At 70.1% G+C, this 56,630-nt stretch carries 55 protein-coding genes (2 of these 55 only partly in view); 25 read left to right on the top strand and 30 right to left on the bottom strand.

Translation table 11 applies throughout. From position 1 onward, the window contains the following. The 4 genes from aroQ to NWFMUON74_RS00285 all read left to right on the top strand — a co-directional run. Nucleotides 1–20, top strand: the end of a protein-coding gene (aroQ, locus tag NWFMUON74_RS00270; RefSeq protein ID WP_187686025.1) for a gamma subclass chorismate mutase AroQ. The gene continues 601 nt to the left of window position 1, outside the view; 20 of the gene's 621 nt are visible here — the last part of the coding sequence; its start codon lies beyond the left edge, outside the window; the stop codon is at nt 18–20. A 717-nt stretch (nt 21–737) separates the two neighbouring features. Further along, a complete protein-coding gene (gene gltB, locus NWFMUON74_RS00275; RefSeq protein ID WP_187686026.1) occupies nt 738–5,432 on the top strand; it encodes a glutamate synthase large subunit in 4,695 nt (1,564 codons plus the stop codon). Between the two features lie 59 nt (nt 5,433–5,491). Then, complete coding sequence (locus tag NWFMUON74_RS00280) at nt 5,492–6,961, top strand: glutamate synthase subunit beta (RefSeq protein WP_187686027.1); 1,470 nt, start codon at nt 5,492–5,494, stop codon at nt 6,959–6,961. A 315-nt stretch (nt 6,962–7,276) separates the two neighbouring features. Next, nucleotides 7,277–8,200, top strand: coding sequence for a cutinase family protein (locus NWFMUON74_RS00285; protein ID WP_187686028.1), 924 nt, complete (start codon nt 7,277–7,279; stop codon nt 8,198–8,200). Nucleotides 8,201–8,319: 119 nt separating this feature from the next. Here NWFMUON74_RS00285 and NWFMUON74_RS00290 read toward each other — a convergent pair whose 3' ends face one another. The 4 genes from NWFMUON74_RS00290 to lysX form a co-directional block, all read right to left on the bottom strand. After that, complete coding sequence (locus NWFMUON74_RS00290; protein WP_187686029.1) at nt 8,320–8,655, bottom strand: hypothetical protein; 336 nt, start codon at nt 8,653–8,655, stop codon at nt 8,320–8,322. Nucleotides 8,656–8,851: 196 nt separating this feature from the next. After that, on the bottom strand, nt 8,852–9,136 hold the full coding sequence (locus NWFMUON74_RS00295; RefSeq protein ID WP_187686030.1) for a hypothetical protein: 285 nt from the start codon (nt 9,134–9,136) through the stop codon (nt 8,852–8,854). A 115-nt stretch (nt 9,137–9,251) separates the two neighbouring features. Further along, nucleotides 9,252–9,884, bottom strand: a complete 633-nt coding sequence (locus NWFMUON74_RS00300; RefSeq protein WP_187686031.1) for a histidine phosphatase family protein — start codon at nt 9,882–9,884, stop codon at nt 9,252–9,254. 69 nt (nt 9,885–9,953) lie between these two features. Continuing rightward, complete coding sequence (gene lysX / locus NWFMUON74_RS00305) at nt 9,954–13,274, bottom strand: bifunctional lysylphosphatidylglycerol synthetase/lysine--tRNA ligase LysX (protein ID WP_425343080.1); 3,321 nt, start codon at nt 13,272–13,274, stop codon at nt 9,954–9,956. Nucleotides 13,275–13,382: 108 nt separating this feature from the next. On the opposite strand from lysX, the gene NWFMUON74_RS00310 reads away from it, so the two are divergent. Further along, entirely contained in the window at nt 13,383–13,604 is a 222-nt protein-coding gene (locus NWFMUON74_RS00310) for an RNA-binding S4 domain-containing protein (RefSeq protein ID WP_187686033.1), read from the top strand. A 28-nt stretch (nt 13,605–13,632) separates the two neighbouring features. Here the strand turns inward: NWFMUON74_RS00310 and rraA are convergent, their stop codons facing one another. The 6 genes from rraA to NWFMUON74_RS00340 all read right to left on the bottom strand — a co-directional run bounded on the left by rraA (nt 13,633) and on the right by NWFMUON74_RS00340 (nt 17,736). Then, complete coding sequence (rraA, locus tag NWFMUON74_RS00315) at nt 13,633–14,121, bottom strand: ribonuclease E activity regulator RraA (RefSeq protein WP_187686034.1); 489 nt, start codon at nt 14,119–14,121, stop codon at nt 13,633–13,635. A 31-nt stretch (nt 14,122–14,152) separates the two neighbouring features. Next, on the bottom strand, nt 14,153–15,091 hold the full coding sequence (locus NWFMUON74_RS00320) for a CopD family protein (protein ID WP_187686035.1): 939 nt from the start codon (nt 15,089–15,091) through the stop codon (nt 14,153–14,155). Further along, nucleotides 15,088–15,627: a copper resistance CopC family protein gene (locus tag NWFMUON74_RS00325; RefSeq protein WP_187686036.1), complete on the bottom strand. Its 540-nt coding sequence runs from the start codon at nt 15,625–15,627 to the stop codon at nt 15,088–15,090. The genes NWFMUON74_RS00320 and NWFMUON74_RS00325 overlap by 4 nt, the downstream gene beginning before the upstream one ends. Beyond that, the gene (locus tag NWFMUON74_RS00330) at nt 15,624–16,280 is read right to left on the bottom strand and encodes a YcnI family copper-binding membrane protein (RefSeq protein WP_187686037.1); all 657 of its coding nucleotides are present in this window, start codon (nt 16,278–16,280) and stop codon (nt 15,624–15,626) included. The genes NWFMUON74_RS00325 and NWFMUON74_RS00330 overlap by 4 nt, the downstream gene beginning before the upstream one ends. A gap of 39 nt (nt 16,281–16,319) precedes the next feature. Further along, complete coding sequence (locus NWFMUON74_RS00335; protein ID WP_187686038.1) at nt 16,320–16,838, bottom strand: hypothetical protein; 519 nt, start codon at nt 16,836–16,838, stop codon at nt 16,320–16,322. A gap of 241 nt (nt 16,839–17,079) precedes the next feature. Next, a complete protein-coding gene (locus NWFMUON74_RS00340) occupies nt 17,080–17,736 on the bottom strand; it encodes a DUF6474 family protein (RefSeq protein ID WP_187686039.1) in 657 nt (218 codons plus the stop codon). Between the two features lie 165 nt (nt 17,737–17,901). On the opposite strand from NWFMUON74_RS00340, the gene NWFMUON74_RS00345 reads away from it, so the two are divergent. The 4 genes from NWFMUON74_RS00345 (at nt 17,902) to NWFMUON74_RS00360 (ending at nt 23,008) form a co-directional block, all read left to right on the top strand. Next, a complete protein-coding gene (locus NWFMUON74_RS00345) occupies nt 17,902–19,701 on the top strand; it encodes a TM0106 family RecB-like putative nuclease (RefSeq protein WP_187686040.1) in 1,800 nt (599 codons plus the stop codon). A 9-nt stretch (nt 19,702–19,710) separates the two neighbouring features. Then, nucleotides 19,711–21,681 carry a molecular chaperone HtpG gene (gene htpG, locus NWFMUON74_RS00350; RefSeq protein WP_187686041.1) on the top strand — a complete coding sequence of 657 codons (1,971 nt, stop codon included), beginning with the start codon at nt 19,711–19,713 and terminating at the stop codon, nt 21,679–21,681. A gap of 243 nt (nt 21,682–21,924) precedes the next feature. After that, a complete protein-coding gene (locus NWFMUON74_RS00355; protein ID WP_024801330.1) occupies nt 21,925–22,125 on the top strand; it encodes a cold-shock protein in 201 nt (66 codons plus the stop codon). Between the two features lie 217 nt (nt 22,126–22,342). Continuing rightward, a complete protein-coding gene (locus NWFMUON74_RS00360) occupies nt 22,343–23,008 on the top strand; it encodes a DUF1361 domain-containing protein (RefSeq protein WP_187686042.1) in 666 nt (221 codons plus the stop codon). Nucleotides 23,009–23,027: 19 nt separating this feature from the next. Here NWFMUON74_RS00360 and NWFMUON74_RS00365 read toward each other — a convergent pair whose 3' ends face one another. Beyond that, nucleotides 23,028–23,795, bottom strand: coding sequence for an SDR family NAD(P)-dependent oxidoreductase (locus NWFMUON74_RS00365; protein WP_187686043.1), 768 nt, complete (start codon nt 23,793–23,795; stop codon nt 23,028–23,030). 142 nt (nt 23,796–23,937) lie between these two features. On the opposite strand from NWFMUON74_RS00365, the gene NWFMUON74_RS00370 reads away from it, so the two are divergent. Next, a complete protein-coding gene (locus tag NWFMUON74_RS00370; protein ID WP_187686044.1) occupies nt 23,938–24,609 on the top strand; it encodes a TetR/AcrR family transcriptional regulator in 672 nt (223 codons plus the stop codon). A 13-nt stretch (nt 24,610–24,622) separates the two neighbouring features. Here the strand turns inward: NWFMUON74_RS00370 and NWFMUON74_RS00375 are convergent, their stop codons facing one another. From NWFMUON74_RS00375 to NWFMUON74_RS00390, 4 genes are all read right to left on the bottom strand, one after another. Further along, nucleotides 24,623–25,342 (bottom strand): TMEM165/GDT1 family protein, encoded by a 720-nt coding sequence (locus NWFMUON74_RS00375; protein ID WP_187686045.1) that lies wholly within the window; start codon nt 25,340–25,342, stop codon nt 24,623–24,625. A gap of 354 nt (nt 25,343–25,696) precedes the next feature. Then, the gene (locus NWFMUON74_RS00380) at nt 25,697–26,224 is read right to left on the bottom strand and encodes a peptidase (protein WP_187686046.1); all 528 of its coding nucleotides are present in this window, start codon (nt 26,222–26,224) and stop codon (nt 25,697–25,699) included. A 172-nt stretch (nt 26,225–26,396) separates the two neighbouring features. Further along, the gene (locus tag NWFMUON74_RS00385; protein WP_187686047.1) at nt 26,397–27,020 is read right to left on the bottom strand and encodes a superoxide dismutase; all 624 of its coding nucleotides are present in this window, start codon (nt 27,018–27,020) and stop codon (nt 26,397–26,399) included. 155 nt (nt 27,021–27,175) lie between these two features. Beyond that, a complete protein-coding gene (locus NWFMUON74_RS00390) occupies nt 27,176–27,787 on the bottom strand; it encodes a hypothetical protein (RefSeq protein ID WP_187686048.1) in 612 nt (203 codons plus the stop codon). A 424-nt stretch (nt 27,788–28,211) separates the two neighbouring features. On the opposite strand from NWFMUON74_RS00390, the gene NWFMUON74_RS00395 reads away from it, so the two are divergent. From NWFMUON74_RS00395 to NWFMUON74_RS00410, 4 genes are all read left to right on the top strand, one after another. Beyond that, the gene (locus tag NWFMUON74_RS00395; RefSeq protein WP_187686049.1) at nt 28,212–28,556 is read left to right on the top strand and encodes a rhodanese-like domain-containing protein; all 345 of its coding nucleotides are present in this window, start codon (nt 28,212–28,214) and stop codon (nt 28,554–28,556) included. Nucleotides 28,557–28,584: 28 nt separating this feature from the next. Next, the gene (locus tag NWFMUON74_RS00400) at nt 28,585–29,613 is read left to right on the top strand and encodes a DUF4328 domain-containing protein (RefSeq protein ID WP_187686050.1); all 1,029 of its coding nucleotides are present in this window, start codon (nt 28,585–28,587) and stop codon (nt 29,611–29,613) included. Further along, the gene (locus NWFMUON74_RS00405; RefSeq protein ID WP_187686051.1) at nt 29,610–30,371 is read left to right on the top strand and encodes a glycerophosphodiester phosphodiesterase; all 762 of its coding nucleotides are present in this window, start codon (nt 29,610–29,612) and stop codon (nt 30,369–30,371) included. The genes NWFMUON74_RS00400 and NWFMUON74_RS00405 overlap by 4 nt, the downstream gene beginning before the upstream one ends. A gap of 66 nt (nt 30,372–30,437) precedes the next feature. After that, nucleotides 30,438–31,361, top strand: a complete 924-nt coding sequence (locus NWFMUON74_RS00410; RefSeq protein WP_187686052.1) for a DUF5926 family protein — start codon at nt 30,438–30,440, stop codon at nt 31,359–31,361. 76 nt (nt 31,362–31,437) lie between these two features. On the opposite strand, the gene NWFMUON74_RS00415 is transcribed toward NWFMUON74_RS00410, so the two are convergent. The 5 genes from NWFMUON74_RS00415 to NWFMUON74_RS00435 form a co-directional block, all read right to left on the bottom strand. Beyond that, nucleotides 31,438–31,986 (bottom strand): ferritin, encoded by a 549-nt coding sequence (locus tag NWFMUON74_RS00415; protein WP_187686053.1) that lies wholly within the window; start codon nt 31,984–31,986, stop codon nt 31,438–31,440. 86 nt (nt 31,987–32,072) lie between these two features. Beyond that, nucleotides 32,073–32,633, bottom strand: a complete 561-nt coding sequence (locus NWFMUON74_RS00420; RefSeq protein WP_187686054.1) for a ferritin — start codon at nt 32,631–32,633, stop codon at nt 32,073–32,075. A 10-nt stretch (nt 32,634–32,643) separates the two neighbouring features. Further along, nucleotides 32,644–33,960 (bottom strand): LCP family protein, encoded by a 1,317-nt coding sequence (locus NWFMUON74_RS00425; RefSeq protein ID WP_187686055.1) that lies wholly within the window; start codon nt 33,958–33,960, stop codon nt 32,644–32,646. Between the two features lie 78 nt (nt 33,961–34,038). Further along, nucleotides 34,039–34,833 (bottom strand): CPBP family intramembrane glutamic endopeptidase, encoded by a 795-nt coding sequence (locus NWFMUON74_RS00430; protein ID WP_187686056.1) that lies wholly within the window; start codon nt 34,831–34,833, stop codon nt 34,039–34,041. A 30-nt stretch (nt 34,834–34,863) separates the two neighbouring features. Next, nucleotides 34,864–35,625 (bottom strand): DUF2470 domain-containing protein, encoded by a 762-nt coding sequence (locus tag NWFMUON74_RS00435; protein WP_187686057.1) that lies wholly within the window; start codon nt 35,623–35,625, stop codon nt 34,864–34,866. Nucleotides 35,626–35,726: 101 nt separating this feature from the next. Between NWFMUON74_RS00435 and NWFMUON74_RS00440 the strand changes: the two genes are divergently transcribed. From NWFMUON74_RS00440 to NWFMUON74_RS00450, 3 genes are read left to right on the top strand one after another with little or no spacing between them, the layout of a single operon-like run. Continuing rightward, nucleotides 35,727–36,146, top strand: a complete 420-nt coding sequence (locus NWFMUON74_RS00440) for a hypothetical protein (RefSeq protein ID WP_187686058.1) — start codon at nt 35,727–35,729, stop codon at nt 36,144–36,146. Nucleotides 36,147–36,195: 49 nt separating this feature from the next. Further along, on the top strand, nt 36,196–37,116 hold the full coding sequence (gene pheA, locus NWFMUON74_RS00445) for a prephenate dehydratase (protein WP_187688818.1): 921 nt from the start codon (nt 36,196–36,198) through the stop codon (nt 37,114–37,116). Then, nucleotides 37,113–37,844: a histidine phosphatase family protein gene (locus NWFMUON74_RS00450; protein WP_187686059.1), complete on the top strand. Its 732-nt coding sequence runs from the start codon at nt 37,113–37,115 to the stop codon at nt 37,842–37,844. The genes pheA and NWFMUON74_RS00450 overlap by 4 nt, the downstream gene beginning before the upstream one ends. 14 nt (nt 37,845–37,858) lie before the next feature. Here NWFMUON74_RS00450 and NWFMUON74_RS00455 read toward each other — a convergent pair whose 3' ends face one another. The 5 genes from NWFMUON74_RS00455 to NWFMUON74_RS00475 all read right to left on the bottom strand — a co-directional run bounded on the left by NWFMUON74_RS00455 (nt 37,859) and on the right by NWFMUON74_RS00475 (nt 41,972). Next, nucleotides 37,859–38,698, bottom strand: a complete 840-nt coding sequence (locus NWFMUON74_RS00455; RefSeq protein ID WP_187686060.1) for an ESX secretion-associated protein EspG — start codon at nt 38,696–38,698, stop codon at nt 37,859–37,861. After that, complete coding sequence (locus NWFMUON74_RS00460; protein ID WP_187686061.1) at nt 38,695–39,900, bottom strand: PPE domain-containing protein; 1,206 nt, start codon at nt 39,898–39,900, stop codon at nt 38,695–38,697. The genes NWFMUON74_RS00455 and NWFMUON74_RS00460 overlap by 4 nt, the downstream gene beginning before the upstream one ends. A 57-nt stretch (nt 39,901–39,957) precedes the next feature. Continuing rightward, a complete protein-coding gene (locus NWFMUON74_RS00465) occupies nt 39,958–40,281 on the bottom strand; it encodes a PE domain-containing protein (RefSeq protein ID WP_187686062.1) in 324 nt (107 codons plus the stop codon). 167 nt (nt 40,282–40,448) lie between these two features. Next, complete coding sequence (locus tag NWFMUON74_RS00470; protein ID WP_187686063.1) at nt 40,449–40,802, bottom strand: metallopeptidase family protein; 354 nt, start codon at nt 40,800–40,802, stop codon at nt 40,449–40,451. A gap of 27 nt (nt 40,803–40,829) precedes the next feature. After that, nucleotides 40,830–41,972 (bottom strand): septum formation family protein, encoded by a 1,143-nt coding sequence (locus tag NWFMUON74_RS00475; RefSeq protein WP_187686064.1) that lies wholly within the window; start codon nt 41,970–41,972, stop codon nt 40,830–40,832. Between the two features lie 100 nt (nt 41,973–42,072). On the opposite strand from NWFMUON74_RS00475, the gene serS reads away from it, so the two are divergent. From serS to NWFMUON74_RS00495, 4 genes are all read left to right on the top strand, one after another. Further along, on the top strand, nt 42,073–43,335 hold the full coding sequence (gene serS, locus NWFMUON74_RS00480) for a serine--tRNA ligase (RefSeq protein ID WP_187686065.1): 1,263 nt from the start codon (nt 42,073–42,075) through the stop codon (nt 43,333–43,335). A 212-nt stretch (nt 43,336–43,547) separates the two neighbouring features. Next, entirely contained in the window at nt 43,548–45,335 is a 1,788-nt protein-coding gene (locus tag NWFMUON74_RS00485) for a putative bifunctional diguanylate cyclase/phosphodiesterase (RefSeq protein WP_232110763.1), read from the top strand. 218 nt (nt 45,336–45,553) lie between these two features. Then, on the top strand, nt 45,554–46,522 hold the full coding sequence (locus NWFMUON74_RS00490; RefSeq protein ID WP_232110764.1) for a DMT family transporter: 969 nt from the start codon (nt 45,554–45,556) through the stop codon (nt 46,520–46,522). Between the two features lie 422 nt (nt 46,523–46,944). Next, the gene (locus NWFMUON74_RS00495; RefSeq protein ID WP_187686066.1) at nt 46,945–47,985 is read left to right on the top strand and encodes a Gfo/Idh/MocA family protein; all 1,041 of its coding nucleotides are present in this window, start codon (nt 46,945–46,947) and stop codon (nt 47,983–47,985) included. Between the two features lie 240 nt (nt 47,986–48,225). Here NWFMUON74_RS00495 and NWFMUON74_RS00500 read toward each other — a convergent pair whose 3' ends face one another. Both NWFMUON74_RS00500 and NWFMUON74_RS00505 read right to left on the bottom strand, forming a co-directional pair. Next, nucleotides 48,226–49,764: a Rieske 2Fe-2S domain-containing protein gene (locus NWFMUON74_RS00500; protein WP_187686067.1), complete on the bottom strand. Its 1,539-nt coding sequence runs from the start codon at nt 49,762–49,764 to the stop codon at nt 48,226–48,228. A 45-nt stretch (nt 49,765–49,809) separates the two neighbouring features. Further along, a complete protein-coding gene (locus tag NWFMUON74_RS00505) occupies nt 49,810–50,670 on the bottom strand; it encodes a hypothetical protein (protein WP_232110765.1) in 861 nt (286 codons plus the stop codon). Between the two features lie 70 nt (nt 50,671–50,740). Between NWFMUON74_RS00505 and NWFMUON74_RS00510 the strand changes: the two genes are divergently transcribed. Beyond that, nucleotides 50,741–51,523 (top strand): lysophospholipid acyltransferase family protein, encoded by a 783-nt coding sequence (locus NWFMUON74_RS00510; protein ID WP_187686068.1) that lies wholly within the window; start codon nt 50,741–50,743, stop codon nt 51,521–51,523. A gap of 34 nt (nt 51,524–51,557) precedes the next feature. Beyond that, the gene (locus tag NWFMUON74_RS00515) at nt 51,558–52,310 is read left to right on the top strand and encodes a lysophospholipid acyltransferase family protein (protein WP_187686069.1); all 753 of its coding nucleotides are present in this window, start codon (nt 51,558–51,560) and stop codon (nt 52,308–52,310) included. A gap of 14 nt (nt 52,311–52,324) precedes the next feature. On the opposite strand, the gene NWFMUON74_RS00520 is transcribed toward NWFMUON74_RS00515, so the two are convergent. Beyond that, nucleotides 52,325–53,692, bottom strand: a complete 1,368-nt coding sequence (locus NWFMUON74_RS00520) for an MFS transporter (protein WP_187686070.1) — start codon at nt 53,690–53,692, stop codon at nt 52,325–52,327. 187 nt (nt 53,693–53,879) lie between these two features. On the opposite strand from NWFMUON74_RS00520, the gene NWFMUON74_RS00525 reads away from it, so the two are divergent. Then, nucleotides 53,880–54,482 (top strand): TetR family transcriptional regulator, encoded by a 603-nt coding sequence (locus NWFMUON74_RS00525; protein WP_187686071.1) that lies wholly within the window; start codon nt 53,880–53,882, stop codon nt 54,480–54,482. 237 nt (nt 54,483–54,719) lie between these two features. Next, entirely contained in the window at nt 54,720–55,730 is a 1,011-nt protein-coding gene (locus tag NWFMUON74_RS00530) for an agmatine deiminase family protein (protein ID WP_187686072.1), read from the top strand. Nucleotides 55,731–55,745: 15 nt separating this feature from the next. Here NWFMUON74_RS00530 and NWFMUON74_RS00535 read toward each other — a convergent pair whose 3' ends face one another. Then, nucleotides 55,746–56,405: a hypothetical protein gene (locus tag NWFMUON74_RS00535; protein ID WP_187686073.1), complete on the bottom strand. Its 660-nt coding sequence runs from the start codon at nt 56,403–56,405 to the stop codon at nt 55,746–55,748. After that, nucleotides 56,402–56,630, bottom strand: the 3' end of a protein-coding gene (locus tag NWFMUON74_RS00540) for an ABC transporter family substrate-binding protein (RefSeq protein WP_187686074.1). It continues 1,445 nt past the right edge of the window; only the last 229 of its 1,674 coding nucleotides appear in the window; its start codon lies beyond the right edge, outside the window — the gene reads right to left on this strand; it ends in the stop codon at nt 56,402–56,404. The genes NWFMUON74_RS00535 and NWFMUON74_RS00540 overlap by 4 nt, the downstream gene beginning before the upstream one ends.

A 56,630-nucleotide genomic window follows, 5' to 3' on the forward strand; every position in this document is an offset into this window, starting at 1 on the left:
CCGCCGCACTGTGCCGCTGACCTGCGCGTGTGACCCGGCGGTCCGGGGTGTGAGAAACCACACTGACCGGCGTTTGCTGGAACTGTGCTGAACCACACATCGAGCAAACGAAGCCGTACGGTCTGAACGCAGCCGTCCGGCCGCTGCCTGCGTATCCGAAAGGTCTCCGCGGGGTGTCCGGGAAGTTAGCCGCCTTACAATCGGTTTGTCCGTAGCGGGCGGTGGGAATTCTCTGTTGATGCAGGTAAGAGGGCATCTTGCGGCGTACGTGCTGGCTCGGCGAGCGGACCGGCACGACGATGGCGAACAGTGGCATACACGACTCAGTGATCATCCAACCCTGCTTTACACTGGAGAACGCGCAGGTAGTGGAGGACCGATGAAGAAGCCCAGGTAGACGCCGTTATTAGCACGACCTAAGTTGGTTGGGCTCAGGTCCTGACTTATCGTTTGCTCTTGTGTCGGGCACGAAATGTCCGACTACATCGCCCGATTCGGCCACAAGCCGTGACGACAGCCCCACGGGCGATAACGGCGCGGCGGCATGGAACACGAGAGTTCCGTTACCGCCGAGCACCCCGGCTACGACATCGAAGCGGGTAGGACAACTGGAGAGTTGACTGCACGGGATGACCATCAGCGCCGCTGGTCTCCGAAACGTCCGGGCGCAGTCTAGACGGAGGCGTTCGACGAAGGCCCGATTTCATCGAAGGCCTGATTTTCTTGAAGGCAGAGGCATGACGCAACTTCCTGGCCACCGGTCCGCGGGGCGCACTGGGTCGCACCGCAACCCGGGACCCACCGGTCTCTACGACCCGGCGTACGAGCACGACGCCTGTGGTGTCGCGTTCGTCGTCGACATGCACGGCCGCCGCAGCCGCGACATCGTCGACAAGGCGATCACGGCGCTGCTGAATCTGGAGCACCGCGGCGCCGCGGGCGCCGAGCCCAACTCGGGCGACGGCGCGGGCATCATGATCCAGGTCCCGGACAAGTTCTTCCGTGCCGTCGTGGACTTCGAGCTGCCCGCCGCGGGTGCCTACGCCACCGGTATCGCCTTCCTGCCGCAGGCCCGCCGCGAGGCCGCCCGCGCCCGGTACCACGTCGAGAAGATCGTCAAGGAAGAGGGCCTGGCCGTCCTCGGCTGGCGCGAGGTGCCCATCGACGAGTCGTCGCTGGGCGCGCTGTCGCGCGACGCCATGCCGACCTTCCGGCAGCTGTTCATCGCCTCGCCGCCCGACGGCGCCGAGCAGCTGGCGGGCATGGACCTGGAGCGCCGCGCCTACGTGGTGCGCAAGCGCGTCGAGCACGAGCTCGGCAAGCAGGGTCCCGGCGAAGGCGCGGTCGGCCGCGAGACCGTGTACTTCCCGAGCCTGTCCGGGCAGACCTTCATCTACAAGGGCATGTTCACCACGCCGCAGCTGCGCGCGTTCTACCTGGATCTGCAGGACGACCGGGTGGAATCGGCGCTGGGCATCGTGCACTCCCGCTTCTCCACCAACACCTTCCCGTCCTGGCCGCTGGCCCACCCGTTCCGCCGCGTCGCGCACAACGGCGAGATCAATACCGTCACCGGCAACGAGAACTGGATGCGGGCGCGCGAGGCGCTGCTGAACTCCGACGTGTTCGGCACCGATCACGAGGGCCGCAACCGCCTGGAGAAGATCTTCCCGGTCTGCACCCCGGGCGCCTCGGACACCGCGCGCTTCGACGAGGTGCTCGAGCTGTTGCACCTCGGCGGCCGCAGCCTGCCGCACGCCGTGCTGATGATGATCCCCGAGGCCTGGGAGCGGGCCGAGTCGATGGATCCCGCCCGGCGCGCCTTCTACCGCTACCACTCGTTCCTGATGGAGCCGTGGGACGGCCCGGCCTCGGTGTGCTTCTCCGACGGCACCGTCATCGGCGCCGTGCTCGACCGCAACGGCCTGCGCCCCTCGCGCATCTGGGTGACCGACGACGGCTTGGTCGTGATGGCCTCCGAGGTCGGCGTGCTGGACATCGAGCCGTCCAGGGTGGTCAAGAAGGTCCGCCTGCAGCCGGGCCGGATGTTCCTGGTCGACACCTCGCAGGGCCGCATCATCGGCGACGAGGAGATCAAGACCCAGCTCGCGAGCGAGCACCCGTACCAGGAGTGGCTGGACGGTGAGAACGGCGAGGGGGGCCCGACCAAGCTGTCGGACCTGCCCGACCGCCCGCACGTGCACATGTCGCACGACCGCGTCCTGATCCGGCAGCAGATCTTCGGCTACACCACCGAGGAGCTGAGCCTGCTGATCTCGCCGATGGCCAAGACCGGCGGCGAGGCGCTCGGCTCGATGGGCACCGACACCCCGATCGCGGTGCTGTCGGCGCGGCCGCGGCTGCTGTTCGACTACTTCTCGCAGCTGTTCGCGCAGGTCACCAACCCGCCGCTGGACGCCATCCGCGAGGAGATCGTCACCAGCCTGCGCAGCATGATCGGCCCGGAGGCCGACCTGCTGCACCCCAGCCCGGACTCCTGTCGCCAGATCACGCTGACCCAGCCGATCCTGGACAACGACGAGCTGGCCAAGCTCGTCCACATCAACGACGACGGCTCGCATCCCGGGCTGCGCTCGGTCGTGGTGCACGGCCTGTACCCGGTGAAGAAGGGCGGGAAGGGCCTGCGCAAGGCGCTGCAGGCGATCAACGAACAGGTGTCGACCGCCATCGACGGCGGCGCGCGCATCATCGTGCTGTCCGACCGCGAGTCCAACGAGAAGCTGGCGCCGATCCCGTCGCTGCTGCTCACCGCGTCGGTGCACCACCACCTGGTCCGCGAGCGCACCCGCACCAAGGTCGGGCTGGTCGTGGAGGCCGGTGACGCCCGCGAGGTGCACCACATGGCCATGCTGGTCGGCTTCGGCGCGGCCGCGATCAACCCGTACATGGCCTTCGAGTCGATCGAGGACATGCTCGAGCGCAACGCGCTGCAGATGCCCGACAGCACCGGCGATCTGGCCGCCGACTACGACCGGGCGGTCAAGAACTACATCAAGGGCGCGGGCAAGGGCGTGCTGAAGGTGATGTCCAAGATGGGCATCTCCACCATCGCCTCCTACCGCGGCGCGCAGCTGTTCCAGGTCGTCGGCCTGTCGCAGGAGCTGTGCGACCAGTACTTCACCGGGCTGACCTCGCCGCTGGACGGCATCGGCCTGGACGAGATCGCCGCCGAGGTCGCGGCCCGGCACCGGGTGGCGTTCCTGGAGAACCGCAACGAGCGCGCGCACCGCGAGCTCGAGGTGGGCGGCGAGTACCAGTGGCGGCGCGAGGGCGAGTACCACCTGTTCAACCCGGACACGGTGTTCAAGCTGCAGCACGCCACCCGCACCGGCCAGTACAAGATCTTCAAGGAGTACACCCGGCTCGTCGACGACCAGTCCGAGCGGCTGGCCTCGCTGCGCGGCCTGTTCAAGTTCAAGTCCGAAGGCCGCCATGCCATCCCGATCGAGGAGGTGGAGTCGGCCCGCGAGATCGCCAAGCGATTCTCCACCGGCGCGATGAGCTACGGTTCCATCTCCGCCGAGGCGCACGAGACCCTCGCGATCGCGATGAACCGGCTCGGCGGCCGCTCGAACTCGGGCGAGGGCGGCGAGTCCCCGGCCCGCTTCGAGCCGGAGGAGAACGGCGACTGGCGGCGCAGCGCGATCAAGCAGGTGGCCTCCGGCCGCTTCGGCGTGACCGCGCACTACCTGACCAACTGCACCGACATCCAGATCAAGATGGCGCAGGGTGCGAAACCCGGTGAGGGCGGCCAGCTTCCGGCGCACAAGGTGTATCCGTGGGTCGCCGAGGTGCGGCACTCGACGCCGGGCGTCGGCCTGATCTCCCCGCCGCCGCATCACGACATCTACTCGATCGAGGATCTGGCCCAGCTGATCCACGACCTGAAGAACGCGAACCCGCAGGCGCGGATTCACGTGAAGCTGGTCGCCGAGCCGGGCGTCGGCACGGTCGCCGCGGGCGTGTCCAAGGCGCACGCCGATGTGGTGCTCATCTCCGGCCACGACGGCGGCACCGGCGCCTCGCCGCTGACCTCGCTCAAGCACGCGGGCGGCCCGTGGGAACTCGGCCTCGCCGAGACCCAGCAGACGCTGCTGCTCAACGGCCTGCGCGACCGCATCGTGGTGCAGGTCGACGGTCAGATGAAGACCGGCCGCGATGTCATGATCGCCGCACTGCTCGGTGCGGAGGAGTACGGCTTCGCGACCGCGCCGCTGGTGGTGTCGGGCTGCATCATGATGCGCGTGTGCCACCTCGACACCTGCCCGGTGGGCGTGGCGACGCAGAATCCCGTGCTGCGCCAGCGCTTCTCGGGCAAGCCGGAGTTCGTCGAGAACTTCATGCTGTTCATCGCCGAGGAGGTGCGCGAACTGCTGGCGTCGCTGGGCTTCCGCACCCTGGACGAGGCCATCGGCCGGGTCGACCTGCTCGACACCACCAGGGCCAAGGAGCACTGGAAGGCGGCCAAGCTGGACCTGTCGCCGATCCTCGACGACGTCGAGACGGCGTTCATGTACCAGGACCGCCGCCGCACCAAGGACCAGGACCACGGCCTGGACAAGGCACTGGACAACCAGCTCATCGCCCAGTCCGCCGACGCGCTGGAGCGCGGCAAGCCGGTCAGGTTCGAAACCAAGATCACGAACGTGAACCGCACCGTCGGCACCATGCTCGGCCACGAGGTGACCAAGCTGTACGGCGGCGCGGGTCTGCCCGACGACACCATCGACATCACCTTCACCGGTTCGGCGGGCAACAGCTTCGGCGCGTTCGTCCCGGCGGGCATCACGCTGCGGGTGTTCGGTGACGCGAACGACTATGTCGGCAAGGGTCTCTCGGGCGGCCACCTGGTGGTGCGGCCCCCGCTGAACGCACCCGCGCAGTTCGTCGCGGAGCAGAACATCATCGCGGGCAACGTGATCCTGTTCGGCGCCACCAGCGGTGAGGCGCTGATCCGCGGGGTGGTCGGAGAGCGGTTCGCGGTGCGCAACTCGGGCGCCACGGCGGTGGTCGAGGGCGTGGGCGACCACGGCTGCGAGTACATGACCGGTGGCCGGGTGGTCATCCTCGGCGAGACCGGCCGCAACTTCGGCGCCGGCATGTCGGGTGGCATCGCCTTCGTCTACGACCCGGAGGGCAAGTTCGGCGACCGGTTGAACCCCGAGCAGGCCGACGCGGTCGAGGCGCTGTCGGGCGACGACTTCACATGGCTGCGCGACATCATCACCCGGCACCGCGACGAGACCGGATCGGCCGTCGCGGAGCGGATTCTGGGTGACTGGTCGCAGCAGGTGAACCACTTCGTGAAGGTTATGCCGCGCGACTACAAGAAGGTACTGCTGGCTATCTCCGAGGCTGAGAAGGCCGGCCGGAATGTGGACGAGGCAATCATGGAGGCCGCCCGTGGCTGAGATGAGACGCACCGGATTTGTTGGGTGCGCCGGACAGGCGCGGAGGTCAGAGGCCGTTCATGGGTGACGCACAAGGATTTCTGAAGCACACGAAGCGGGAGCTGCCCAAGCGGCGGCCGGTTCCGTTGCGGCTGATGGACTGGAAAGAGGTCTACGAGGAGGGTTTCCCGCACGAGACCCTGCAGACCCAGGCCAGCCGCTGCATGGACTGCGGAATCCCGTTCTGCCACAACGGGTGCCCGCTGGGCAACCTGATCCCCGAGTGGAACGACCTGGTGTACCGGGGCAACTGGCGCGAGGGCATCGACCGCCTGCACGCCACCAACAACTTCCCGGAGTTCACCGGGCGGCTGTGCCCGGCGCCGTGCGAGGCCTCGTGCGTGCTCGGCATCAACCAGGACCCGGTGACCATCAAGCAGGTCGAGGTCGAACTCATCGAGAACGCCTTCGACGAGGGCTGGGTGGCCCCGGTGTATCCGACCCGGCTGACCGGGAGGAAGGTCGCCGTGGTGGGCTCGGGTCCGGCCGGTCTGGCCGCGGCCCAGCAGCTCACCCGGGCCGGGCACACGGTGACGGTGTTCGAACGCGACGACCGCATCGGCGGCCTGCTGCGCTACGGCATCCCGGAATTCAAGATGGAGAAGCGCTTCATCGACCGCCGCCTGGCGCAGATGGAGGCCGAGGGCACGGTCTTCAAGGCCGGTGTGAACGTGGGCGTGGACATCACCGCCGCGCAGCTGCGCGAGAAGTTCGACGCGGTGGTGCTCGCCGGCGGGTCGACCATCGCCCGCGATCTGCCGATCCCGGGCCGGGATCTGGACGGCATCCATCAGGCGATGGAATTCCTGCCGCTGGCCAACCGCGTGCAGCTGGGTGATCCGATCACCGACGCGGACGGCCTGCCGCCGATCAACGCCAAGGGCAAGAAGGTCGTCATCATCGGCGGCGGCGACACCGGCGCCGACTGCCTGGGCACCTCGCACCGGCAGGGCGCGGCCAGCGTGCACCAGTTCGAGATCATGCCGCGGCCGCCGGAGGAGCGCGCCGATTCCACGCCGTGGCCGACCTATCCGCTGATGTACCGGGTCTCCTCGGCGCACGAAGAAGGCGGCGAGCGGGTGTACTCGGTGAACACCGAGCGCTTCGTCGGGGAGGACGGTAAGGTCACCGCGCTGCAGGCGCACGAGGTGCAAATGGTCAACGGCCGCTTCGAGAAGATCGAGGGCTCCGACTTCACCCTGGAGGCCGATCTGGTGCTGCTGGCCATGGGCTTCACCGGGCCGCAGAAGCACGGTCTGCTCGAGGACCTGGGCGTCGGCTACGACCAGCGCGGCAATGTCAAGCGCGACAACGACTTCCAGACCACGGTCCCCGGCGTGTTCGCCGCCGGTGACATGGGCCGCGGCCAGTCGCTGATCGTATGGGCCATCGCCGAGGGCCGGGCCGCCGCGTCGGCGGTGGACAGGTTCCTCGAGGGTGACACGGCGCTGCCGTCGCCGATCGCGCCGACGACGGTCGCCCAGCGCTAGCGAAGTGCCGGAACACGTGCCCGCGGGTGTTGTCACCCGCGGGCACCTTCGTCTGTTCGGGGAAACTTCGACGGAAATCGGACGTGTTGGTGTGGCCGAATGGCACTTTGGGTAAGTGCCCTTTATTCTTAGCAGCGGTGCGCCGCCGAACGGGCCGAGAGGTCTGTTTCCATTGCTCGGGATAGTGAGCAACTTCGGTTAGCCCGGTGTTTACCGTTTGGAAATTCGGTGGGGCCACCATGATCGGCGAAGAGCATGATCGGCGAAGAGAACTCGGGATGTCCCCGTGCCGGGGCAGGCTTGAACTGGAGCGGTATGCGGTTGAAGAAGTTGGTCGCGGCTGCGGGGGCAGCGGCAGCGGTGTTGTCTGGTGTCATGGTGTCCGGCGCCGCGCTCGGAACCGGCTCCGCCGCAGCGGATCCCGGGTGCCCGAGCCTGTACGTGGTCGCCATCCCGGGTACCTGGGAGACCGGTGAGCACAAGCCCGACGACATGACGGGTCCCGGCATGCTGGCCGGGGTGACGCGCGGTCTGCCGAGCAACACCGAAGTCGACTACGTCTCCTACTCGGCGACGGCCTTCCCGTGGGAGGGCGATGTCTACGGCGCTTCCAAGAAGCAGGCGATCGACGGCGCCCGCGGGCTGATCCACGATATGGCCGCCCGCTGTGCCGCCACCCGATACGCGATCGTCGGCTACAGCCAGGGCGCCGACGCGGCGGGTGACCTCGCCGCCGAGATCGGTACCGGTCTCGGAGTGGTACCGCCGGACCGGATCTCGGGCGTCGGGCTGATCTCCGACCCGCGGCGTTCGCCGGCCGACGTGCAGGTCGGGCCGGTCGTCGGCGGCGCCGGCGCGAGCGGTCCGCGGCTCGGCGGATTCGGTTTCGTCAGCGACCGGGTCCGGACCATCTGCGCCGAGGGCGACCTGTACTGCTCGACCGCCGACACCGACTTCATCACTCGCTTCGCCGGTTTCCTGGCACAGGCGTCCGGCGCCACCGCGGCCAACATGTGGCGCTACCAGCTGGAGGCGGGCTCGATCATCGGCGACCTGATGGCGCACGGTGGCATCCCGACCCTGCAGGCGCAGCTGTCGGAGGATTCGAACAAGCAGCGGGTGACGCAGCTCGAGGACTTCTACGGGTCCGGCGCGCACACCTCCTACGGCAGCTACCGGGTCGGTGGCGGCCAGACCGCGGTCAGCTGGATGCACAACTGGATCGCCGGAATGGCGTGAGCGTGGCCCGGCAACGGGTTTCGTGAACTTCGAGGGGGTTTCGTGAACGTCGAGGGCCGCTCCCCATGGGGAGCGGCCCTCGGTCGTCCCGGCGGACCGCGCATCGGACCGGGACGACGTCAGCCCGCCGAGCCGGTGGGCAGTTGCACGCCCGGCAATGGGCTCGGGCGGGGGCTGTCGGGGCTGCGGTTGTCGCCGTCGGGGCGGAGGTTGTCGCCGTCGGGGCCGCGATGGTCGTTGTCGCCGCGGTGGTCCTGGTCGCCCGGCGGGCGCTGGCCGTCCGGCTGCCAGGCGATCGAGGTGGCGCTCGCGTCCGCCGCGGTGGTGGTGGCGAAGGCCGGGACGGCGACGGCCGTCAGGGAGACGGCGGCCAGGGCGCCGGCGGCGGCTACGCGGATCACCCGGCGGCGCGCGCGGGTCGGTTCGGTGGACGAGGTGTTCGCGGTGTTCGACAACGCAATCCCTTTCTGTCGGAAGGTGAATCGCCGCGGTCGGCGTTCACGGTTCCCATACAAGTCGCGGTTGCTGGGACGGGATTGCGACCCACCTGGCAACCGTCTGGGAACGACGAGACGGGCGGCCGAGGCGTGCCGATGACGCGACGAGGGCCACTCCATGGGGAGTGGCCCTCGTGGCGAATCTGTTCGGTGGTCAGCCGAAGGAGCCGGTCGGCGGCAGCTGCGGGCCGTCCGGGCCGCGGTGGAACGGGCCGGGACCGCCGGGTCCGGGTCGGCCCGGCCCGTCGCCCGGTCCGTGGTGGTGGCGATGGTGGTCGCCGTCGCCGTGGCGCTGCGGCCAGTCGACGTCGCCCGCCGCGGGTGCGTCGGCGAAGGCGGGGACGGCGACCGCGGCGATCGGCACCGCAGCCAGCGCACCGGCGACGGCTACCCGGGCGACGGTGCGCCGGGAACGGGTTGACTTCCTGGTTGAGAGCAACGGAATGCCTTTCTCTGGGAACACGAGCCGCCACGAGCGCACGGCCCACGAATTCCCATCGAACGTTTCGTTGCTGAGATCGTAATCCGATCCGACTGGTAGTTTCCTGGGAGTTTCAGGCCCCGCCGGTGAGGTTGCGCGGCAGCAGATCCCAGACGTGCCCGTTCTCGTTGACGGTCGCCGCGGTGCGGGTGCCCGTGCGCGAATACAGGATTCGGGTGATCGAGCAGTAGTCGATCGGGAAGGTCAGCGGGCGTTCCATGCTCAGCACATCCTGCAGCAGCACGTTGATCACGCCGCCGTGTGCGAAGACGACCACGGTGTCGGAGCGGTCGGCGGCCGAGACGATCCGCTCGACCGACCCCAGCACCCGGCCGATGAACGCCGGGCCGTCGATCTGTTCGGGCAGGTGGCCGGATTTGATGCGGTCGTAGGTGGCCTGAAATTCCCGGCGCGCGTCCTCGATCGGGATGTACACGGGCAGGTCGCGGTCGTACTCGGCGAGATCGTCGATGGTCTCGACCGGCAGGCCGAGCTTCTCCGCGGCGGGGACGGCCGTCGCCCGGGCGCGGCGCTGCGGGCTGCTGATCACCCGGGCGATGCGGTGCGGCCCGCCCTCCATCCGGGCCAGCACGGCCGGCACCCGCGCCGCCTGCTCGGCGCCCAACTCCGTGAGTTCCGGGTCGGCCGGACCGGAGGTGGTGAACACCCGCTCCGGCTGGGCATGACGTACGAGAACAAGCTGCACCCGTCCTACTCTGCCGTACCGCGAGCTCGGCGGGCACCCGGGCTCGGCGGTACGGGGATGGTCTCGCACTCAGGTGCGCGGCTTCACCAGGGGGAAGGGCAGGGTCTCGCGAATGCTGCGGCCGGTGATCAGCATGACCACGCGGTCCACGCCGACGCCGAGGCCGCCGGTCGGTGGCATGGCGAATTCCAGCGCCTGCAGGAAGTCCTCGTCCAGTTCCATCGCCTCGGGGTCGCCGCCGGCGGCCAGCAGCGACTGCTCGGTGAGGCGGCGGCGCTGCTCGATCGGATCGGTCAGCTCGCTGTAGGCGGTGCCCAGTTCCACACCCCACGCCACCAGGTCCCAGCGCTCGGCCACACCCGGGATGTTGCGGTGCGCGCGGGTCAGCGGCGACACCGAGGTGGGGAAGTCGATGTAGAAGGTGGGTTCCTCGGTGCGGTCCTCCACCAGGTGCTCGTACATCTCCAGTACGAGTTGCCCGGCGTCCCAGCCGAATTGGTACGGCACGTCGGCCTTGTCGCACAGCGTGCGCAGCCGTTCTACGTCGGTGTCGGGGCCGATGGTCTCGCCGATGGCCGCCGAGATGGCCCCGTGCACGGTCTTGACCGGCCAGTCGCCGGAGATGTCCACCGCGGTCAGGGCGCCGTCCGGCCCCGGCCGCAGTGCGACGCATCTGCCGTTGGCGGCCACCGCCGCCTCCTGGATCAGCTGGCGGCAGGCGTGCATCATCCGCTCGTAATCGCTGTGCGCCTCATAGGCTTCCAGGATGGTGAACTCCGGGTTGTGGCTGAAGTCCACGCCCTCGTTGCGGAACACCCGGCCCAGTTCGAACACCTTCTCCATGCCGCCGACGCACAGCCGCTTCAGGTACAGCTCCGGCGCGATGCGCAGATACAGGTCGAGGTCGTAGGCGTTGATGTGGGTGGTGAACGGTGCGGCGTTGGCGCCGCCGTGCACCTGCTGCAGCACCGGCGTCTCGACCTCGAGAAAACCCCAGCGGTGCAACGTGTCCCGCAGCGACCGCACCACCGCGCTGCGCTTGGCCAGCACCTCGCGGGCCTCGGTGTTGACCGCCATGTCGACGTAGCGGCGGCGTACCCGCGCCTCCGGGTCGGCGAGACCCTTCCACTTGTCCGGCAGCGGATGCAGGCACTTGCCGATCATCCGCCAGTCCTGCGCCAGTAGCGACAGTTCGCCGCGGCGGCTGTGCCCGACCTGGCCGCTGACCTCGATCAGGTCGCCGAGATCGAAGTACTGGTCGAAATCGGCGGCCCGGTCGGCGCCCACCCGGCCGCGATCGATGACCAGCTGGATGTCGTCGGACCAGTCGCGCAGCACCGCGAAGATGACCCCGCCGTAGTCGCGAATCCGCAACAGCCGCCCGCACACTCGCACCGTGGTGCCCTTGGGGGAGCGTCGCGCCGCCGCCACGGTGTGGGTCGGGGGATAGGCGACCGGATAGACGTCCACGCCCGCGGTCTCGAGCCGCTGCACCTTGTCCATCCGCACGCGGACCTGTTCGGGCCGCCGCGCGGCGGCCTGCCCGAGTTCGGCCGGCGGGAGTTCGGGCGGGCTGCCGTCGGCGTGCAGGCCGGTGACCACCGGCGGCACCGCCGAGTGTAAGCCGGTGTGCGCCATGGCATCCGGTTGCTTGCCGAACCGCGGCAGGAAACCCTCGGCCAGCGCACTGGCCATCGCGACGCGGGGCAACTGGCGGCGGTCCTCGAACAGGAAGAACCGCGGCACCCACTGCGGCTGGTATTTCACATTGGACCGGTACAGTGCCTCCAGCTGCCACCAGCGCGAGAAGAACATCAGCACGCTGCGCCACAGCCGTAGCACCGGCCCGGCGCCGATCCGGCCGCCCTCCTCGAACACCGAGCGGAAGACCGCGAAATTCAGCGATATCCGGGTGATGCCGTACCGCGCCGAACCCAGGGCCAGCTGCGAGATCATCAGTTCCATGACCCCGTTGGGGCCCTTGGGATCACGTCGCATCACATCCAGCGACACCCCCGTGCGCCCCCACGGCACCAGCGACAGCAGGCCCCACACCCGGCCCTGTTTGTCGACCGCCTCGACCAGCAGGCAGCAGCCGTCCAGCGGATCGCCGAGGCGGCCCAGCGCCATCGAGAAACCACGTTCGGTCTCGGTGTCGCGCCAGGCGTCGGCGCGCGAGATCAGCTGCTCGGTCTCGTCGGGCGTGAGTTCGCCGTGGCGGCGGATCCGCACCGCGAAACCCTGTTTCAGCAGCCGGTTTCCGGCCTGGCGGACCTGCTTCATCTCCGGTCCGGCCAGCGAGAACGTGCGGGTGTCGAGAATGGCCTCGTCGCCCAGGCGCAGGGCAGACAGTCCCGCGCGCCGATAGGCGGTGGCGCCCTGTTCGCTCGCGCCCATCACCGCGGGCGCCCAGCCGTACTGGTCGGCCAGCCGCAGCCAGGCGTCGATCGCCTGCGGCCAGGCCTCGCGGACCCCGATCGGATCGCCGGAGGCCAGGCAGACGCCCAGCTCCACGCGGTAGGTGAGGGCCGCCTTGCCGCTCGGCGCGAACACCACCGCCTTGTCGCGGCGAGTGGCGAAGTAGCCCAGCGAATCCTCCACGTCCGACCGTTCCAGCAGCCCGCGCAGCGCCGATTCGTCCGGCCCGGTCATCGCGTTCTCGGCGCGCTGCGAGCGGAACAGCACGACGACCGCGGCCATCAGGGCGAGGAAGCCGAAGAAGCCGAGCAGCAGGTTGACCAGATGCGGCGGATGACCGTCGAAATTGTCGTTGCTGACCAGGATCGTCGCCGTCACCCGGGAGACCGCCCACAGCGGGCGTTCGGCGCCGCGCGGCAGGCTGCCGGGGAACAGTTCCACCAGGCCCCAGCCGACCAGGCAGCCGACGGCGAGCCCGCCGGCCAGTACGCCCAGTGCCCGCCACGCCGCGCCGCGCCGCACGTGGGTGTAGAACTCCGACCAGGCGGCGATCAGCAGGCCGATCACCAGGGCGTGCACGATCAGCGCGACGAGGTCGTGGATATTGCCCTCGTCGGCGAATCCGAGCGCGTTGGCCAGCGCCAGCAGCGCCATGTACACGACCAGCAGCCACCACGCGACCCGCTTGCGGCTGGCGGTGGCGCCGGCCAGCAGACCGATGATCAGTGCCCACACCAGGCTGGTGTCGGGGGCGTCGAAATAGTAGGCGTCGAGATAGCGGCGCGGGACCTGGGTGATGAAACGCAGGCCGGGGGAGATGCTCCACAGACCGCACAGGACGGCGAACACGCCCAGGACGAGCCCGACGATATGGGGCACCTCGCGCAACCGCCCGTGCCCGCGATGCGGCACCTCCGGCGACCGTGGTCTGTGCTCGGTGTCCTGGTGTTGCCGGTCCTGCGTCGAAGTCACCGAATCAGTGTGAATGTTGTCCGCGCTCGTGCACAGAACGTAGCCGGGCATGTCCGTGCCGTGAGCCCGGCGTGCGTCACACCGATTCGGAAAGGTAATGATGTATGCATGTCGGATCCAGTCGATGTGCCGATCGATGACGAAGTCATTCGGCTCGGACAGTTCCTCAAGCTGGCCAATCTCATCGATACCGGCTCGGAGGCGAAGACGGTGATCGCCTCCGGCCTGGTTCGCGTCAACGACGAGGTCGAGTTACGCCGCGGGCGGCAGCTGTCCGCGGGCGATGTGGTCGCACTGGCGGGTCACCAAGCCCGCGTGGTCAATTCCTGACCCAACTGCGACAGTGGCGCAGTTGCGCTCACCCCTCCGCCCGGACCACGATGCCGTCGGCATCGCTGTAGAGCATCTCGCCCGGGACGAAGGTGACGCCGCCGAACTCGACGGGTACGTCGCGTTCGCCGGAACCGGTCTGGGTGCTCTTGCGCGGGTTGGTGCCCAGCGCCTTGACGCCGATGTCGAGGGTGCGCAGGATCGCCGAGTCGCGCACCGCGCCGTTGACCACGATGCCGGACCAGCCGTTGTCCACGCCGCGTCCGGCGATGATGTCGCCGACCAGAGCGGTGTGCACACTGGCGCCGCCGTCGACCACCAGCACCCGGCCCGCGCCTGGTTCGCTCAGCGTCTGCTTGACCAGCAGGTTGTCCTGAAAGCAGCGAATGGTGACGATGCGCCCGGCGAAGGCCTCGCGGCCGCCGAACCGGGTGAACTGGGTATCGCAGCTGCGGATGTCGGGGCCGATCTCGTCGGCCAGGTCGGCTGTGGCGACATGGTTTGCTGATTCGGTCACGGGTGCCAGCTTGCCACGGCCCGGCCGCCCGTCAGGCGGTCACCGCCAGCGTGGCCGCCAGCCCGAACACCACCGCCATCGCCACCACCTCGAGAATCGCTCGGCGCAGCGAGGATTCGGCGGTCATGCGGTGGTCGCCGGCGAGCGGCACCCAGCGCCGCCGCCACCACCAGCCCAGGGCCAGCAGTCCGGCCAGCAACGTCGTCTTGGCCAGCATGATGCGGCCGTAGCCGGTGTCGAGCAGCGGGCTCAGCCCGCCCAGCCGGATCAGGCCGTTGCCCACACCGGTCGCCGCGACCACCGCCAGTGCGGGTAGCGCCCACGCCGAATAGCGGGGCAGCACCACCGCCCACTCGCCGCGGGTGCGGATCACCAGCGCCAGCGCCAGCAGCAGCCCGAACCAGATCGCCGCCGCCAGCGCGTGCGCGGCGGCCAGCACCGAGCCGAACGCCTGCTGCGACATGTGCCCGGTGATCGGCCGCAGCACCAGCGCGACCGCCGCGAACACCACCACCAGATCGGCGGTGGCGTGCCGTGGCCGCCGATAGGCCAGGGTGCAGTAGCCGGTGATCGAGCAGGTGCCGATCAGGATCGCGATGCCCACCTGACCGCCGCTGATGTGCACCAGATAATCGCCGAACCGCCCGGCCCGCAAGCGCAGCACCGAGACTCCCACCACCTGCGCGGCCTCGCTCGCGAGCACCGCGAATTCCGTTGCGGCCCAGAGCCCGGCCATCCCGGCGGCGAGCCGCCACGGCGTGTGCAGCCGGTCGTGCAGGCGGGGCAGCACGGCCAGGCCGAGCACCGCCGCGCCCGCGCAGTCGGCCAGCGCGCGCACCGGCGCCTCGGACTGCACCGGATCCGGGGCGGCAAGCACCCACGCCAGCGCGGCGCCCACCAGCGCGGCGGGGACGACCAGCAGCAGCGCCGCCCGCAGGGCGGTCGAACTGCCGCCGGTCGGCTTGCTCACTGCTGTCTGCGGGCGCTCCCGCGGCCGAGTAGCAGCACCGCCAGCAACCCGCCCAGGATCACGACCGCGGCGACGATGAACACCCACACCGGAATTCCGCCGGACTCGCCGTCCCCGGACGCGCTCGTCGCACCGGCCTTCGCCCCGGGGGTGCCGTTGCCTGGTGTGGTGAGGGTGAAGGTCCGGGTGCCGCTGACCGGGTGGCCGTCGGCGGAGGTGACGCGATACGCGATCGTGTACTGCCCGGCCGGTCCCAGCTCGCCCACCGCGACGCTGACGTCGGGCCCGCTCACCTCGGGTTCGCCCTTGTCCCAGCGGTTTCCGTCCGGTCCGACGACCGTCAGCGACGGGAAACTCGGTTGCAGATTCTCGTTGAAGGTCAGCGTGACGCGGGCCGGTCCGGCGGCGAGCTGGGCGCCGTCGGCCGGATCGGTGGCGATCACCGCCGAATGCGCGGCCGCCGGGCCCGCGGTCAGCACGGCCAGGCCACCGCACAGCAGCGCGGCCACGACGCCGGTGAGCAATCGCCGGATCATGACCGGCGGCCCCGCACCAGCGCGCCCAGTCCGAGCAGTGCGCCGACCGCGCCGAGGGCGAGGCCGATGCCGCCGAGCCAGCGGGCCGTATCGTCGGTCTCGTGCTCGTCGTCGCTGTCGTTCGCCGCGACAGTGTGCGCGTCACCGGGACCGCCTGCGGCGAGGGCGATCTCGGGGGCGGGGTGTTCCGGTTCCGAGCCGTCGGGACCCATCGGCTGATTCCACTCGACGACCTTGCCGTCGCTGTAGGTCTGGGTGGCGGGGAAGCGCACCGTGTCCTGCGTGGGCAGCGGTCCGACGGCCAGCACGAAGCGCTGGAACTGGGTGGCGCTCACGCCGGGATTGCCGGGATCGGCGGTCCAGGTGACAGCCACGATCTGGTTCTGGTCGTTCTTGTCGATCCGGGCGCTCCAGCCGGGCAGCGGTTCGGTGCGGGCCGAACTCAGGCCGGGCAGCTTGACGGTCAGGCCGGTGGTGGCGGCGGTCGCCGATTCGGTCGGGACCCGGAAGGTGACGACGGCGTAGCCGCCCTGCGTGGCGCCGGGCGCGTCGGCGGTGACGTGCGCGTCGGCGGTGCCGGTGGCCAGCAGGGCCAGTCCGGTGGCGGCGCCCGCCGCGACGAGGGCGCGCGAGATCCGCGAGATTGTGGACATGCGAGGACTTTCTCGGTCGAGGAATGAGGTGTCGGCTGCTCAGGCCCACACCGGTGGCGCGCGCGAACCGATCGCGCCGGGACGGAGAAAGCGATACGTCCGGGCCGCCGCGCCGGGCCAGCGAGCGGCCCGCGCGACCGGCGGCGGGCCCGGGACACCCGCGATGCTCCGGACGGCTTGCGAGACAGCGCGATACAGCCGCTCGGCCGCGCCGATCAGCATCGCGCACAGCAGCGCCGCGAGCAGGTGCGCGAGCAGCATCCAGCCGGAGGGGAAGGGCATCCCGCCGACCACGAGGTCCGCCGCACGGGCGGTTTCGCGCGCCGCCGCACCGTGTGCGTGCCCGACGGTCGCGGTGAGCACGGCGTGCCCGGCGAGCTGCCCACCCGTCAGCATCGCGAAAAGCCGCGCGGGTCCGACGGTTTCGGCCGCGCCCCGACCTCCGGTGCACATACCGACGGCGCCCGCCGTGAGCACCAGCAACGCCGACGAGCCCGACCCCGGATACCCACCCCCGGCCGCCCCGTGCCCAGCCACCGCCAGCACCGCGACAGCCACCCCGGTCAGCGGACCACGAACCCGCCCGGTCGACGCGACGGCCCGACCGCGGCGCGTGCCCCTCCCGGTGGATCCATCGGTCGGCCCGGGTGGCGCGGGCCGACCGCGCCGGGGCGAGGCGATGGCCGGAAAAGCTTGCCGGTCAAAGGCATACACCCGCGGAGCGGCACCGGGCGCGGTGGGTGCGGGACCCACCGGCGGGGGTGGTGGCGGACCGGGGTGGAGCATGGGAGGGGGTGGGTCAGCGAACGCCGAGGCGGGCGAGGACGTCGGCCTCGATGCCGGACAGTTCGTGGGAGATGGAGGTGTGCACCGCGCGGCGGCGCTGGGGTGGCATCTGCTCGGCGGTGCGGACGGCGGCGGTCAGGCTCTCGAGGCGGTCGCGGGTGGCGGTGACGAACTTTCCGGCATCGTCATCGTCCTTGTCCTTGGCCGCGCTGCCCTTGGCCGCGATCTCGCCGATCGCCGCATCGGCGTTGGCGATGCGGGCCTGCAGTTTGGCACCGTGCCCGCTGAAGTCGGTGAGCTGGTCGAGCCCGATGCCCAGCCGGTGCGCCCGGCGGGTGTCGAGTTGCCCGCGGACGAAGGTCGCCGCGCGATAGGCCAGCGGGGCCAGCACGGGGATCAGTACCCGGGCCACACCCAGGTACTTCTTGACCTGCCCGGCCGACAGCAGGTCGCGCTCGGCCTTCTCGGCCCGCTTCAACGCCGCCTTCTCCTCCGCCTTCAGCGTCGCGATCTGCTGCTTGGCGACCTCGCGCTGGGCGCGGATCTCGGCGCGATGGCGCTTGCGCTCGTTGCGGGCACCGAGCTTGGCCTCCAGGGCGGCCTTGTGCTTGAGTGCTTTCGCCTCGGCCTTGCGGTCCGCCCGCCCCTTGCGCTTGGTGAACAACCCCATCCGAAGGTCCTCCATTTAGTGATGCCGGTCCGCTTGCGCCAACCCTAACCGGTCGGTGTGACCGCCTGCGAGGGCACGCGGTGCCGGAGCGCCGATCGCCGGTCGGAGACCGCGGCGTGCGGTGCGGTTCGCGAGGGTGTCGGGGGTCTGGACCATACTGCATACGTGTATTCGGGCAGCGGCGATCGGAACGGTCGCGAGGACGACGGCGGGAGCGCCGAGCGGCGGGGGGCCGCGGTGCCCGGTGCGCGGGCGGTCGCGCCGGGCGTGGAGCGGGAAACACGTTCCGCCACAAGCGGTGCCGAGAGACAGCGGGTGGCCTACGTCGACGCGCGGGCGCTGATCGGGTGCCGGCACCGGTTGCTGCTGGAGGCCACCCATCCCGAGGTGCTGTCGGGCGTGGCCGAGGACGCGGGGGTCAAGCAGCGGCGCGAGGCCGCGGTGGCGCATCGCGCGCACGTGCGCGACACCCTGGTGGCGGCCGATCCCGCGGGGTGGGTGGTCATCGATCCCACGCTCCCGGCCGCCGAGCGCGCCGCGGCCACGCTGCGCGCCTGTGCCGAGCGCGCGCCGCGCATCTGGGGCGCGCTGCTGCCGCAGGAGCCCGAGACCGGTCGGCGCGGCGGCTCGGAGATCCTGCTGCGCGACAGCGCCCGCGGTGGCTACATCCCGGTGATCGTGGTCAACCACAAGGTCACCGACCCGCGCCAGCCCGACCCGGCCGACCACCACCCGCTGACCTCGGACCTGTACCGCTGGGACCCCCAGCCGGACCGGCACGTCCGGGTCCGCACCCAGCCGCGCGACCAGCAGCGGCTGGCCCACCTCTACCGCATGCTGCAGCGCCACGGCCTGGCCAGTCCGGCCCTGGTCGGCGGCGCGATCGGCTACCACTTCGACCGCATCCTGGTGCACGAGCTGGGCCCGCTGCTCGACGAGTACGACCGCCGCTACGCCGACCGCATCGGGGTGGTGCGCGGCGAGCTGCCCACCATCCCGTCCAAGGTGCCCGAGTGCCGCCGCTGCCCGTGGTGGAACCGTTCCGCCGCCCCGGAGATCCCCAGCTGTGAGCGCTGGCTGACCGAGCATCGTGATGTCAGCCTGGTCGCGCCCGGTTCGCGCGCCGAACTGCTGCGCCGCCACGGCGTGCAGACCATCGAGGATCTGGCGGGCTGGACCGGCGACGACCCCGACGACTGGCAGCACGAGCCCTTCACCGAGACGGTGGTCACCGCCCGCGCCTGGATCTCCGGCGCCCCGCTGGTCCGCCGCTTCGAACACGTGCGGGTGCAGCGCGCCGACGTGGAGGTAGACGTCGATCTGGAGAGCTTCCAGGAGTACGGCGCCTACCTGTGGGGCACGCTGCTCGACGGCGTGTACCGCCCGTTCGTCACCTGGGATCCGCTGCCGACCCCCGACGAGGCCCGCTCGTTCGCCGAGTTCTGGAGCTGGCTGATGGGCGTGCGCGCGCAGGCCGCGGTCGCGGGGAAAACCTTTGCGGCATACTGCTATTCGCGCACGGCCGAGGACAAGTGGCTCTACGAGTCGGCCCGCCGGTTCGCGGGCATGCCGGGCGTGCCGACCGAGCACCAGGTGCGCGATTTCGTCGACGGCCCGCAGTGGGTCGACATGTTCCAGGCCGTCTCCGAGCAGTTCATCTGCCCGAACGGCAAGGGCCTCAAGAAGATCGCCCCCGTCGCCGGTTTCTCCTGGCGCGACCCGGAGGCCGGCGGCGAGGCGTCGATGAGCTGGTACCGGCTCGCCGTGGGTTACGACGGCGAGCCCGACGTCACCCAGCGCACCCGCCTGCTCGAATACAACGAGGACGATGTGCGCGCGACCCTCGCGCTGCGCGAGTGGATGTCGCCGCGCCGCCCCGGCGCGCCGGGCGCGGAGACCGAGGTCCCGGCGATGATCGACTTCCGAGGGCCGAGCCCCGTGCCGTCGACCGCGCGGCCGTCGTAATATCTGGTCGTGACTGAGCACGTCGAACAGCTGGAGTTTCAGGCCGAGACTCATCAGCTCCTGGAACTGATGATCCACTCGGTCTACTCGAACAAGGACACTTTCCTCCGCGAACTGATCTCGAACGCCTCCGACGCGCTGGACAAGCTGCGCTTGGAGTCGTTCCGGGACAAGGATCTCGAGGTCGACACCTCGGACCTGCACGTCGAGCTGGAGGTCGATCGGGAGAACCGGATCCTCACGGTCCGCGACAACGGCATCGGCATGTCGCGCGCCGAGGTGGTGGATCTGATCGGCACTCTGGCCAAATCGGGCACCGCCGAGGTGCGCCGGCAGCTGCTGGAGGCCAAGAAGTCGCAGGCCGAGGCCGAGGAGTTGATCGGCCAGTTCGGCATCGGCTTCTACTCGACCTTCATGGTGGCCGACAAGGTCACCCTGACCACCCGTCGCGCCGGCGAGACGACCGCCACCCGGTGGGAGTCGGCGGCCGGCAGCTCCACCTACACCATCGAAACCCTGGACGAGGCGCCGCAGGGCACCGCGGTGTCGCTGCACCTCAAGCCCGCCGACGAGGAGGACCACCTCTTCGACTACACCCAGGAGTGGAAGCTCCGCGACATCGTCAAGAAGTACTCCGATTTCATCGCCTGGCCGATCCGCATGCAGGTGGAGCGGACCGTCACCGAGGGTGAGGGCGAGGACAAGCAGGAGAAGACGATCCTCGAGGAGCAGACGCTCAACTCGCAGAAGGCGCTGTGGACGCGGCCCAAGAGCGAGGTGTCCGAGGAGGAGTACAAGGAGTTCTACAAGCACGTCTCGCACGCCTGGGACGATCCGCTGGAGATCATCCCGCTCAAGGCCGAGGGCACCTTCGAATATCAAGCGCTGCTGTTCATTCCGTCGCACGCGCCGTTCGACCTGTTCCAGCGCGACCACCAGCGCGGCGTACAGCTGTATGTGCGCCGGGTGTTCATCATGGACAACTGCGAAGAGCTGATGCCGGAGTATCTGCGCTTCGTCAAGGGCGTGGTGGACGCGCAGGATCTGTCGCTGAACGTCTCGCGCGAGATCCTGCAGCAGGACCGGCAGATCCAGATGATCCGCAAGCGACTGGTGCGCAAGGTGCTCTCGACGATCAAGGAGATGCAAGGCGCCGCGTCCGAGGAAACCGAGGACAAGTCCAAGTACGAGACCTTCTGGAAGGAGTTCGGCCGCGTCCTCAAGGAGGGTCTGCTGTCGGACTTCGACAACCGCGAGACCATTCTGCAGGTCTCGTCGTTCGCCTCCACCCACTCCGACGAGCAGCCGACCACGCTCGCCGAGTACGTGGAACGGATGCAGGACGGCCAGGACTCGATCTACTACATGACCGGCGAGTCGCGGCAGCAGATCGAGAACTCACCGCATATGGAGGCATTCAAGGCCAAGGGCCTCGAGGTGCTGGTGCTCACCGATCCGGTCGACGAGATGTGGGTCGGCTCGGTGCCGGAGTTCGACGGCAAGAAGTTCCAGTCCATCGCCAAGGGTGAGGTGGATCTGGAGTCCGAGGAGGAGAAGAAGGCCTCCGAGCAGCTGCGCGAACAGCAGGAGAAGGACTTCGGCGACATGCTGAAGTGGATGCGGGAGACGCTGCGCGACAGCGTCAAGGAGGTGCGGCTGTCGAGCCGGCTGACCACCTCACCGGCGTGCGTCGTGGGTGACGTCTTCGACTTCACCCCGCAGTTGGAGCGCATGTACCGGGCCTCGGGCCAGGCGCTGCCGGAAACCAAGCGCATCCTGGAACTCAATCCGGGTCATCCGCTGGTCACGGGCCTGCGCGACGCGTACGGCGAACACGGGTCGGACTCCGACAAGGCCGCCGATCTCGCCCAGACCGCCGAATTGCTGTACGGCACCGCGGTTCTCGCGGAGGGCGGCGAGTTGAAGGATCCGGCGCACTTCGCCCAGGTGCTGGCCGAGCGGCTGACCCGCTCGCTGTGACCCGACCGATCCGCTCGGGGCGGCTGTGATCCTGGTCATGGCCGCCCCGGCGTCGGGGAACCTTTCCGGTGCCGATGCGTTACTGTAGATGGTCGCATCGTTTGTGTGTTCGTGTTCATCATGCTCGCGCGGAGCATTGTGCGGGCGTCGCTTCTCCTTGCCAGGCAAGTTGCAAGTCGCCGTCTGGATGCGACCCGGTCGCCGCAGCCGCGGCGTCGGCAACAACCCTTTCAGGAGAAGAAAATGGTTCAGGGAACCGTGAAGTGGTTCAACGCGGAGAAGGGCTACGGCTTCATCGCGCACGAGGGTGGCCCGGACGTGTTCGTCCACTACTCGGAGATCGAGGGCAGCGGCTACCGCGGCCTCGATGAGGGCCAGCAGGTGAGCTTCGAGATCACCCAGGGCAAGAAGGGCCCCCAGGCCTCCGGCGTCCGCGCCCTGTAAGCGCAGACCACATCAAAGCCCACACCGAAAAACGGTGTGGGCTTTGTGCTATCGACCGGGTGTGGGCTTTCGATGCCGACCGGTGTGGCCTTGTGCTGCGAACCGGTGTGGGCTTGTGCTGCGAACCGGTGTGGGCCTGGTGTTGTCGAGCGGCGTGAGTCCTGAATTGGCCGCTCGGTCCGGTCGGGCACCGCCGGGTGTACCTCATCATGGAGGTATGGACATGCTCGATTCGGTGGGGGCGAGCCTGGTGCACGTGGCTCGTCGAGATTTCTTCTGGATGGCCTGGAACTCCGTGCTGGCGTGGATTCCGGTGGCCTTGGCGCTGTTGGTGTTTCGCACCGGGCGCGGGGCCGGGACGGCGGCGCGGTCGCCGTTCTGGTGGGCGGGGCTGGCGCTGTTCGTGCTGTTCCTGCCCAACGCGCCGTACGTGGTGACCGATCTGGTGCACCTGCGCTACGACATCCACGCGGTCGGCGACGGGCCGGTGGTGACGACCGTGCTGCCGCTGTACACGGTGTTCATCGTGTCCGGATTCCTGGCCTACTACCTGGCCCTGGCCGAGGCCGGCCGGTTCCTCGACGGCAGCGGGCTCGGCCGTTATCGACTGCCCGTCACGCTGGGCCTGCACCTGTCCTGCGCGGTCGGCGTGTTCCTCGGCCGGTGGGCCCGGCTCAACAGCTGGGAGCCGGTGGTGCAGCCGCACACCACCTTCGACCGCATCCTGCTCGCCCTCAGCTGGTCCTGGGCCCCGGCCGCGATCGTGGTGCTGTTCCTGGTCAACGCCGTCGGCCACTTCGTGACCAAGGCCGTCGCCGAGGCCACCGTCGACAGCACCCGTCGGGTGCTGGTCCGCTTGCGCCCGGCCTCCGACGCTTCCTGAAAGCCGGGCGCGGCTCGCGTCAGCGCGGCGCCATGCGCAGGGCGCCGTCCATGCGGAAGACCTCGCCGTTGAGGTAGTCGTGCTCGACGATGTACTGCGCCAGCTGCGCGTACTCGTCGGGGCGGCCCAGCCGCGACGGGAAGGGCACGCCCGCCTCCAGACCCTTGCGGTACTCCTCGGTGACCCCGGCCAGCATCGGAGTGTCGATGATGCCGGGGGCGATGGTGTCCACCCGGATGCCGAACTGCGCCAGGTCGCGGGCGGCCGGAATGGTCATGCCGGCCACGCCGCCCTTGGACGCCGAATAGGCGATCTGGCCGACCTGGCCCTCGAACGCCGCCACCGACGCCGTGTTGATGACGACGCCGCGCTGGCCGTACTCGTCGACCGGCTCGGTCTTGGCGATGGCGTCGGCGGCCAGCCGCATCACATTGAAGGTGCCCAGCAGGTTCACGGTGATGACCGTGCGGAACAGCTCCAGGTCGTGCGGGCCGTTCTTGGACAGGATCCGGCCGGCCCAGCCGACGCCGGCGCAGTTCACCACGATGCGCGGCGGTACGCCGGACTCGACCACCGTGGCGACGGCGGCGGCCACCTCGTCGTTGCTGGTGACATCGGTCGGAATCAGGGTGACGCCGGGCGGCACGCTGTCGCCGGCGCGCTCGATGGACTGCTGCAGGTCCAGACCGAATACGGTGGCCCCCAGACCGGCGAAGCGCGCGGCGGTCGCGGCGCCCAGGCCGGACGCAGCTCCGGTGATGATTGCGGCGGATCCCGAAATCTCCACGGTGTTTTGGTCCTCTCGTTTGTGACGGCCCTCGCTGGCCTTCCGTCAACAAGCACCATAACCGGCGTTCAGGGCGATTCGGCCGGGGGCCGCCGCCGAGCCGTTTGTGAACAGGGGTGTTCTCCGGTGCTACCGTCGTCGTATGCCAGAGCCGGTCAGCACCGTTCGCCAGCTGCCCCGCGGCCGTCACGGCCTGCCCCGAGCGACGGTGGTCGCGGCGCAGCGCGACCGCATCCTGACCGCGATGGCCGACGCGATGGCCGAGAACGGTTATGTGGGAACGTCGGTGGCCGCGATCATCAAACGGGCCGGGGTGTCCCGCGAGACCTTCTACGAGCAGTTCCGTTCCAAGGAGGACTGTTTCGAGGCGGCGTACGAGCGGGCGGTCCGCCTGCTGCTGGACCGCATCACGGAAGCGGCTCGGGCGCTGGCGGATTCGGACTCGGGGCTGGAGGTCCGGATGCGCGCGCTGCTGACCGCGTATCTGGACGGCCTGGCGAGCGAGCCCGCGTACGCGCGGCTGTACCTCGTCGAGGTGTACGCCGTGGGGCCGAAGGCCCTGGCTCGCCGGGCACTGCTGCAGGAGTCGTTCGTAGAGATGCTGGCCGAGACGCTCGGGGCCCGGACCGAACCGCAGCGTTTCGCGTGCCAGGCGCTGGTCGCCGCGCTGAGCTCGATGGTGACCACCCGCGTCGCCGCCGACGACACGGCCGGGCTGCACGCGCTGCGCGAGCCGATGCTGGAACTGGTGCGCCGCAGCGGTGACCTGTTCGGCGCGGCCCCGGCCGAACAGCCGGTCTTCTCCCGCGGCTGACAGACCAGGGCGCTCAGCGGTGGGTGTCCAGGTGGTTCGGGGCGGGGTTCTCGTCGGTGGGTTCGGGTGTGCGGCGGAGTACCCACAGGACGACGGCGGCCAGAGCGGGAGCGATTGCGGCGAGGGCGAGTTCGGGGGCGCGGCCCAGGCTCGGTGCCAGCGCGGACAGCAGGGTGGCGGTGCCGATGTAGAGGAACAGCAGGCCCGAACCGATGGCGATCAACCGTTCGGGCAGGTGCTTGCCGACGGTGATGCCGATCGCGATGGCGAGCGCCCCGGCGGCGACCATGCCGAGCACCGATCCGGTCCATACCGCGAGCCAGCTGTGGTTGGACGACAGCGCGACGGTGGCGAACATGGTCCGGTCGCCGAGTTCGGCGAGCAGGAAGGCGGAGATCACTACGAAGAAGGCCCGGCCCGGCGGTTGCGTCGCGGCCTCGGCCGCCACCTCGGAATCGTCGTCCTCGGCGCGGGCCTCACGCAGCGTCCACAGCCCGACGGCCAGCAGGATGACACCGGTGCAGACCGCGATCAGGTCGGTGGGCAGCGCGGCGCCGAGGAAATGCCCGACACCGGCGGCGATCAGATTCACCGCGACGCTCGCGACGGCGATGCCCGACAGTACGATCCACCAGCGGTAGCGCAGGGCGAAGGTCAGCGCCATCAGCTGCGACTTGTCACCGAGTTCGGCGACGAACAGCACACCGAAGCTCAGCAATATCGTGGCGATCATGAAACGGCTCCCAGGTCTCCGGCCTGCCGGCCGAAGACGGAGCGCGCCCTCAGCCGACAACGCATCCGAATGCTCGGTTGGTCTTGTCGTCGGCCGAAGGTCTCGCCCACCGGCGTCGAGCCGGTTCACGTACCCGGACCCCGACGTATCCGCCGCGGGTCAGTATGTCGAGCACGTGATTCGGGGCTACTCCCCTTCGCTGTCTGGAAGCCTACCCCGAGTTGCCGGTGCGCGCCAACACCATTTCGTCGAAATCGCAATGCGCGCAATAAGTTTGGGGATCCACGCCGAAGTTTTCGGGTACCCGTTCCCGGGCGGCAGGAGACCCGTCCGAGCCCCGGCAGCCGACCCGATTCAGGCGGCGAGCAGCATGGCCAGCACCGCGGTGTCGGGGTCGCTGATCGGGTCGACGCCGACTCGGCTCACCATGGTGGTGACCGTGCCGTCGAGTTCGGTCTCGACCCACGCGGCGCGGTGTTCCAGTCCCAGATGCGGGACGCCGGGCAGCAGCACACACCCCGAAGCCGCCGCCGCGCACTCCGGCAGCGACGGCCTGGTTTCCGACGGCGGGTGCAGCATGATCAGCGCGGGCGGCGCGTGCTCGGCGAAGCGGCCGGGCTCGACGGCCTCCTCACCCAGTACCGGGCCCTCGGCCAGCACCAGGCCCACTGTGCCCGGGTCCGGGTCGTCGGGCAGGTCCTCGCGCGCGCCGAAGACCGTGGAGGTGGACAGCAGGCCCGGCAGACTGGCGACGCGCACGGCGAGCACGAGCAACTGCGCCCACTCCTTGGTGGTGTCGGGCCAGCGGCCGCCGATGAGAAAACCCCGTAGCAGGCCCTGCGCCTGGAAGGGCGTCACCAGTACCTGATCGTTGCTGCGCATGGTTGCCTCCCGGTGCTCACCGAGCCTGTTCCTTGCTCGACGAGTACCCGAGAATGACGCAAACAATGTCTGGCACACAAGTACCAGAGAGTGCCAAATGCCTGGTAACAGCGCTGAAACACAAAGCGGGCCCGCCAACCGGATGGTTCACGGGCCCACTTCTCGCGCGGGGTCAGCCGAAGACGAGGCCCTTGCCCTGCGCGACGGCCTTGGCGAAGCGCTCCTGCACGTCGGCCCAGTTGACCACGTTCCAGAAGGCCTTGACGTAGTCGGCCTTGACGTTCTTGTACTGCAGGTAGAAGGCGTGCTCCCACATGTCGACCTGCAGCAGCGGGATGATGCCCAGCGGCACGTTGGCCTGCTGGTCGTACAGCTGGAACGTCAGCAGCTTCTGGCCGAGGGTGTCGTAACCCAGCACCGCCCAGCCCGAGCCCTGCAGGCCGTTGGCGGCGGCGGTGAACTGCGCGCGGAACTTGTCGAACGAGCCGAACTGGTCGTCGATGGCGGCGGCCAGCTCCCCGACCGGCTTGTCGCCGCCGTTGGGGGAGAGGTTCTTCCACCAGATCGAGTGATTGACGTGCCCACCCAGGTGGAAGGCCAGGTTCTTCTCGTGCAGGAAGATCGCGCCGTGATCGTCGGCCTCGCGGGCGGCTTCCAGCTTCTCGAGCGCGGTATTCACACCGGCGACGTAGGTCGCGTGGTGCTTGGAGTGGTGCAGCTCGTTGATCTGCCCGGAGATGTGCGGCTCCAGGGCGCCGTAGTCGTAATCCAGATCTGGCAGCGTGTACTCAGCCACGATGTCCCTTCCTCATGATGTCGGGCCGTGTGCGCTCGTTTGGTCTCGAGCGCACCCAACCATCATTCGTACACCCGCTCGGTTGCAACCGGGTTCCATGCCCCCGGATTCCAATTGCGCCGTTTCCCGATCGCGCCGTGCGGGTGGCGGCGTCGCTACATCGGCGGTGCGACGTTCGGCGACATGGTGCGGGGGTCGCAGGCGTCGTGCGCTTTCCACCAGCGCTGCCCCCCGGCGACGAAATCGGCGGCGGTCAGCGGACGGCCGTCGGCGGTCTCGACCGCGAGGCCCTCGAACCACACCCGCACGTCGAGTTCGCGCGGATCGATGCCCTCCTGCTGGGAGAATTCCAGGACGTGCGCGGCCGGGCGGTCGCTGATGGTGGTGTCGAAGCTGAGCAGCTCGCGCCACAACGACCAACCGCTGTCGTCGACGTCGATGAAATCCCAGCCGTGCAGCGCGCCCCCGCCGAAACCGGCGATGGCCTCGCCGAGGGTGTCCAGGGTGAGCGGGAAGATCTTGGGCTCCAGATCGTCCCACTCCTGTTTGCGCAGGGACGCGGCGACCCGGCTGACGCCGGTCAGGGTCAGGAACACCCGGCGGTCGGCGGCGGGTTGCCCGTCCAGTGGCAGGGTCAGCACCTCCAGGTCGAGTCGCAACCGGGCGGCCGCGACATCGACCGCGGCACCGAGGCAGGTGGCCTCGGCGAGGGCGGTGTTCAGTCCGGTCGCGTCCAATTCGTCGAGTAACCCCCTGCTCGCGTCCATGGTCCAAGGCTACCGACCGGCCCGCTCGCAGCCCGGGATTTCGGTTTTCTCGCCGGTGTTGTCGTTTTTTCGGATCCGAGGGAACCGGACGGCCGGACGTTCCGTCCAAGTAGTTGTCGGTATCCCGCCGCGGATCTCGAATACGTGCTCGACCTGCGGCGTGGTCCCGCCTCGGCGGCGGGTGACCGCTCCGGGATGAGGAGGGGAGTCTCGGAACGGTCACCCGCGTGTTCGTATCGGGCGGGTTTCCGGCCCTCGTCCGGCGGGCCTCCCGCTACCTGTGGATCAGGTTGTGGATTATGTGGATAACTGGGAGCGCGGACCGCTACACCGGACCGGAACAGACCGCGCGTTCGGTACGGCCGCCGGTGGGAAGGGCGGTGGAACTCCACGTGTGTCGGGCCGCCGTGGCAGGATCGAGACCGTGACGAGCCCCGAAGTCCCGTCGGTGCCGGTCGATGAGGTACCCGCCGAGCCCGGCAGCGCGGCCATCCTGCTCGACGTCCGCGAGGACGACGAGTGGCAGCTCGGGCATGCGCCCGGCGCCGTGCACATCCCGATGGCAGACGTGCCCGCCCGGGTCGACGAGCTGGACTACGGCTCCGAGATCTACGTCGTATGCCGGCAGGGCGGCCGGTCCATCCAGGTGGTGCAGTATCTGACCCACGTCGGGTTCGACGCGTTCCACGTGGTCGGCGGCATGGTGGCCTGGCAGCGGTCCGGCCGCCCGCTGGCGACCGAGAGCGGCGGCGAGGCGAAGATCTACTGATGTGTCCGAGGAGAGGGGGACGCGCCCGGTGAGTACCGTCGTGCAGCCCTGTGCCCGCTGCGGCGCGCGGTGGGCCGTGCAGGGCAGGCCGAATCACTGGTGCCCGCGCTGTCGCGGCGTGCTGCTGTCCCCGGCCCCGGTCGACGCGCCCGCCGAACGCCGCAACTACCGCTGGGTGGCGCGGCCGCCGGGTCGTCATCCCCGCGACGGCCGGGTGACCCGGCCCGCGTCGTCCACCCCGGCGACCCCGCGCTACCGCGAGATGCCGCGCTGGGGCCTGCGCGACGAGCCGCCGCGTCCGGCCCCGGCTCCCGGCGGGAGGCTCGCCGCCTTCACCGAGCGCCGCGACCGCCTGCTGATCGCCACGGCCGTCCTGTTCGGCCTCGCCGCGATCGCCGAGTTCGTCCGCTACCTGATCCTGCTGCACAACCGCACCCGGCTGATAGATCCGGTGGCGCTGCTGCTGTCCGACCTCGCCGTCTACCTGACCGCCTGCCTCGCCCTGTTGTTCGCCCTGGCCACCGCGATCGGGTTGATCGGATGGCTGGCGGGTGCACGCCGGTCCGCCTACGCCGGGGTGGGGCGGCGCGACCCGCGCTCGCCGCGAATCCTGTGGGGCGGCAGCCTGATTCCCGTGGTCAACCTGATCTTCCCAGGCGTGTTCCTGACCGAACTGGCCCAGCTGCGCGGCGACGACCCCCGGCTCGTGCGCGCGGTCCGGATCTGGTGGTGCGGATGGGTGCTGAACGGCCTGCTGGTGGCGGGCGCCCTGCTCTGGCGCACCGCGGATTCGCTGCAGGCCCGAGCCGACGGTGTGGCGTTCACCGCGTGGACCGATGTGGCGGCCGCGGTGGTCGCCGTGCTCACGCTGTGGCTGGTCCGCCTGCTCGAGGGTCAGGACCTGCGCGGTCGCGTCCGGCTGCCGAAGCGCTGGGTGGCGTCGGTGGGCCCGGCGGCGCCGGTCATCGAGCCGGTGCACCCGGCCGTGGAATCCGTTGAGCGCGCGCCGGATCCGGTGGTCGGAGACAATGAGCACGAGGAGGTCATGGCCAAGTGAGCCGAGACAGTCGCGCGCCCTTCGTGGTGGCGCATCGCGGTGCCTCGGGTACGCGTCCCGAGCACACCCTGGCGGCCTATGAACTCGCGCTGCAAGAGGGTGCCGACGGTGTGGAATGCGATGTCCGGCTGACCCGCGACGGGCATCTGGTCTGCGTGCACGACCGCACGGTGGACCGCACCTCCTCGGGCACCGGGCTGGTCAGCGAGATGAGCCTGGACGAACTACGCGAGCTGGACTTCGGCGACGGCGAGGCCGGCGTGCTCACCCTCGGTGAGCTGATCACGCTGGTGCTGGACTGGCGCAGCCGCCCGACCAAGCTGTTCATCGAGACCAAGCACCCGGTCCGCTACGGCGCGCTGGTGGAGGCGAAGGTGCTGGCCGAACTGCAGCGCTTCGGCATCGCGACACCCGCCTCCGCGGATCATTCCCGCGCCGTGGTGATGTCGTTCGCCGCCACCGCCGTGTGGCGGATCCGGCGCTCGGCGCCGCTGCTGCCGACCGTGCTGCTGGGCGAGTCGTCGCGGTACCTCGGCGGCAGCGCCGCGACCACGGTGGGCGCCACCGCGGTCGGGCCCTCGGTGCGGACCCTGCGCGACCATCCCGAACTGGTCGACAAGGCCGCCGCCGCCGGGCGCGCCACCTATTGCTGGACCGTCGACGACCCGGCCGACGTCAAGCTGTGCGCCGAACTCGGCGTCAGCTGGATCGCCACCAATCACCCGGGCCGCACCAAGGCCGTGCTCGCCACGGTGTGAGCGGCCGCGCCCGGACGGGCGTGCCCCTGCCGGTGGACGCGCTCCGACACGGTAGGTTCACCGTTCGTGGGTAAGAGCAAGCGCAACAGTCCCAAGCCCGGCGGTAACCGGGCCCAGCGTCTGGCCGAACGCCGCGCGGCGCAGGAGCAGGCGGCGCAGATCCCGGCGCGTCCGTTCGCCGGCCTCGCGGCCGAATGCGATCTCGTCGCGCTACGGGAGTTCGTGCCGTCGGCGACCGCGACGCTGAAGCTGTCGGCGGAGGTAGCCGCGCAGCGGCCCGTGACGCTCGCGACCGTGCTGCCCGGCGCGGTCGCCGCGCTGGTGCGCGCTGGTGACGAGCCGACCGGTTTCGTCGCCGCCCAGGTGCAGTTCCAGTCCGACGACCCGGCCGCCGACCTGGCCGCCGCGGTGCTGTGGACGCAGACCGCCGAGCCCGGCGCGTCGCTGCCCGCCGCCGCCGAATCCGAGGGCTCGGCCGCGCCGCTGACCGAGGTGCTGGATCCGGGTGCGAGCCTGGACCTGACCGTGCACCAGAACTTCGACTGGTGGGTGCCCGCGGGCGTGACCCCCGACCCGCAGGTCGCGGCCACCATCGAGCAGGCGAATCAGGCGATCATGCCGTCGGACCGGCTGGAATTGGGCGCCGACGCGATCGGTGCGGCCTGGTGGGTCGACGCCGGCGAGAAGGCGCATCTGCGCTGGGTCCGCCCCGAGGACGAGGACGCGCTCATGCTGGCGCTGGCCCGGGTGCACGCGGCCGGTGGCCTGCAGCTGGGCGAGGGCTCGCGCTTCGCGGGCTCGTTCCGCACCCACGGACTGCTGGTCCCGGTGTTCGATCTGGATCCCGAGCGGCACGCGAACGAATGGGTCGCCCCGGCCACCGAGTTCGGGGCGCGCCTCGCACAGGCGCTGGCCTCCGACGCCCCGCTGACCTCGGACGAGCGGCGCTCCCGCGACGGGCTGCGCTCGCGGCAGGTCACCCTGCGCTAGCGCGGCGCCACAACAGCGAAAAGCCCGGCCCCGCAACGGTTCGCGGGGCCGAGCGTCGCTCACCCGGTGCCTCGGGTCAGACGGAACCGCCCGCCACGTGCGGGGCGCCCGACGCGTCGCTCGGGCTACTCATCTCCCGGGCGACGAAATTCTCCAGATCGAACAGGTTGGAACCGGCGCGGTCGGTGACGGTGAGCAGCGTCGTCATCCGCGCCACCTCCTCGACCTGCTCCTTGAGGAACCACTGCATGAACTGCTCGCCCAGGTAGTCGCCCTCTTCGCGGGCGGTGCCGGCCAGCTGCACGACCTGCTCGGTGACCGTCTTCTCCTGCTGCAGCGCCAGTTCGATCGGCTCGCGCACGTTCTCGAATTTCGACTTCGCGCCGTCGACACCGGACAGTTCTATGCTCATGTCCCGATCGAGGAAGTACTGCGCGATCATCAGGGCGTGATTGCGTTCCTCGACGGCCTGCTTGTAGAAGTACTTCGCCAATACGGGAAGGTCGGCATTGTCGAACCACACCGCGATAGCGATGTACTGGTGCTCGGCATTGAATTCGTGCCGAATCTGATCGTGGAGCAAGTTGTGGAACTTGCTGCGAGGGGGTTCGGGGTGAGTGGACATGAGTCCGACATTAATGCTGGTCATCGCGCTTGTCATCCAAGTACACCCTTATTGAGCACGACCTAAATGAGGCAAGTATTGCCTAATCAATTACCGCTCGTACCCGCCATTTTGGGTGCCGCCGGATCCGGTTTCGCGGAAATTCGCAGCTCGCGCACGACGAACTCCTCGACATCGAACATGTTGCCCTGTGCGCGATCACACACCGCGAGCAGCGTGGTGATCCGGGCGACCTCGTCCAGCTGATCCCGCAGGAACCACCGGATGAATTGCTCGCCCACGTAATCGCCGGTTTCCCATGCGGTACGGGTCAGCACATTCACCCGCTCGGTGAGCCACTCTTCGCGCCGCAGCATGAATTCGATCGCCGCGCGGGCGGATTCGAAGACCGGCACGATCTCGTCCAACCCCCCGACCCGGACCGGATGAGCACGGTCCAGCAGATACTGGATCATCCGCAACGCGTGCGCGTGTTTGTCCGCGGCGCGGCGATAGCAGACACCCGCCAGCCGGGGCAGCCGCAGCGTATCCAGATAGACCGCGGCGGCCAGATACTGCTGCGCCGCGGTGAATTCGTGCCGGATCTGATCGTGCAGCAAATCCGGGAACGGCCGTTCGTCGTCCGGGGTGTGACCGTCACTCGGCATGCGCTCGACGTTACCGGGTGAGCAGGTCCTCGGGGACGGGCTTGTCCGCGGCCAGGGCGTCGAAGAAACGCCCCGCCCGCTCCTTGTCCCACAGCAGCACGTTGCCGCTGCCGGAGACGTCGTCGAAGCCGCCGATCGGGACGGTCGTCGACACCGTGCCGGAGCGCAGCGCCCAGCCCAACCGGGCCAGATCCCAGATGTGATCGCCGTTGTCGACCCGCAGCGAGTCGGCCAGGCCCTGGGCCAGCGGCCACAGCCGCAACGGGTTGATCAGGGTGCCGGTACTCGTCGCCTTGTGCAGCAGCGCCGAGAGGAACAGCTGCTGGTTCTGCATGCGGTCCAGATCGGCGCGCGGGGTGGCGCGGGTGCGCACGAAGCCGAGCGCCTGCGGACCGGACAGGTGCTGGCATCCGGCGGGCAGGTCGATCCCGGCCAGCGGGTCGTCGATCGCGTAGGGCAGGCACATGTCGATACCGCCCACCGCGTCCACCATGCCCGCGAAACCGCCGAAACCGATCTCCGCGAAATGGTCGATGCGCAGGCCGGTGATGGTTTCGACGGTCTGCGCCAGCAGCTTCGGGCCGCCCGCCGAGAACGCCGCGTTCAACTTGTCCCGGCCGACGCCGGGGATCGGCACGTAGGAATCGCGCGGCAGGCTGACGATGGTCGCCGCGCCCGATTTCGGCACGTGCACCAGGATGATCGTGTCGCTGCGGTCGCCGCCCGCGTCGGAGGTGCTGCCGGTGGACAGCTCGCTCTCCTGGTCGGCGGTGAGGCCGAGGCGGCTGTCCGAACCGGTCAGCAGCCAATTCGTGCCGGGGGTGTCGCCGACGCGGTCGGTGTAGTCGGCGAGCACATCGATGCGGTGCAGCGAGTTGTCCAGATAGATGATGCCCGCGATCGGGGCGATGACGACGACCAGCAGCAGTACCAGCAGCCAGCGCCCCCAGTGCCGCTTGCGGCGCACCCGTGGTTCGCGGGGCGGGCGATCCCGGCGGCGCGCCGGTGCGGCCGGGGGCGGCGGCGGGGGCGGTTCTCGGTACGGCTCCGGTCGCTGCGTGGGCATGTGCGCGGGCAGGTCGGCGGGCCGCCCGCCGGGGCGGTAGCGCGGAGGCGGCGGGTTGCCGCCGGGCGGTACCTGCGACCAGGCCAGTGGCCGGTCCGGTCGGCCGTCGCGGCGCATCACCTGAGTCGGTTCGATCGGTGGTCGCCGCGGCGGTTCGCCGCCGGCATGCCGCCGGTCTCCCGGGGGCGGTCCGGGGCGTCCGGGGCCTGGCGGCGGCACCCGGCGCGACCGCGCGTACTGCTGGGGGTCGTCGCCGTTCATCACCGAGATGCTACTGATCCGGCGCGGCCGCGGGTTCATCTCGAGTCGATGACGATTCTCACGGCGTCCGCCGGGCGGTCACGGCAGCCACGAAACCTGGTCGTGCAGCAGGGCGTAACCGACGTAGGCGACGGTGTCGATGGTGGCGTGCGCGATCACCAACGGCCACAACCGGTTCGCGCGCTGCCAGTACCCGCCGAAAACCAGGCCCATGACAAGGTTTCCGAGGCCGCCGCCGAGACCTTGATACAGGTGATAGCTGCCGCGCAGCAGCGCCGACGCCACCAGCGACCGATTCTCGGTCCAGCCCAGCGCCCGCAGCCGCGTGATGAGATAGGCCACCACCAGCACCTCTTCGGCCACGGAGTTCGCCACGGCCGACAGCACCAGGACGGGCAGTCGCCACCAGTGCTCACCCAGTGAACTCGGCACGATGGTGACGCTCATCCCCAGCGCGTGCGCGATCAGATACAGGCCCAGCCCCGGCAGTCCGATGATCGCCGCCAGCACCGCGCCCGGAAGCACGTCCCCGCGCAAGCGAATTCGCGCCAGCCCCAGCAGCCGCGGGCCGATCCCGCTGCGCCACAACAGATACAGGCCGAGTGCACCCCAGCCCAGCAGGCGCAGCACGCCGAGCAGCTGGAACAGCAGATCGATGGTCGACTGCGCGGCCCGCGACGGATTGAGCGCCACTGTCTGCCCGCCGACACCGCCGGGCGCCAGCGCGCTCTCGAGCAGCGACAGGGCGGCGTTCGCGCCGCTGAGCCCGAATGTGACCACCAGGACGACCGCGATCTCGATCCGCAGGGCGGTGCGTTCGCGGCCGGTGACGGGTTCGCGCCCGGCGGGTACGGAAGCAGCGGAGGACACCATGCCCGCCAATGTAGGTGGGCGGCCGCGCGGCTACATGCGGCGCATGCCGTGCAGGAACGGGCAGCCCGCGAGGATCCGGACGGCCCGGCTCAGGGCCTGCACGTCGTCGACCGGAGCCTCGAAGGGCAGCCGCACGTCGTGGTCGCCCTCGGCGCTCTCCACGCGCAGCGTGACGCCGTACCGGTCGATGGCCAGCGGGTGCACCGCGCCGCCGCGCAAGCGGACGGGCAGGTGCCGGGCGAGTTGCGCGACGACGTCGGCGTGGTCCGCGTCCATGTGTTGCAGCCAAGCCGATTCCAGCTCCCAGAACGGGTCGGGCCGGGCCGCGCGCAGCTCGTCCAGGCAGGCCGCGGCCGCACCGCTGGAGTCGGCCACCACCGCCGAGTCGACCACCACCCGCAGCAGCGTGGTGGTGTGCCCGACATCCAGCAGGGCCGGATGCGGATGGTCCTTGGCGACCTCGCCGGCCAGGGCGCGCTGTGCGTACTGCGGGACCGCGCGCACCCGGCCGCGCAGCCACACCAGCGACCGCACCGGTTCGCGCAGCGGCAGCGGGGCCATATCGGTCAGCTCCAGTACGGCGGGCGAGCCGAGCGGACCCCACGCCGCGGGCACCGCGGACGAGTCGATGGGTACCGCGATGACGGCGTCGCCGCAGGCCCGCAGGTGATGCACGGTCGTCGGGATCGGGTCGGCGCCGGGCAGGGCGAGTACCGCCTGTTCGGCGTGTGCGCTGGCACTGCGCACCCGCTCGGCCGTGGACGGTGCGGCGGTCGTGGTCGTGCGGGGCATGCTGTCCTCCCAGATGTCCGAACCCGGCGCGTATTTAGGTAAACCTAAGCTAAGTGACGGCGAGGGGTTGTGCAAGCGTTGCGATCGCTACGGTGGAAACCGTGCCGCACGAATCGAGTTCCGCCGCCGAGCCGGTTTTGGTGCCGTTGACCGTTCTCAGTGCCGAGCGAGCGAGCCTGGTGGACGGTCTGGTCCGCGCCACCGCCACGGCGCCGGAGACGCCGCTACTCGACGGCAACGCTCCCGACGAGCAGGTGGCCGCCTTTCTGGTCGGGGCGGCCCACACCGAGATCGGGTTCGTGGCCCGCACCTCCTCGGCCGAGCGGGCCCTCGCGATCGTCGCCGCCACCGCCGCCGCGCTGTGCGGCGAGGACATCCGGGCGGCGCTGCGCGAGCCCGACATCGAGTTCCTGCGCGGGCTGAAACCGCCCGCCGTACGGGCCCTGCGCGAGGTGCTGCTGGCGGTCGAGTCGGACGCGCCCGACGAGGTGGCGCGCGGACTCGGTGTCCTGGCCACCTGACTTCCCGCAAGATCCGAGCGTGTCCCCGACGCCCAGTAATGTCGTCTCCGTGCCGCGTATCGCGTATTTCGGGCCGTCGGGAACATTCACCGAGATGGCCCTCGCCCAGCTCGAGTCCGCGAACCTGTTCGACGGACCGGTCGAACGCGTCGCCGCGCCCAGCCAGGGCGCCGCACTGGAACTGATCCGGTCCGGCGCCGTCGAGGGCGCGGTGGTGCCGATCGAGAGCTCCGTCGAGGGTTCCATCTCGGCGACGCTGGACGCACTGGCCGTCGGGCCGCGCCTGCAGATCGTGGCCGAGACCGAACTCGATGTGGCGTTCACGATCGTGGCCCGTACCGGCATCGCCTTGGACGAGGTGCGCACGATCGCCGCGTATCCGGTGGCCGCCGCGCAGGTGCGGATGTGGCTGGCCGCGCACCTGCCGCACGCACGGCTGTACACCTCGGCCTCCAACGCCGCCGCCGCGGAGGATGTGATGCACGGTCACGCCGAGGCGGCCGTATCCACCACACTGGCCGGGGAGCGACTGGGTCTGGCGGCGCTGGCTACCGGGGTGGCCGACCACGACCAGGCGGTCACCAGGTTCGTCCTGGTGCGGCCGCCGTGCCCGGCGCCGCCGCGCACGGGCGCCGACCGGACCTCGCTGGTGGTGCTCGAGCTGGTCAACGAGCCGGGTGCGCTGATGCGGGTGTTCGCCGAATTCGCCACCCGCGGAGTCGATCTGACCCGCATCGAATCCCGGCCCACCCGCACCGCGATGGGCAGCTACCGCTTCTACCTCGACTGTGTCGGTCATATCGACGACCCCGCCGTCGCCGAGGCGCTCAAGGCGCTGCATCGCACGGCCGGCCGGATCCGCTATCTGGGTTCGTGGCCGGCCGGCTCGCCGAGCGGCACCCCGCCTCCGCCCGACGAATCGGCGACGGCCTGGCTGGAGGACTTGCGAAAGGGGGTGGCGGACCTGTGACGACCACGGCGCACACCGGCGAACCGAACCGAGCCGGCAAGCTGATCCTGGTGCGGCACGGCGAGACCGAGGGCAATGTCGCGAAGGTGCTCGACACCCGGCTGCCGGGGCTGCCGCTGACCGAACGCGGTGTGGCGCAGGCGAAGTCGTTCGGCGCGAGCCTGCCGGTGGCGCCGCGGCGGCTGTTCAGCTCGCCGGCGTTGCGCGCGCGCCAGACCGCCGGTCACATCGAATCGGTGACCGGGGTACCGGCCGAGGTGCTCGACGGCGTGTACGAGGTGCAGGTAGGCGACCTCGAGGGTGCGAATTCCGATGCCGCACACCGGCTTTTCCAACAGATCTACCACCGCTGGCACCACGGCGAGCTGGACGTGCGGATCCCGGGCGGCGAGAGCGGCCAGGACGTGCTGGACCGGTACCTGCTCGTGCTGGAACACCTGCGTCTGACCTATCTGACGCCCGGTGACCTGCGCGAGGAAGGTGACATCCTGCTCGTGAGCCACGGCGCCGCAATGCGTTTGGCCGGCCGGGCGCTCGGCGGCGTGGCGCCGCCGTTCGCCACCAACAACCACCTCGGCAACACCGAAACGATCGAATTGGTCCCCAACTACGGGCCTGCCGACGGCGACGAGCCGCCCTTCGCGGGCTGGGAATGCGTGCGGTGGGGCCGCTACACCCCGCCGTTCGAAACCGAGATCGAGCCCACCGCCGACGACCCGATGGGATGACCGGGCCGCCGGGCTCAGGTGCCGAGCGGTGAGGTGTTGCCGTGCGGGAAGTCCTCGCGCAGCGGCATCGAATTGATCAAGTCCTGCAGGGCGATTCGGAGCCGGGCCGGGGTGCCCGAACTCAGCGACGACCACTTCACGTCGTCCTCGGACATGCTGGCGGTCGCGATGAAGCGGCCGTGCCGGGTGTTGAAGACCGAGATGTGGTTGGGCGTGAAATCCCGCGTGCCGTCGCCGTAGATCACGCCGATGATCTCCGCGGCGGACTCGATGTCCACCAGGGCCGCCGCCAGCGTGGCGGCGTCCTGGTCGGGCTTGCCGATCTTGGCCAGGCGCTCCGCCGTGGCGGCGCTGTCGCCGGTGTCGCCGAGGATCGGGGCGAGTTCCTCGGTGGGGGCGTTCATGCCGTACAGCTCGAGCGGCACCGCCGGGCCCAGCGCGGCGATGACGGTGCCCGGCAGGTCGGGACCCGCCTCGTCGACGACGTAGGTGTGCTGCCCGCGGAGGACGACGACCTCCAGGTCGTCACCCTTCGCGATGCACAGCCGGTTCACGTTGTCGGCGACGATCCAGCGCATCTCCAGCGCCCAGTGCGGCCGGTTCAGCGCGCGCATCCGTTCCGCGAGTTCGGGAAGCACCTGCTCGCCGAACAGCAGTTCGCGCTCGGCGAGCGACCGGGCCGCCTCGGCCATGGCGTCGGCGTAGGTGACCTCGTTGTCGTAGTACCGGTTGGCGGCGAGTACGACCGGGATGTCGGCGAGTTCCAGTTGCTGCTGGAGAAACCGGAACTCGTGGAACGACAGCACGACCGCGTCCAAGGTGGACGGTCCGTGCCCAGCCCCGAGCACCGTCACCTAGCGCTCTCCGCGGGGGAGTCGGCACCGATGACCCCGGGCGCGATGAGGCCGCCCTGGCCGAAGTGGTCCCCCCGCAGGTAATCGTTGCTCTTGGACGCCGACTCCTCCTCGTCGTCCTGTGCCTGGTGGCCGAGCAGCGGGTTGGCGCCGACCCCCGCCGGGCGACCCGCCGCGGGCGAGCCCACCTGACCCGGAGCCACCGGCTCGGCGGCTGCCGCGCCCGTCGCGCCGCCGGTGGACCCGCCGCCGATGGCACCGCCCGAACCCCACCCCTCGGGCAGCTTGAGCGAGCCGGCGTTGTTGCCGATGCCGACGGTCGAACCACCGGTGAACGACACCGTGCGCGTGGCCGCGGCCGCGCCGCCGGCGACACCGACCGCGCCCATCGACGACATCATCGGGGTCGCGAAACTGGGCACGCCGGAACTCGCGTGCACGGCCGAGGTGATCGCGGTGCCGGCGACGTTGCCCGCCGTGCTCACGCCGCTGGCGGCCATGGACGCCGCCGTCTGCGCGGCCTGCGAGGCGGCGTTCACCACGGCCGGGTTGCTCGCGGCGGCCTGCGCCGCGGCGATGGTGGCCTGCAGCGGGTCGCTCGGGTTGGCCTGCAGCGTCGCGCCCTGGGCGGCCTGCCCGCCCTCGACGGCCGACCCGGCGCCCGGGACGATCGGCGGCGGCTGCAGGAACTCGCCCGGCGTCGTCACGATCGCCGTCGTCGCGGCCTCGTAGGTCTCCATCACCAGGGCGGCGCGGGTGTCCATCGCGACGCGGGCGGCCTCGGCCGCGGCGAAGCTGCCGGTCGCGATCCCGGGCGGGGTGTGCGCGGCGACCACGGCGGCGTTGGTGGCCGTGATCTCGGGCGGGCTCGGCATCGCGAGCGCGGCGACCGCGTAGGCCGTCGCGTTGCCGGCGGCCTTGGCGCCCATCGTGGCGGCCATGGCGGTCTGCTGCCCGGCCCAGCCGAGGAAGCCCGTCAGCTTGCCCAGCGCGGCCAGACCGCCGAGGCCCTCCATGCCGACGCCCAGCTCCGCCATGGTGCGCGCGACGGTGACACCCGCCTCGGCCCAGACGGCCGACAGGGCGCCCCACGCCGTACCGGCGGCGGAGATCGGGATGGCGTGCGCGCCGCCGTGCAGTGTCGCGCAATTGATTTCGGCCGGGCGGAGCTCCCAGATAGCCCCGGTAATCCCTGCAACCATGGTCGTTACTCCCCTGTGTATGGCTCGAGATCGCTGTGGTGGTAGTGGAATCCGGAGCTAGGCTTGCATCGTGGCGCCGACGGCGGCGACGCTGGCGGCCTGGACGGTGTCGTCGGCCAGGAAGCTGGCGCATTGCATGCGCAGCGTGTGTGCGGCGTGGTGCAGTTCCAGCGCCCCTTGGGCGACCGCGCCGTCGTGGGTCGCCGCGGCGTGGTTGAAGTGCCCGGCGGCGAGCAGGGAGACCTCTTCACAGCCGGAGGGCAGCACATGGGTTGCGGGCCCGCTCAGCGTGGACGCCGCGACCAGGCGTTCGGCGAGCAGATCGAGTTCTGCCGCGGCTGCGAGCATCAGTTCGGGTGAGATGAGTACGTGGCCAACCATGCTCGAACTCCTTCTAGTGGCGGCGGTACGACAGTCGGGCCGGCGTGCGCCTGCCCTTCGGTGGAACCACGAGAATTCCCCCTACGAGTTGATTGGACGCGACGGCCCGCGCTGCGGTTCCCTCTGGTCCAAAGTTTATTCGGCCTGACCCGCTTCGCGGGTCAAGACTAGCCCCATCCCAGCTCATGCAGGCGGTCTTCGTCAATCCCGAAGTAGTGGGCAATCTCATGGATCACGGTGATCGCCACCTCCTCCACCACTTCCGCCGCGCTGTCGCAAACTTCCAGCAGCGCTTCGCGATAGATGGTGACGGTGTCGGGCAGCGCGCCGCCGTACTGGCTGTCGACGCGCTCGGTGAGGGCGATGCCGTGGTAAAGACCGAGCAGCCCAGGGTCTTCCGGGTTGCGCGGCTCGATCAGCACCACGACGTTGTCGATGGCGCGGGCCAGCTCGGGCGGGATCAGATCGAGCGCCTCGCCGACCAGTTCCTCGAACCGCTCGTCGGACATCGAGACCGGCATATCAGTGCTTTCCCACGGCGAATTCGCCTACCGGGGATGCGGAACCGGGGCGGGAGCCGCGCCGGGCAGCGGTGTCGGGGTGGAGCGGCCGTCGCTGGGCGGCGGCACCGGGGCCTGGCCGTCGATCAGGACGTCGCCGCGGGCGGTTCCGGTGATGGTCGAGAAGCCGTCCTGAGAACCCTTGCCCACCAGGCAGTTCAGCTTGTGGCTGCCGACCAGCCAGCTGCGGGTGTCGAGGTTGTCCCAGAAGATGGTGAGGGTCTTGTTGATCAGCGCGTCCTGGCCACCGAGGTAGTCGCTGGCGGCGCGGGCGCACTCGTCCTGCATGTACTTGTCCTGGTCGGCGTTGTTCGGCGGGCCGCCACTGAAGTGCGCGCCCAGGTCCACCACCGACATCACCTCGTAGGCATGCGGTTTGGCGCAGTCGACCGGTTCGTTGGTGGGCAGGCTCTGGCTGATGCCGATGCAGGTGCCGGGCTCGAAGGTGCGGGACTGGTCGGTGTCGCGGACCTTGCCGACGGCCTGCTGGGTGGCATTGCCGGTGGCGCTGACCAACTGCAGGCCGCAGCGGATGGTGCGATCGCCGTTGCGCCAGCCCGGTTCTCCCGGATTGATCATCCCGACGACGAACCGGCCGCGCGGATCGAGCTGCCCGCCCAGGTAGGCCGCCGCGGCGGGCGCGCAGTGCTCGTCGCGCAGTTCGGCGAAGCGCAGCGAGTCGGGGAAGCGGGAGCCGGGGCCGAATTCGCGGCCGGGGTACCGGCTCAGGTCGATGTCGGCGGTGACCTCGAACAGGTGCTTGTCGCCGCAGTTGACCTTGTTCAGATCCAGCGTCTTGGCGTTGGTCCACGACAGGCAGTCGCCCGGGCGGGCGCTGCCGAACGCGGAGTTGGCCCGCCCGCCGAGTTGCGGGGAGGCCGGGTTGTGCGCCTCGAGCCCGTGCGAACTGCGAAATCCGGAGATGAACAGCGTCACCAGCGCGGCCACCACCGCGCCGACCGCCACCGCCAGCAGACCCCAGCGCAGTTTGTGCGCGGGCAGATGCATCCGCCCGACCGCGGCGAGCGCGGGCGAGCGTCGCTTCGGCGCCCGGCGCCGGCCGGCGGGACCGGGGGTGGCGGCCGGTTCGGCTTCGGGCTCGGGCGCGTGGGGCGCGTCATCGGTGGACATCGCGCTCCATCATGACAGCGCCCGTTCGGCCTCGCCACGACCCTCCCGCGGGCGGGTCCCCTGCTGCCGCGCGCCCCACCAGGTTCTAGGCTGGCTACCCATGATCGACCTCCGATTCCTGCGCGAAAATCCGGACGCGGTGCGCGCCTCCCAGCGGGCTCGCGGCGAGGATCCGGCGCTGGTGGATGCCCTGCTCGAGGCCGACGCCGCGCGCCGCGCCGCGGTCGCGGCCGCCGACAACCTGCGCGCCGAGCACAAGGCGATGGGCAAGAAGGTCGGCAAGGCCACCGCCGAGGAGCGGCCCGCGCTGCTCGCGTACGCGCAGGAACTGGCCGCCAAGGTGAAGGAGGCGGAGGCCGCCGAGCACACCGCCGACGCCGAGTTGAACGCCGCCCAGCGCGCGCTGTCCAACGTCGTACAGGACGGCGCGCCTGCGGGCGGGGAGGACGACTACGTCCTGCTCGAGACGGTCGGCACGCCAACCGAATTCGACTTCGACGTCAAGGACCATCTGGAACTCGGCGAGGCGCTCGGCGTGCTCGACATGGAGCGCGGCGCCAAGGTCTCGGGCTCGCGGTTCTACTTCCTCACCGGCTACGGCGCGCTGTTGCAGCTGGGCCTGTTGCAGCTGGCGGCGCAGCGGGCGGTGGCCAACGGCTTCACCATGATGATCCCGCCGGTGCTGGTGCGCCCGGAGATCATGGCGGGCACCGGTTTTCTGGGGCAGCACGCCGCGGAGATCTATCACCTCGAGGAGGACGATCTGTACCTGGTCGGCACCTCGGAGGTGCCGCTGGCGGGCTACCACTCGGGCGAGATCCTCGATCTCGGCTCGGGGCCCAAGCGCTACGCGGGCTGGTCGTCGTGTTTCCGGCGCGAGGCGGGCAGCTACGGCAAGGACACCCGCGGCATCATCCGGGTGCACCAGTTCGACAAGGTCGAGATGTTCGTCTACTGCAAGCCGGAGGACGCCGACGCCGAGCATCAGCGGCTGCTGGGCTGGGAGCGCGACATGCTGGCCGCCATCGAGGTGCCCTACCGGGTGATCGATGTGGCCGCCGGGGACCTGGGCAGTTCGGCGGCGCGCAAATTCGACTGCGAGGCCTGGGTGCCGAGCCAGCGGACCTATCGCGAGCTGACCTCCACGTCGAACTGCACCACCTTCCAGGCCCGGCGGTTGTCGGTGCGCTACCGCGACGACAACGGCAAGCCGCAGATCGCGGCCACCCTGAACGGGACCCTGGCGACCACCCGCTGGATCGTCGCGCTGCTGGAGAACCATCAGCGAGCCGACGGATCGGTGCGGGTGCCGGCGGCGCTGGTGCCGTTCGTCGGCCGCGAAATCCTCGAACCGTTGCGATAACCGAGAATTCGCGGGGAGGCGGTTCTCGGCGCACGTGCGGCGGCACGTGCGTAACGAGCCCGTGAATCGGCGACTTTGCCGGTCGATTCCTGCGGATGTGACTACTGCATGGGACAACTGTGTCTAGGCTAGGCGGCGTGCGAGGAATCGGGTCTCGCGGCGATACCCGCACGCGGGTGCGGACGGCATCGGCGCTTGCGACGGCAATGGTGATGGCTCGGACCACCGGAGCGTTCTACGTGATGGGCGGGGTGCTGGGCCTGCTCATCACTGTCATCGCACCGGGTGAGGAGGGCAATCGCCCCCTGGTCGGCATCGCGGCGGCGATCGCGCTGCTGCTGGGGGTCAGTCTGCTGATCTGGGGTCCGCGGCTGCCGCATTCGATTCACCACGCCTATGTCGCGATGGCTACGGTGCTGGTCACCGTTGCGGTGCACTGGTTCCCGAACACGGTCGGCGGCATCAGCCTGGCCGCGTTCTATGTCTTCGTCGCCTGCGACGCCGCGATCTTCTTCGCCTGGCAGTGGGTTGCCGCGCATGTGCTGTTCGCCGTCGCGCTGTGTCTGTGGGCGGTGCCCTCGCGCGGCCTGCCGTGGTGGTCGGGGATGATTCCGGCGGGGGTCACCGTGGGTGCGGGCATCGTGGTCGGCATCCTCACGCGGATGGCGTCCGACGCCGACATCGACGTGCTCACCGGGCTGCTCAACCGCCGCGGTTTCGACCGCGCCCTCAACGCCGCCATCGCGCACGCCACCCGCAGCGGCCAGGGCCTGGCGCTGGTGCTGGTGGACCTGGACCGGTTCCAGAAGATCAACGACCATCTCGGCCACCGCGCGGGTGACGCTGTGCTGCAACGGGTTTCCGATACCTGGCAGAAGCTGCTGCAGCCCGATCAGCGGCTCGCCCGCTACGGCGGCGACGCCTTCGCGCTGCTGCTGCCCAACACCACCGAGCAGGCCGCGATCCTGCTCACCGAGCAATTGCGCGCGGCCGTGACGACGGGCTGTTCGGCGGGCGTCACCTCCTGGCAGCCGGGCGAATCCGGATCGCTGCTGGTCAGCCGCGCCGATGTCGGTCTGTACCGAGCCAAGCAGGCCGGGCGCAACCGCACGGTGCTGGAGTCCTCGCGGCAGCTGCCGCTGGCGGTCGAGCTGCGCGAGGCCATCGACAAGGGCGCGCTGGACGTGCACTACCAGCCGATCGTCAGCCTCACCGAGGGCGGCGGCAAGGCCGTCGGGGTGGAGGCGCTGCTGCGGTGGTCGTCGAACGCCCAGCCGGACGTCACCACCGAGGGATTGATCCGGGTCGCCGAGGAGTACGACCTGATCTCCGATCTGGACGAGCTGGTGCTGCGGCGCGCCTGCTCGGACGCCGCCCGCCTGCAGGAGACCTTCGCCCAGCTCGACCTGACCCTGAACGTCAATGTCAGCGGGCTGGAACTGGCCGAAACCGATTACGCCGACCGGGTTTCCGGCATCCTGACCGATACCGGGTGGCCCGCCGATCAGCTCGTCCTTGAGGTCACCGAGAGTGAGCTGGCCGCCGAATCCCAAACCGCCATCGCGAACCTGCACACCCTGCGCGAGCGCGGCGTGCGGATCGCGATCGACGATTTCGGCACCGGGTACTCCTCGTTGAGCCGCCTGGCGACCATCCCGAGCGACATCCTGAAGGTCGACCAGTCCTTCGTCGCCGCCATTCGCTCCGACACGCCCGCCCCGCCCCTGCTGGGAGTCATCGCCGCACTGAGCAGATCGCTGGATCTGCAGGTCATCGCCGAGGGCGTGGAGACGGAGTACCAGGCGGCCGTGCTCACCGAGCTGGGCTTCGCGCTGGCCCAGGGCTACCACTACAGCGACTCCCACCCGGTGTCCGAACTGATCGACGACCTGAACGAACGGCGCGGCCTGGTCGGCGCGGGCGCGGACCGCGAATTCTCCACCAACGGATGGGTTCCGGTCGACAATCCGTACGACACCGGGACCCGCGGCCCGAGCTGACGGGTGGGCGTCTCCCGCCGGACGACTCCGGGTCGCGAGTCGAGGGCTACCGTGTGAAAGCTCGCTCCGAGGGCAGAACCCCGGGTATGGAAGATGCTGCGCGCGATCGGATCATGGCGTCGGAGGGCCGGGTCGGCCCGGGAGTGGGGGCACGCCCGCGACCGGCACGGGGGCGTGGTGCCGAAGGCGAGCAGGGCGGGTCCCGGACAATCGGGCGGGTGCGCAGGGAATGGGGTATTGCCGCCGGGCTGGGTATCGGTGTGGGGGTGGCGGTACAGGGGCGGTTGAACGGGGCGCTGGGGGAGCAGTTGCGCGATGGGGTGGCGGCGGCGGTGATCAGTTTCGGGTCCGGGCTGTTGGTGCTGGGCGTGGTGTTCGCGGCGAGCGGCCGGTTGCGGGCGGGTGTCGGGCAGGTGTGGCGGGCCGTCGCCGGGGGCGGGCTGCGGTGGTGGCAGTTGCTCGGCGGGGTGTGCGGGGCGTTCTTCGTTGCGTGCCAAGGGCTTACGGTGGCCGCCATCGGGGTGGCGGCGTTCACGGTGGCGACGGTGGCCGGGCAGTTGGTGAGCAGCCTGGTGGTGGACCGGCTCGGGCTCGGGCCGAGCGGCCGGACGCCGGTGACCGCGACGCGCATCGCCGGGGCGACGCTGGCGCTGGTGGCGGTGTCGGTCGCGGCACTCGGTGGCGCCGGCTCGGAGCATCCGGCGTCGGCCGCCGGTGACCTGTTGCGGGGTGTGCCGCCGGCCGCGCTGATCGTGCTGCCCGCGCTGTCCGGTATCGGGCTGGCCTGGCAGCAGGCGATGAACGGGCGCATCGGGGTGGTGGGTGGCCCCTACTCGGCGACCCTGGTCAATTTCGCCACCGGCGTGGTCGCGCTGATCGCGGTCGAATCGCTGGTGCTGGCCCGCACGGGATGGCCGGACCGGTTCCCGGCGACGCCGTGGCTGTATCTCGGCGGCGTCATCGGTGTCGTGTTCATTGCGCTGGCGGCCCTGGTGGTCCGCTGGATCGGCGTCCTGCTGCTCGGCCTCACCTCGGTGGCCGGCCAACTGCTCGCCGCCGTCGTCCTGGACCTCGTGCTCCCGACCGGTTCCGGACTGTCCGCCGCCACCGTGGCAGGCAGCGCGCTCACCCTGCTCGCCGTCGGCGTGGCGGCGCGCCCGACGCCCCGCTCGAACACACCCACCTGACATCCCGCCTCGCCCCACTCTTCGATGCGGGATACGCGTGCGATGAGCCTTCGGCGGCCGGGAGGTGCGGATGCGCGTGGGGGTGCGGGGTTGGGTGGCCGGGCGGTATGGGACGCGCGCGGGGTGCGGATTGGTGGCTGGGTGGTGGGCGGTGTGCGCGGGGGTGCGGGTTGGGCGGCCGGGCGGTGCGGGACGCGCGCGGGGGTGCGGGTTGGGTACTGGGTGGTGCGGGGTGTGCGGGGGTGCGGGTTGGGTGGCTGGGCGGTGCGGGACGCGCGCGGCGGTGCGGGTTGGGTGGCTCGGCGGTGGGGGCGTGCGGGGGTGCGGGGTTGGGTGGCTGGGTGGTATGGGACGCGCGCGGGGGTGCGGGTTTGGTGGCTGGGCGGAGCATGATGTTCCGGGGGCGGTCGGAGAGGAGTGGGATGCGGGAACTGGGTGTGGCGGTGGTCGGGTACGGGTTGGCGGGGTCGGTGTTCCATGCGCCGTTGATCGCTGCCGAGCCGCGGTTGCGGGTGGCGGCGGTGGTGACCTCGTCGGCGGAGCGGGCCGAGCGGGCCCGGGGGGAACATCCGGGTGTCCGGGTGGTGCCGCGGGCCGATGAGCTGTTCGCCGACCCGGACGGCATCGATCTCGTCGTGGTCGCCACGCCCAATCGCACCCACGCGCCGCTCGCGACGCGGGCGCTGGCGGCGGGGCTGGCGGTGGTCGTGGACAAGCCCTTCGCGCTCAGCGCCGCCGAGGGCGAGCAGGTGATCGCCGCCGCGGAACGGGCGGGGCGGCCGCTGAGCGTGTTCCAGAACCGGCGCTGGGACAGCGACTTTCGCACGGTGCGGCGATTGATCGCGGACGGGGAGCTGGGTACCGTGCGGCGTTTCGAGTCGCGCTTCGAACGGTGGCGACCGGTGTCCAAGGGCGGGTGGCGCGAGGTGGGCGGCGTGGACGACGGCGCGGGCATCCTCTACGACCTCGGCAGCCACCTGGTCGACCAGGCGCTGACCCTGTTCGGCCCGGTCACCGGCGTCTACTGCGAACTGGATTCCCGGCGGCCCGAGGTGCCCACCGACGACGACGCCTTCCTGGCGCTGACCCACGCGTCGGGCGTGCGGTCACACCTGTGGATGAGTGCGGTGGCGCCGCAACTCGGCCCCCGGTTCCGCGTGCTCGGATCGGACAGCGGCTACGTGACCTACGGCCTCGACCCCCAAGAGGAAGCCCTGCGCTCCGGTCGTCGCCCGGACGACGGAAAGCCCTGGGGCACGGTCGCTTCCGAGCGTTGGGGCTTGCTGGGCACCGATGGCGACACCCACCCGACCCCCACCGAATCCGGCGATTACCCCGCCTTCTACGCCGCCATGGCCGCCACCCTGCTCGACGGCACCCCGGTCCCGGTCGATCCGCACGACGCGGTCGCCACCCTGCGCATCCTCGAACAGGCCCGTGCATTCGCCGAACAACAGCGCTAGCCCTCCCGCGGCAGGCGGCCCGGAAGCTGTTGCGTTCTCGCCGCTTCGCGCTCGGGCCGTGGGCGGCGCGGGAGGTGTTGCGTTCTCGCCGCTTCGCGCTCGGGCCGTGGGTGACGCGGAGGTGTTGCGTTCTCGCCGCTTCGCGCTCGGGCCGTGGGCGGCACGGAGGTGCTGCGTTCTCGCTACGTCACGCTCGGGCCGAGGGTGGCGCGGAAGGTGTTGCGCTGTCCCTTTTTTCGCTCAGGGCAGCTTGCGGGAGCGGAGTTCGTGGCCCTTGGAGGTTTTGCAGCGGCCGGTCTCCAGGTCCCACTGCCAGCCGTGCAGGTTGCAGGTGAGCGTATTGCCTTCCACCACACCGAACTTCGACAGGTCGGCTTTGAGGTGCGGGCAGCGGCGCTGCACCTCCCACCCGGCGATCTCGCACGAGGCCGAATCGTCGTGTGCCTCGGCGAACCAGCCGTCGGCGTAGGCGATGCGCTCGTCGGTGAGGCATTTGAAGAAGGTGTACAGGTACTCGTTGTAGCCGCCGATGCGCCATGCCTGGAACCGGGTGGACAGGAAGATGGTGTTCACCCAGTCCGGCTCGCCGTCGCGCAGCACGGTGCGCACCAGTCGCGGATCGATGCGGAACCCGTAGCGGTACTTGCCTTCTCCGTCGATCGGGCCGCGCACCACGCGCTTGGGAAAGTCCAGCACCACGGTCTCGTCGCCGAGCACGAGGCCCACGGGGTAGCCGATGCCGTCGCAGATCAGGTCGCTCTGCGCCATGATCGGCTCGAACAGCTCCTTCAGCTGCGGCAGCAGCGGGCCGTCTCCCGAGGCCCAGGTGGCCTTCTCGGCCGCCAGCACCGGGGCCAGCCGCTGCGCCATGCGCTCGATGTATCCGGCCTTGTCATCGTAGATCTCGCCCGGATCGAACGGGTGGGTGAGGGTCAACTCCGCACCGCGCACCTCGGCGACCGATCCCGGAATCATCAGCACCCCACCGGCATTGCCGTGGATGCGCATCTGCTCCAGGAACACCATCTGGTCGGGGAAGATGTTGCCCTCGTCACCGCGGTCGTCGTTCAGGTAGCGCAGCTCCGGGTCCAGGAACACCGGCGGTCCGGCGGAGGGCACCACCCAGGTCGCCCCGACCTGCTCGATGTAGCTGCGCGCCCGGTCCATCCCGCGCTGGCGCTTCTGCTTGCCGAAGTTGGACTTGGTGCGGTTGGGGATGTCGTAGACCATCGGATACCAGATGGCGCCCGAATACTGCAGCAGATGGATGTCGACGTGCCCGAACTGCTCGTGCAGCACATCCATGTCCACCGGCCGGGCGTCGTTCATGTTGAAGCACACCGTCTCGCCGTCGGCGACCACCAGGCCGGAGTCGCCGATCGGCCCGTCGGCGGGCGCACGCAGCGCGATGATCATCACATCGAGGTCGCCGCCCGGGCCGTGCACCGTGTGCTTGACCGAGTCCTCGGTCTCGAAGAACTTGTGGAAGCCGAGCTTCTCCAGTTCCCGCCGCAGATCCGGCACCGGGTAGTCCGGCAGCAGGACGGTCGCGTCCTTGTTGACGTGGTCGATCAGGTGCTGCGCGTCGAAGTGGTCGCGGTGCAGGTGCGAGACGTAGAGGAAATCGCAGTCACCCAGCTCGTCCCAGTCCAGCCGGGTGTTGTCGGGGAACGGGAACCACGAACCGAAATACGCCGGGTTGACCCACGGATCGCAGAGGATCGTCCCGGCCGCGGTGCGGATGTGGAATCCGGCGTGTCCGACGCTGGTGATCTGCACGAAGAAAGTCCCTCCTGAACCGTTACCAGCCAACCAGGGTAGCCGCTAGGAGGAGACGTCGCCGACGCAGTAACCCCGGTCCGTCGCCTTCACGGTGAAAGTCCGTTCCTGCTGCGTGCCCGTGGCGTCGGTGACCGGCGCCGACACGGTCAGATAACCGGTGCGCAGCTGCTCGGAGGTGATCGAGTCGTCGACGAAGGACTTCACACCGGTGAGCTTGTTCGGGTTGGTGACCAGCGGCGGCACCGCGGAGCGGCCGCTGCCGGTGGGATCCCAGCCGGCCGCGCACACCAGCGGGTGGGTCGCCTCCCGATCGGCCGGGTCCAGCGGCGTGCCCGCGGCGCGGGCCAGGTAGCGCCGGACGGTGTGGCGGGCATCGGCGTCGGTGAACCCGATCTCGCTGCCGGAGGGGAACACTCGCGGGCAGGCATAGCCGGTGGCGATGTCGGAGCGTTGCGCCACGACCGTGGCGGCGGGGCCCTTCCAGACGATGGCGGTGCCGTCGTCGACGCCCGGCTCGGCGAGTGCGGCGAGAACGGCCTGCTTGTCGGTGTACATGGTTTCCACATTGCGCGGGGCCATGGTCCAGCACTTGTCCACCAGCCGGGCCTGCGGCAGTTCCTGCAGATCGATCGCCCAGCGGGTCAGCGCGTCCGCGGCGGCGGAGTCGGCGGATTCCAGCGAGACGGTGACCGCCGTCTCGCCCGCGGCGGGTGTCACCGGCTGCGCGGCGGTGAGTGTCGCGGCCGCGCTCTCGCCGCCATCGGCGTAGTCGGTGCCCTCGATCCCGACGCGCGAATCACATCCGGTCGCGGTGGCGACGGCGAACGCGGCGAGGCCCGCGAGTAGCGCTCCCCGGCCCGCCCGGCGGCGTCGTTCCCGCGATGCTGGTCGGGGGCATTTCACTGCGGTGAACCTCTTTCGGTGTGCGTGCGCTGGGAGCGCGGGCTGTGGTGGGGACTACGCTAGCGGAATTGTGGAACCCGTCTACCGGACGATCATCGGCCTGGCCCGGACCGTCTTCTTCGCACAGGGACTGAAGTTCAAGGTCACCGGGGATGAGCACATCCCCGCGACCGGTGGCGCGGTCATCGCGATCAACCACACCGGGTACATGGACTTCACCTACGCCGGGCTGCCCGCGCGGACGCCGAAGCGCTACATCCGTTTCATGGCGAAGAAGGAGGTCTTCGACGACAAGATCTCCGGTCCGATCATGCGCGCGCTCAAGCATATTCCGGTGGATCGCGCGGCGGGGGCGGATTCCTATCAAGCCGCGGTGGAGTATCTGCGCCGGGGCGAACTGGTGGGCGTCTACCCCGAGGCCACCATCAGCCGCAGCTTCGAGATCAAGGAGTTCAAGTCGGGTGCGGCCCGGATGGCGATCGAGGCGGGCGTGCCGATCATCCCGATGGTGATCTGGGGCGCGCAGCGGGTCTGGACCAAGGGGCATCCGAAGCGGCTGGGGCGGACCAACACTCCGATCTCGATCGCCGTCGGCGAGCCCATCCGGCCCCCCGCCGTACCCGACGGCGATATCGCGGCGGCCGCCGCGGAGCTGACCGCCACTCTGCGCACGACCATGCAGGAGCTGCTGGCGCGATTACAGCAGAACTATGTGCACGAACCGGGCGCATACTGGGTTCCGGCCCGCCTCGGTGGCAGCGCCCCGACGCTCGCCGAGGCCGACGCGATGGATGCCGCGGAGGCCGCCGAGAAGGCCGCGCGCCGGGCGGGTGCGGACGACGCCGCGGAGTAGCACCGGCGGCAGCAGTACAGGGAGTTTCGAGAATATGTCGCGGGAACCGGTCTTCGACGTGCTCACCGGCTTGGTCCGGTCGCTGTTCTGGGCGCAGGGGCTGCGCATCGATATCGCCGGGCAGCACCATCTTCCGCGAGCGGGCGGCGCCGTGCTCGCCGTGAACCACACGGCCTACCTGGATTTCATGGAGGTCGGTCTGGTCGGGCGCGAATCGGGCCGCAATGTCCGGTACATGATGAAGGCCGAGCTGGAGCGCGGCATCGTGGGCTGGCTGATGAAGCACTGCAAGGCGATCGGCGTGGACCGCAGCGCGGGCGCGGAATCGTTCGCGCGGGCGGTGGCGGCGTTGCGCGCCGGCGAGATCGTGGTGGTGTATCCGGAGGCCACCATCAGTCGCAGCTTCGAGCTGAAGGAGTTCAAGTCGGGTGCGGCCCGGATGGCGATCGCGGCGGAGGTGCCGATCGTCCCGATGGTGATCTGGGGTGCGCAGCGGGTGTGGACCAAGGACCTGCCGCGGCGGCTCGGCCGCCATCGTTTCCCGATCAATATCCGCCTCGGCGCGCCGATCCCTCCGCGCGAGCCCGCCGACGACCTCACCGCCGAATTGCGTTCCCGCATGCGGGAACTGCTCGACCGGGCCCAGCAGTCCTACGACATGCCCGCGGGAGCCCGCTGGGTGCCCGCCCGCCTCGGCGGCGCCGCCCCGACACCCGAGCAGGCCGCGGTGCTGGATCGGGAGGAACTGGCGCGCCGGAGGGCCAAGAAGGACGCGCGCGACACCTGATCGGCACCGCGACGTCACGCCGGTTCGGCGCCCAGAACCAGTGCCGCTCCGGCGATTCCGATGCCGGTGGCGATCCAGAACGCCGTGGGGAAGCCACTCGTCGCCGCGCCCACGACGAGCGCCGCGCCCAGCTGGCTGCCGAGCGCGCCGCCGACCGTCCGGGACACGGTGTTGATGCCGTTGGCCGTGGCCGCCCGCCCCGGGTCGACCACGCGGTGCAGCTGCGACGGCAGCGCCGTCATCACCAGGCCGGTGCCGAGACCGATCGGCAGCGCGCACACCGCGGCCTGCCACATCGCCCCGTGGGCGACGGCGAGCAGCGCGGCACCGGCGGCGGTCAGCAGTAGCCCGGCGGCCAGTGGCAGGCGCGGTCCCCGACGGGCGATCACCCGGCCCGCGACCGCTCCGGCGGGCAGCACCACGAGTGTCGACGGCAGCATCACCAGCCCGGCCGCCGTGACCGACCCACCGAAACCGCCTGCGGTGGAGGGTGTTTCGACCAGCTTCGGCACCAGCACGTAGTACATGAACTGCACCGCGCCCAGCGTGAGCGCCGCGAGATGGGCAACCCCGATCGGCCGACGCAGCACCAGGTCCATCGCGATGAGCGGCTGCCGCGAGCGCCGCTCGACCCGCCCGAAGACGATCAGCAGCAGCACTCCTCCGGCGGCGAGCGTCAGCGTCGGCCCGGACAGCCACCCGCTGGTCGGCCCGACGGTCAGCGCCAGCAGAATGCCGCACAGTCCGCCCGCCAGCAGTGCGGTACCCGCCGGGTCGAGCCGTCCGCTGCCGGTGCCCGGGCCGTCCGGCACATACCGCTGGGTGAGCACGAGCGCGGTCACGATCAGCCCCGCGCCGACGACGAAAAGCCAACGCCACGAGCCATGGTCGACGATCAGTCCGCCGCATACCAGCGCGATGCCCGCCGCACCGCCCACCAGGCCGGACAGTAGCCCGAGTCCGGCATGTACGCGCTCGGGCGGCAGCACGTCCGGGACGGAGCCGAAGGCCAGCGGCAGCACCGCGAGGCTGATGCCCTGTCCCGCGCGGGCCGCGATCAGGACGCCGATGTGCGGGGCGAGCAGGGCCACCACGGTCGCGGCCAGGTAGAGCGCCAGCACGACGAGCAGCATCCGCCGCCGCCCGTACCGATCGCCGAGCCGGCTCACCAGCGGCGTGAGGATGGCACTGGCGAGCAGGGGCGCGCTCATCACGGCCCAGGTCGCGGCGGTCGCGCTGGTGTGCAACGCCGCCTCGAGTACGCCGATCGCCGGTACCAGCATGGTCTGCATCAAGCCGTAGGACAGCACGCCGAGCGCCAGCGCCAGCATGGCGGCGCCGGGCCGGGTGGGCCGGACAGTGGTCGGGGTTCGGGTGGTCACGCAAGCCTCCTCAGCAATGCGAACGGCGTTCGCGTAAGGCGAACCTAACTAACGCGAACGTTGACCGCAAGGGTTGTCGCGGACGTGCGCCGGACCGCCCCCGATCTGCGCCCGCCAGGTGAGTGGGTCCGTGCCGACCCGCCCCGCGCACCCGCCTAGGCTCGGCGGCACGGCTGAAGGGAGTGAGGTGCGCGCACAACCGCTGACCCGGGACGCGATCGTCGCCGCCGCGCGCCGCGTCGCCGACGCGGAGGGCCTGGCCGCGCTGACGCTGCGACGGCTGGCGCAGGAACTGGACACCGGCCAGGCCTCGCTGTATCGGCACATCACCGATCGGCGTGAACTCTTGGCGCTGTTGAACGACGATCTGGCACAGGCGTTCCCGGTCGTGCGGACCGGCCGACCCCGGGAGCGGATCCTGCGGCAGTGGCTCGGATCGCATCGCGTGCTGCTCGACCATCCCTGGGCGGGCCGGGTGATCATCGAGGCCACGTCGGTCACGGCCACCGCCCTGCCGTTCGCCGAATCCGCGCTGGACGCCCTGCTGGCCGCGGGCTTGTCGCCGGATGTCGCGGCGCGCACCTACCGCGCCGTCTGGCAACTGCTGCTCGGGTACGTGGTCAACGACCATCCGCTCGGGCACCCGGGCTTCGACCTCGATGCCGACCGGTTTCCGGCTCTGGTCACCGCGCGGCCGCACCTGGCCGCCGCCGACGCGCCGGCCGAGTTCGAGTGGGCGTTGCGGCGCCTGCTCGACGCCGTGCTCGGTCCCGATCCCGAAACGGATTGAACCGCACCCGATACCGCGGTTCGGGGCCGGAATTGCAAACGCACGATTGCATTTCGAACCGGCGTCCACGGCCTTCCATAGGACATTCTGTCTCGGTCACGGAATTCGAGTGCGCGAATACGTTCATGTGATTGAAGATTCAGCCGCGTCGAATGTGTACGACGTCAATGATGGGCTCGTCGGGCGAATTGCGAACTTCTTTTGGTACGTGCCGGGAAAGTCGGTAGCGTCGAGCGCATGACGCGCTATCTGATGCCGGCGGAATCCGCTCCGCACGCCCGAACCTGGCTGGCCTGGCCGGCGAAGGAATCGGTGTGGGAGGAGCTGTTACCGCTGGTGCGCGCCGACATCGTGCGACTGGCCCGCGCGATCGCCGCCCGCGAGCCGGTCACCGTGCTGGCCCGGCGCGAGCAGGCCGACGAGGCGCGCCGGGCGTGCGGGGCGAGCGTGGAGGTGGTGCCCGCGCCGCTGGATGATCTGTGGATTCGCGACACCGGCCCGATATGCGTCACCGGTCCGGACGGACCGGCCGGAATCGATTTCAACTTCAACGGCTGGGGGCAGAAGGCCGAATACCACATGGACGCGAAGGTGGCGCGAAAACTGCTCGAGCACGCGGGTATTCCGCGGGTGGTCGCGCCGATCGTCGCGGAGGGCGGCGCACTGGAGGTGGACGGCGAGGGAACCCTGCTCACCACCGAGAGCGCGTTGGTCAACCCCAATCGCAATCCCGGATTCGCGCACGAGGAGATCGAAAAGGCGCTGCACGAAATGCTCGGCGTGACCAAAGTCGTCTGGCTGCAGGGGGTCGCCGGCGAGGATGTCACGGATTGTCACGTCGACGCCGTGGCGCGGTTCGCCGAGCCGGGCGTGGTGCTGGTGGATTGGCCGGTGCACCCGGACCCGGGTGACGTCTTCGCCCGCGCCGCGGTACGAGCGCGCGAGATCCTGCGCGAGGCCACCGACGCGGCGGGCCGCCGCTTCGAGATCATCGAGGTGCCGCAACCGGATTCGACCGCCCTGAGCGGCGAGCGCGGCCCCGACTTCCTGTACTCCTACGTCAATTTCTATGTCGGTAACGGGGCCGTCTACATGCCCGCCTACGGCGACCGCCGCGGCGACGACCGTGCCGCCGCGATCCTGGCCGACGCGTTCCCCGGCCGGGAGGTGGTGCCGGTGGAGTACAACGCGGTCCTCGAGGGCGGTGGCGGCATCCACTGCTCCACACAGCAGCAACCGGCGGCGTGACCGAAAGCGAAGGTGTCAGCTCGGATCCGAGCCCCGGATCGCGGCGAGCCACGTCGCGACGGCCGCGGCGACCGTGGTGGCGGCGATGAAGGCGACGAAACCGCCGCCCGTCACATAGACCCACAGCAGTCCGGCGAACGGGGCGGCGATGACCGACTGGGCGTCGAGCAACAGCCGACGGCCGAACCGGGCCGACCGCTCGGCGTGCGCCCGGCCGTCCGGATCGGGTCGCGTGGGATTGTCCGCCAACCGGCCGGGCGGCTCCGAAACTCGCAGCGGGCCGGACGGATACAGGCGCAGATCCCCGATGCGCACGGCGCCGCCGTCGATTCGAGCCGTCGCGGCCTGGAGCGTGACCAGCGCCGGATCGAAATAGACCGGTAGCCAACGGGTCCGGCCGTTGACATCCAACTCCAGCCACGAACGGCTGAGCAACCGATATTGCTGGCGGACCCGCTTGCAGTCGGCGATGCCGGGCGCGAGCCCGCGCACCCGCGGCACCGAGCAGGCGACGGCGAGCCGCAGGGCCGTGTACCCCACCACCACCAAGCCCACCGCCGCCAGCATGCTCGACTGCTCGGAATCGGCGAACGGCGCCCAGGCGAGGCAGGTCACCAGGGCGCCGATCGTCGTCAGAACCGGATAGGCCAGGGGATGGCCCGAACCGGAAATCACTTCAGGAAGCCGACTTTCGTCCAGTCGTAGGTCGCCAGACCGCGGGCGCCGTAATTGGCGAGGTTGGCGCGTACCGCCACGATGCCCGGCGATTGCAGCAGCGGGATCGAATGACCCTCCTCGAAGATCTTGCGGTCAACCTGGTTCGCCATCTCGATCGCCTTGTTCGGATCCAGTTCCGAGACGGTCTTCTCGATGAGGTCGTTCAGCTCCGGGGAACCGATG

The organism is Nocardia wallacei, assembly GCF_014466955.1.
Classification (GTDB): domain Bacteria; phylum Actinomycetota; class Actinomycetes; order Mycobacteriales; family Mycobacteriaceae; genus Nocardia; species Nocardia wallacei.

Coding starts and splice junctions, on each gene's coding strand:
- NWFMUON74_RS00430 (WP_187686056.1), bottom strand. CDS start 34,833: ATGGTGTCCTCCGCTGCTTCCGTACCCGCCGGGCGCGAACCCGTCACC.
- gltB (WP_187686026.1), top strand. CDS start 738: ATGACGCAACTTCCTGGCCACCGGTCCGCGGGGCGCACTGGGTCGCAC.
- NWFMUON74_RS00330 (WP_187686037.1), bottom strand. CDS start 16,280: ATGTCCACAATCTCGCGGATCTCGCGCGCCCTCGTCGCGGCGGGCGCC.
- NWFMUON74_RS00425 (WP_187686055.1), bottom strand. CDS start 33,960: ATGAACGGCGACGACCCCCAGCAGTACGCGCGGTCGCGCCGGGTGCCG.
- serS (WP_187686065.1), top strand. CDS start 42,073: ATGATCGACCTCCGATTCCTGCGCGAAAATCCGGACGCGGTGCGCGCC.
- NWFMUON74_RS00325 (WP_187686036.1), bottom strand. CDS start 15,627: ATGATCCGGCGATTGCTCACCGGCGTCGTGGCCGCGCTGCTGTGCGGT.
- NWFMUON74_RS00280 (WP_187686027.1), top strand. CDS start 5,492: ATGGGTGACGCACAAGGATTTCTGAAGCACACGAAGCGGGAGCTGCCC.
- NWFMUON74_RS00435 (WP_187686057.1), bottom strand. CDS start 35,625: ATGCCCCGCACGACCACGACCGCCGCACCGTCCACGGCCGAGCGGGTG.
- NWFMUON74_RS00470 (WP_187686063.1), bottom strand. CDS start 40,802: ATGCCGGTCTCGATGTCCGACGAGCGGTTCGAGGAACTGGTCGGCGAG.
- NWFMUON74_RS00530 (WP_187686072.1), top strand. CDS start 54,720: ATGACGCGCTATCTGATGCCGGCGGAATCCGCTCCGCACGCCCGAACC.
- NWFMUON74_RS00355 (WP_024801330.1), top strand. CDS start 21,925: ATGGTTCAGGGAACCGTGAAGTGGTTCAACGCGGAGAAGGGCTACGGC.
- NWFMUON74_RS00285 (WP_187686028.1), top strand. CDS start 7,277: ATGCGGTTGAAGAAGTTGGTCGCGGCTGCGGGGGCAGCGGCAGCGGTG.
- NWFMUON74_RS00340 (WP_187686039.1), bottom strand. CDS start 17,736: ATGGGGTTGTTCACCAAGCGCAAGGGGCGGGCGGACCGCAAGGCCGAG.
- NWFMUON74_RS00485 (WP_232110763.1), top strand. CDS start 43,548: ATGGCTCGGACCACCGGAGCGTTCTACGTGATGGGCGGGGTGCTGGGC.
- NWFMUON74_RS00465 (WP_187686062.1), bottom strand. CDS start 40,281: ATGGTTGGCCACGTACTCATCTCACCCGAACTGATGCTCGCAGCCGCG.
- NWFMUON74_RS00375 (WP_187686045.1), bottom strand. CDS start 25,342: ATGATCGCCACGATATTGCTGAGCTTCGGTGTGCTGTTCGTCGCCGAA.
- NWFMUON74_RS00495 (WP_187686066.1), top strand. CDS start 46,945: ATGCGGGAACTGGGTGTGGCGGTGGTCGGGTACGGGTTGGCGGGGTCG.
- NWFMUON74_RS00475 (WP_187686064.1), bottom strand. CDS start 41,972: ATGTCCACCGATGACGCGCCCCACGCGCCCGAGCCCGAAGCCGAACCG.
- NWFMUON74_RS00390 (WP_187686048.1), bottom strand. CDS start 27,787: ATGGACGCGAGCAGGGGGTTACTCGACGAATTGGACGCGACCGGACTG.
- NWFMUON74_RS00515 (WP_187686069.1), top strand. CDS start 51,558: ATGTCGCGGGAACCGGTCTTCGACGTGCTCACCGGCTTGGTCCGGTCG.
- NWFMUON74_RS00360 (WP_187686042.1), top strand. CDS start 22,343: ATGGACATGCTCGATTCGGTGGGGGCGAGCCTGGTGCACGTGGCTCGT.
- NWFMUON74_RS00310 (WP_187686033.1), top strand. CDS start 13,383: ATGTCGGATCCAGTCGATGTGCCGATCGATGACGAAGTCATTCGGCTC.
- NWFMUON74_RS00415 (WP_187686053.1), bottom strand. CDS start 31,986: ATGTCCACTCACCCCGAACCCCCTCGCAGCAAGTTCCACAACTTGCTC.
- NWFMUON74_RS00380 (WP_187686046.1), bottom strand. CDS start 26,224: ATGCGCAGCAACGATCAGGTACTGGTGACGCCCTTCCAGGCGCAGGGC.
- NWFMUON74_RS00370 (WP_187686044.1), top strand. CDS start 23,938: ATGCCAGAGCCGGTCAGCACCGTTCGCCAGCTGCCCCGCGGCCGTCAC.
- NWFMUON74_RS00460 (WP_187686061.1), bottom strand. CDS start 39,900: ATGGTTGCAGGGATTACCGGGGCTATCTGGGAGCTCCGCCCGGCCGAA.
- NWFMUON74_RS00420 (WP_187686054.1), bottom strand. CDS start 32,633: ATGCCGAGTGACGGTCACACCCCGGACGACGAACGGCCGTTCCCGGAT.